Raw genomic sequence first — 56,313 nt, 5'->3', positions numbered from 1 at the left:
GGCGATGGAGTGCACGATGCCGTCGAGACGGGCGTCGTCGCCCTGCAGCTCACGGACCTTGTCCGCCAGCCCGTCGAGCTGCTCCTGGTTGGTGACGTCCAGCTCGATGACCGGCGCGGGCTTCGGCAGCCGCTTGGCGATGCGCTCGACGAGCGAGAGCCGCCCGAAGCCGGTCAGGATGACCTCGGCGCCCTCGTTCTGGGCGACCTTGGCGGCCTGGAAGGCGATCGAGGACTCCGTGAGGACGCCCGTGATGAGGATGCGCTTGCCTGCGAGGATTCCACTCATGACGTTCAGTGACCCATGCCCAATCCGCCGTCGACAGGAATGACGGCTCCAGTGATGTATGCGGCCTCGTCGGAGGCGAGGAAGCGGACCGAGGCGGCGATCTCCTCGGGCTGCGCGTAGCGCGCGAGCGGAACCTGCTTCGTGATGCTCTCCCGCTGCTCGTCGCTGAGCACGCGGGTCATGTCGGTGTCGACGAAGCCGGGGGCGACGACGTTGACCGTGATGTTGCGGGAGCCCAGCTCGCGGGCGAGCGAGCGGGCGAAGCCGACCAGGCCGGCCTTGGAGGCGGCGTAGTTCGCCTGGCCCGCCGAGCCCAGCAGGCCCACGACGGACGAGATCAGTACGACACGGCCCTTGCGGGCGCGCAGCATGGCCTTCGAGGCGCGCTTGACGACGCGGAAGGTGCCGGTGAGGTTGGTGTCCACCACGGAGGTGAAGTCCTCCTCGGACATGCGCAGCAGCAGCTGGTCGCGGGTGACGCCGGCGTTGGCCACCAGCACCTCGACCGCGCCCTGCTTCTCCTCGATCTCCTTGTACGCCTGCTCGACCTGCTCCGGGTCCGTGATGTCGCACTTCACGGCGAGGCAGCCCAGGTCGGTGAGCTCGGCCGGCGGCTCACCCGACCGGTAGGTGAAGGCGACCTTGTCGCCGGCCTCCGCGAAGGCACGGGCGATGGCGAGGCCGATGCCCCGGTTTCCTCCGGTGACGAGAACCGAGCGGCTCAAAGGATCACCCTTCCGTTTCCATGTGCATAGGTCGTGCTCGACTACACCGAAACGTATCGGTAGAGGTCACCCAAGAGACACTCGACCTGCGACAGGGGGGACGGGCAGTCGCTGTTGGATCTCTACAGAACGGCTCGGGCGGGGCGGGAGATGAGCATCGGAAGGCAGCTCGGCCGGGGCGCCTCATGCGAGCGGGCAGGGTGGCGCCGCCCGGCGTCCCTACTGCCCTCGGGTGGCAGCCGACGGCCCACCCCCGAACCGCCCGGAGTACCGACGCCCGTCGGGGGCGACGTCCATATCGACCATCCGCTGCACGGTCTGCACCTCAAGAGCACGGACCACAAGGGCGCCGGTGACGCCGTTCTGCACCGCCCCTGGAGCAAAGAGGACCAGCCCAGCGGTCACTGGAAGTTCGGGACCGCCTCATGCGGCAGCCACTCATTACCAACACCGCCATGTGGCGGCGCCTCGCCTTCCAGAACACCCCACGCTCCGGCCGCTCGTGAAAAGCAAGGACGGGCCGACGTCGACATCCAGCGCTGGACCATCCGCTGGTCCGAAGCCCTCGACAGCTTCACCCTGCACCCGGCTGTACAGGGGCTTCGCCCACTTGGCCGGTCACGCCCAAGGACTCGGTCCACCCGCAGAAGGGCGACCCAACGCCCAGTTCCGGCCCGTCCGCACAACGGTCGGCGCCCCCGGGGGGAGGCGGGGGCGCCGACACTGGTTCCCTACGAACGGGCGGTCAGCAGGGCCGACCACAGGAAGGTCGACACTTTCACCGGAAACGCCGACTTCGCATCACAATCGAGAACTGACGAGATTCCCGACAGAGCCCTGCCCGCCCCTTTCAGGCGTCAAGAAGCCGCTTGAGCCTCTTCCCTCAACAAGATCTGCACCTTTGACGGATATTGCGGATCATCCACCATTACCGCACAGAGCACAGAGTCGCGCATCCCCGCGAATTGCATTCGGGCGTACTCGTTCGGGTCATGCACTACGAGCCAACCAGACGGACACGCGAGTGACACCTCGAAAAGGTTCACAGGCAGCAACGCGGAAGGAGCCGACTTCCACACCTCACATTCGACGGGGCCGTCAACACTGGCCTGGACACCGAAGATGAGTGAACTGCCATCTCGGTACCAGCTACTTGATGTCGGGTCCCAGCCACTGACGTCACCATCACTTCCCGAATCTCGCAAGATCAGGCACCCGTGCTCGATCCTTGCCAGGAATGCAACCACGGGACCATTAACTACCATTCCTTATAGCCCCTTTCTTGTGAAAGTTGCGAGACGACACCGCCTTGCCTCCTGGCGCAGGGAAGGCAATGAGGATACGCCGTCTGAGGGGATCCGGGGCGGACGAGAGCGGACGGCGGCTGGTGATCTGGGATCCAGTCCCCACCCTTGGTTCCGGGGATTTTGGCGGAACAGGTGTGACAGCCATCGTACCGCCGATGAATCCCTTTGTGCCGGGCCACATTTTCGGCTGTTCGCCGCGTGGAGCGCCGAACGGGATGGTGCGGCGACGGACGGCGGAGCCCGTTTTCGTGTCGATCGCTAGCTGGCCGGTGCCGAGGTGGTCGCCGATGACGAAGGACGCGCTGCCGTCGTCGTTCTGGATGGCCTGGACACCGCCCAGGTCGAAGTAGCGAGTGGCCTTCGGCTTGGTCGAGCCCTTGGTGAGGGTGATCTCGGTGGCACCGAGGTAGAGAGTGGTCTCCGTGGCAGTGCGGCCGATGAGGCGCTGCCCCTCGGCGTCGTACACGTACGACGTGGTCTCGGCGACCTTGTCGTCCTTGGAGTTCGTGACCTTGCTGAGGTGGCCCTCGGTGTCCCAGTCGAGCGCCTCCGTGTCACCGCCGAGCGTGCGGGCGGTGGTGTTGCCGGTCGGGTCGTAGGCGTAGGAGTCCTTGGCCGTGCCGATCGGGCCCGTCGTCTCCACCGTGGTCAGTGTGTGCGGCTGGGGCTTGCCGGCGGCCGGGTAGGTGTAGGTCCGCTTGGTGTCCTTGGCCGTGGTGCCGCCGGTGTCGTGCCGCGTTTCGGTGAGGCGGTTGCCGGTCTTGTCGTACGTGTAGGAGTTCCAGTACGGCGCCGGGCCACCGATGAGGTTGTCGACCGGGGTACCCGCGCAGGCCGGGGTGGACTGGGTCCACTCGTCGGTGACACGGCGCAGGTAGTCGTAGGTGAAGCACTGGGTGTCGGTGCCGTCGGGGGCCACGTCGGAGATGGCGCGGACGTTGCCGGTCTCGTCGTAGGTGTAGGTGGCTGCCTTGTCGGCGGCGCGGGCGTCCTGGCGGTCGACCCTGGTGTTGGCCAGGCCCTGGGTGCCCCACTCGTAGCCGTTGGTTATCTGGGTGATCTTGCCGCCGTTGCGGCTCATTTGCGACTGAAGCGGCTTACCGATGAGGCTGTAGCTGCTGACAGCCGCCTTCAGCCCGTCAAAGCTGCTCACTTCGACGGGACGAAGGATGTCGTCATAGCTGTAAGTGATGTTGTTGCCCGGCAGGGAACCTGCCGGGGGGAAGCTCAGGCCCTTGACGGCGCCGGAAGCTTCATAGCCGATACCGGAGGGGTAGGTACCCGCCAGCTTGCCCTCGTTGGCAGGAATGACGGTGCTCGTACGGGTCGCCCGGTACAAGGAGTCGTATTCGTCAACACGTGTGGTGTAAGCGTTGCCCGCCACGTATCGGATAGAGGAAGCGAGTTTCCCCTTTGCGCCGGCGATGGAGTCGTACGTCCATTCCGCCAGCTTGTTCCCGGTAGCAGAGCCTTCACGGAGTTCGGTCTTGCGGCCGAGATCGTCATAGGCGTAGAAGAGCGTGTTTTTGCTCTTGCGGGCATCGGTGGTCGAGGTCAGCTGACCACGGTCGTCGTAGGTGCTGGTAGTCGTGCCCTTGTCCGGGTCGGCGGCGGAGATCTGACGGCCGAGCTGGTCGTATCCGTACGACCATGCGTTGCCCGCTGCGTCGTGGACCTGAGACAGCTTGCCTGCGGGGGTGTAGGCGAAACGCGTGACATCTGCGTCCGAGTCCGCATTGCGGGAGTGCAGCTGGCGCAGTTCCGTCGTCTGACCGCGTGCGCCGACCAGTGTGGTGGTGGCTGTGGAACCGACAGGCGGAATGACGGTGGTGCGGTCCCCGCCGTAGAGGGTGCGGGTGGTCGCCAGGGGCTTTCCTGCGTCGCTGTTGCCGGCGATCTGCTTGGTCTCGGTGGCTCTGCCCAGGCCGTCGTAGGTGTTCCAGGTCTGGGACTCCACCTTGAGCGCGTTGTCCGGTGCGAACAGGGCGGTCACGGGGGCCCCTTCGGCGTAATAAGTGGCGAAGGACTTGGCAGCCAGACCACGCTCGTTGTAGATCGTGTCTGTGAGGAGCCGGCCATTGGTCCGCACCAGGGAACTTCCTCCGCGCCTCCGCCGCGCGGCGAGCAGTGAGGCAGAAGCACTGGCTCGGGTGGCCGGGTGGTGCGCGGTGGGCCCGTCGGCCGGTGACGGGCCTCGCTTCCGCGAGCCGCCTTCAGGAGGCGGTCCGACGTACGTACCAGCCGGACCGCGAGCGCCCCCAGGGCGGCGGCGGCCGCCGTGAGCAGCGGGCCTCTCGCCGCCCGCATCAGCCGCGATCGCATCGAGGCACCCGGCAGCAGATCATTTTGCCGATCGGCGACCAGAACACCCGCCACTCGGGAGCCAGCAGGTCGAGCAGGACCAGCCCGCGCCCGGACTCGGCGTCACGGTCGCTCAGGGCGATGTCCTTGCGGCTCGGCATGCGCAGCGGTTCGGGGTCGTGGACGTTCACCGCCACCCCGGGCGGCATGACATCCACCTCCACGACGACGGGGACGAAGTCCCCGCACACCCGGACCGCGTTGCCCACGAGTTCGGAGACGACGAGCCGGGCGGCTTCCACGGTCTCGTCACCGACCCCGAACCTGGTCAGGGTCCTGACCGTCAACTCGCGTACGCGGCGGAGGTGTTCTTCCGTGACGTTGAGATGGACGGCGAACCCTCGCGGCCGCGCCCGCCGGTAGTAGCCGGGAGTGGAGAGTGCGTTGACATCGACTGTGGCGCGCATAACGCCTCCTGCCTGCGGCTGGCCGCACGGGGTCTGATGCGGTGACGCCACGCGGTCACGTCCTGACGATGCGTGGCGGCAGACTGGATGCTGCACCTTTCCCGCCCGAGGTAGCAAGCTTCCGACCCGAACGAGTGAAAAGCATCCAACAGGCTTACTTCTGCATCGAGTTAGAGTGCAAAACTCGGCGTATGCCCAACTCTCCCGTGGTTCCCACCGTCCGTCGCCGACGTCTCGGCGCAACGCTCAAGCGGCTGCGCAAGTCAGCCGGGCTGACACTCGACGAGGCCGCAAGCGCTATGGGCTGGATCGGCCCGAAAATGTCGAAGATCGAGAATGCAGCCCAGTCCATCCGCCCCGCGGATGTCGTCACATTGCTCAAGCTGTACGGAGTCGACGACCCGGAAATGTCCACCGCGCTTGAGAACCTTGCCAGGGACGCCGGCAAGAAGGGCTGGTGGCAGACGTACAGCGGGATCGTCTCGGCCTCCTACGCCGATTACATCTCCCTGGAATCCGATGCCGAGCAGATCTGCGAGTGGTCACCCATGCTCATTCCCGGATTGCTCCAGACCTCGGCATACGCACGGGAGACCATGACCGGGGCGACTACGTCTCGCGCCCCGCACGAGGTTGCCGCCCTCGCCGAGCTCCGCCTGGCCCGGCAATCCGTACTCACCCGTCACAGCAAGCCGCTTGAGCTCTGCGCCATCGTTCACGAGGCCGCGCTCCACCAGCGCTTCGCCCTACGCCCTGCCACGATGCGCGAGCAACTTCGCAGGCTGCTCGACACCACAGACCTGCCCAACGTCACCTTCCAGCTGGTACCGCTGAAGTCGGACGCTCATCCCGGCATGTTGGGCGGGTTCACTCTCGCAGCCTTTCCGGCTCCGACTCCGGACGTTGTGCTACTGGAGAACCTCTATGGCGCGACGTACGTTGAAGGCGACGACGCGATTCCCTTCGCCGAGGCGTTCGAGCGCATCCGTGCTACGGCCCTGTCGGAGGAGGACTCGCTCGCGCGGATCGCCGAGATGGAAGAAGGTCACCGAAAGTGAACGACTCCAAGTTGGATCTCCATACCCGCGACCTCTCCCACGCCGTGTGGCGCAAGTCCTCTGCCAGCGGACCGGAGCACAACTGCGTCGAAGTCGCCGACCTGGCAGACGGTGCCGTCGCGATACGCGACTCCAAAGACCCTCACAGAGCCCCCCTCCGCTTCGACGCCGCCGAGTGGGCAGCGTTCCGCACCGGCCTCATATCCGGCGAAATCTGACACCCCCTTGAGAGAGGCCGCATGAGTGACCACCGGGCACCGGCATGGCGCAAGTCGTCCGCCAGCGGGGGAGAAGGCAACTGCGTCGAAGTCGCCGACCTGGCAGACGGTGCCGTCGCCATCCGCGACTCCAAGGACACCCAACGGGAACCCCTCCGCTTCAACGCCCCCGAGTGGGCGGCCTTCCGCCAAGGCCTCGTATCCGGCGCCATCTGACCCGGCCCCGCCACCCCGGAAACGGCCGTCGCGACCTCGCACACGCGGGCGCGGCGGCCGCTATCGCGTGTACGCCGACACCGGCAAGCGGCATGATTCTCGTCGACGACCATCGGGAGGACCCTGTGCCCCATTCCATCGACGAATCATTCCTTGCGCTGCCCCTGCGCCCACTGGCCGACGCGGCACTCGCGCGCGCCCGTGCGCTGGGCGCCGAGCACGCGGACTTCCGCTTCGAGCGGGTGCGCACCGCCTCGTGGCGGTTGCGCGACGCCCGGCCAGCCGGTACGTCCGACGACACCGACCTGGGTTACGCGGTACGGGTGGTGCACGGCGGGACCTGGGGGTTTGCCTCGGGCGTGGATCTGACGATGGACGCGGCGGCCCGGGTGGCGAGCCAGGCCGTCGCGATGGCAAAGCTGTCGGCGAAGGTGATCGCGGCGGCGGGCTCCGACGAGCGGGTGGAGCTGGCCCACGAGCCGGTGCACGAGGAGCGGACCTGGGTCTCCTCGTACGAGATCAACCCCTTTGACGTGCCCGACGCGGACAAGAGCGGGCTGCTCGCCGAGTGGAGTGCGCGGCTACTGGCGGCGGACGGTGTGGCTCACGCGGACGCGACGCTCATGACCGTGCAGGAGAACAAGTTCTACGCGGATTCGGCCGGGACGACGACCACCCAGCAGCGGGTACGGCTGCACCCGCAGCTGACGGCGGTGGCCGTGGACCCGACGACGGGCGAGTTCGACTCGATGCGCACCATCGCGCCGCCCGCGGGCCGGGGCTGGGAGTACCTGACCGGCACCGGCTGGAACTGGGACGCCGAGCTGGCCGAGATGCCGTCGCTGCTGGCGGAGAAGATGCGCGCGCCGAGCGTGCGGGCGGGCTCCTACGACCTGGTCGTGGACCCGTCCAATCTGTGGCTGACGATCCACGAGTCGATCGGTCACGCCACCGAGCTGGACCGGGCGCTGGGCTACGAGGCGGCGTACGCGGGCACCTCGTTCGCGACCTTCGACCAGTTGGGCAGCCTCAAGTACGGCTCGAAGATCATGAACGTGACCGGTGACCGGACCGTCGAGCACGGTCTCGCGACCATCGGGTACGACGACGAGGGCGTGGCCGCGCAGTCCTGGGACCTGGTCAAGGACGGCGTGCTCACGGGCTATCAGCTGGACCGGCGGATCGCGAAGCTCACGGGTTTCGAGCGCTCCAACGGGTGCGCGTTCGCCGATTCGCCCTCGCACGTGCCCGTGCAGCGCATGGCGAACGTGTCGTTGCAGCCCGCGCCGGACGGCCCGTCGACGCAGGAGCTGATCTCCGGCGTCGAGAACGGGATCTACGTCGTCGGCGACCGGTCGTGGTCCATCGACATGCAGCGCTACAACTTCCAGTTCACGCAGCAGAGGGCATACGCAATCCGGGACGGACGCCTTTGCGGGCAACTCCGGGACGTTGCCTACCAGGGAACCACCCCTGAGTTCTGGGGCTCCATGAAGGCGATCGGAGGACCTCAGACCTACGTCCTAGGAGGGGCTTTCAACTGCGGAAAGGCCCAACCCGGGCAGATCGCTGCCGTGTCTCACGGGTGCCCGTCCGCACTGTTCCAAAGTGTGAACATCTTGAACACCTCGAACGAGGCCGACCACTCCTGACGAAGCGCCCGCCCGGGAGCCGGCGTCTGCAGGGCGCGCTCGGCGCTGGACGCCGGGGCCCGCGCCATCGCCGGTAGTGGTTCCGGCCTCTTCCGGCCCGCGCCCGCGACAGGCGCGGGCCGGAAGGCCCGGTCTGTCAGGCGAGGGATCCTGTCGGCGACAGCAGACGGACCGAGGCCAGAGCTTGGCGGATGCCTGGGGCGAAACTCATCGGTTGGCCGTCCTCGATGTTCCACCAGCGGCGTGCTCCGATGTCGGGGCCGGCCTCGGTGAGCACATCCGGCAGACCACGGACGTTGAGGGCGAAGAGATACTGCTCGACCTCGGGTTCTTGGAGGGTGGTGACCCCGAGGAAGCTGGACGGACAGGCGGCGGGGTCGAGGTGCAGGTGCTGGCAGCACAGTCGTTCCAGCGCGTGGCAGATCAACTCGCCGGGCAGGACGAAGGTGTTCGGGAGCGTCCATTGCGGCGGAAACCCCCTGGACAGGGTGGGGGCGTGTTCGATCAGCAACACCTGACGCAGGTCGCTGAGCAGGACGAGGACCTGAAGGTCGACCACACCGAAACGGTGGGCTTCGGCGGCCAGCTCCCGCTGCGCGTCGACGGTGAGAATGTCGGTCATTGCGGCGGGCCGGCCCCCTGCTCGGCCTGCCATGGTTCGAGCGGGAACCACCTACGGGAGGACTGTTCACGCCGTGCCGTGGCCGCGAACTCTACGAACCGCCCACTGAGGGCGGGCAACGGCATCCGGGCCAGAACCTGTTCGGAGGTCGGCTTGACGGTGTCGACGGGTCTCATGCGCTGGTTCCGTTCTCTCTGTTCCTCGCAACGCGCCAGTCACCGGTGCCGGTAGGCGCTCGCGCACAGGGGGGATATCGACGACCGGCGCCGGGCATGCGGAGCGGTCACCTTCGCCCCCATCACCAGGTGCGCCCCGGACGAAGATCCGCTCACGCGGCCTGACAACCACAGGCTCCTGACACGACCGTGATCAACGCAGCCCAGCGTGGCCCGCCCAATCGACCCAGAGCTCCCATTACGCCGCCAGTGGCATGCCACACACCATCCGACAGGATGGCTCCTCATCTCATCGCCCAAGTAGTGGGCGGCGCAGCGCCCGCGAAGACCGCGACAGGCTCGGATCCCGAAGTCGGTGCGCCCGGAGCCCTGTGGGAGAGGCTCTCCGCACCTCGGATCACCGCAGCAGGTGCCTCAGTTGGTTCCTCGGCACGCAACGACACGGACGCCCCCAAACGCAACGTTGGCCTTCACGACCGCAAATGGGTCGTGAAGGCCAACGTCATACGCAACCGCGACGCAACCGGCCACGCGGCGGGTTCATGCCGCAGCCCGGTCCTTCGTGGTCACTACCTCCTCATCGTCGCGATGGTCGAGCGTTCAGAAGCTCGGGCACGTTCCCCAGGCCGAATACCCGTGGCCATGACCGTGACCGTGGCCGTAGTCGGGGCACTCCTTCCCGTGACCACCGTGGCCATGCCCGTGGTCCTTGCCGTGCCCGTGACCGTCGCCGTGACCATGCCCGTGGTCATGCCCGTGGCCATGCCCATGGTCGTGCCCGTGGTCGTGCCCATGGCCATGCCCGTGGTCATGCCCATGGTCATGCCCGTCACCGGGACCACCGGGACCACCGGGAGGCCCGGACGGTCCAGCAGGCCCTTGAGGTCCAGCGGGTCCGGCAGGTCCGGCGGGACCAGCAGGTCCGCCAGGTCCCTGAGGTCCGACGGGACCGGCAGGTCCGGCAGGTCCGGCAGGTCCACCAGGTCCGGCAGGCCCGGCGGGACCGGCAGGTCCACCAGGTCCGGCAGGCCCGGCGGGACCGGCAGGCCCACCAGGTCCGGCGGGACCGGCAGGTCCGGCAGGCCCACCAGGTCCGGCAGGACCGGCGGGACCGGCGGGACCGGCGGGACCGGCAGGTCCAGTGGCACCCGGGCTCCCGGAAGGTCCGGCAGGACCCGAAGGCCCGGCAGGACCGGAGGGTCCGGGAGGGCCGGAAGGCCCGGGAGATCCGGAAGGTCCGGGCGGGCCCGTGAGGCAGGTGGCCCGGATGATGGTGTTGTCGTCCAGCGTGACCTCACCGTTGCGCGCCAGCGTCCGGCCCTCGACCACCGTGCCGGTCTGGACCGCGATGGACGTCAGGGCGAGGATGGTGCCCTTGAAGAAGGAGTGGGTCCCCAGGGTGGCGGAGCTGCCCACCTGCCAGAACACGTTGCAGGCCTGCGCCCCGTTGATGAGGGCGACGTTGCTCGCCGACCCCGTGATCAGGGTCGAGGCGATCTGGAAGATGAAGACGGCGTTGGGGTCGCCCTGGGCATCGAGCGTGACGGTTCCGGTGAGGCCCAGTGACGACGTGGACTTGTACACACCGGTAGTCAGCGTCCGTCCGACCAGGTCGCCCGACACGGTGGCCGTGGGTGCCCGGCCGGCCGCGTCGTTGTAGGCGATGGTCAGATCCGACTGCGCTTGAACGGCAGCGGCGTCGGCCACATGCATGACGCCGTTGACCTGTCCGGGCGGAAACCCCGTCACCGAGGTGCCCGGGCTCAGGCCCAGGTCACCGTTGATGACCGTCGGGCCCGTGTTGGTGACCGTCGCACCGGCCAGGACCGCGTAACTGGCGTCCGTCCCCAGATTGACGGGAGCCTCCAGGGCGTGCGCGACGCTCGAGATCATCGTGACCGTCGCCAGCAGCAGCGTTCCGGGGACCAAGGTGAGGGCTGCTAGACGGGAGCGTCTCCACCTCCTACTGGGTGGTTTCGGCTGGATGGCATCCAGTGCCATAACAAGACCTTTCTTTCGCCGTTGAACTCTGCCGTCCCCGAAAGGGATGCACGGCCCTCGTGGGGAGCCTTGGCCGGACCACAAGCCGCCGTGCTCGCATCGAGATCTCACGAACTCCATCCCAGTCGGCGCAGAGCGATTGCCTACCGGGATGCCATGACACGCCATCGCATTTCTCCGATATGCCGATATGACAATTCCCTGGACGGCCGAGCATTAACGAGCCATCCGGGTGGTGGCGGATGTCAGGCTTGAGGTCGCTCAACTTTTGTGATCGACGTATGCCGCTCGACCGCGCGGGACTTCCTGGCGGCCCGCGACAGGGCCGGAGGCGTACGGGCGGACCCTGCACTGAATGGCCACGCCAAGTGAACCGGCGTCCGTGCGGCGAGCTATCGCAAGTCTCTGCCGGTCTCGGAACCGGCCGTTCATCACCTGGGCCCGCGAGGCGGGCGCCGGTGGCTCCCCAGCCCACGGGCGGGTGGCCCTCAGCCCACTCATCCGTTGCTCAGTAGGCTCTGCGCGAAGTCGACACGAAGTCATCACCAGACCCCGTACAGTCCGGTTTTAACCAGTATGAAGACGGAATGAGGGCAGCCCGTGAAATACCGCCTGACCTGCGCAGACGCCGATCCGAAAGGCATGTCCTCCGGAACCGGCCGGGGGTCCGGGGGCCGCCCCCGGGGTCAGCACAGTCTGAACACCACGCAGGAGGACGGTCGATGAGCCCTCGTCAGAACAAGCCGCACGAGATCGTCGAGCGTGCCCTGGAGCTGTCCCGCACCGACGGCTGCGTCGTGATCGCGTCCGAGCGGTCCACCGCCAATCTCCGCTGGGCGGCCAACGCGCTCACCACCAACGGCGTCACCCGGGGCCGCAGCGTCACTGTGATCGCGACCGTCGACGGCACCGAGGGCACGGCCTCGGGGGTCGTGTCCAGCTCGGCCGTCACGGCCGCCGAGCTGGAGCCGCTGGTACGGGCCGCCGAGGCCGCCGCCCGGGACGCGGGGCCGGCCGAGGACGCCCAGCCGCTGGTCACCGGCGTTCCGCACTCCCCCGCCTTCACCGAGGCGCCCGCCGAAACCTCCTCGGCGGTCTTCGACGACTTCGCCCCGGCGCTCGGCGAATCCTTCGCGCGGGCCCGCTCCCAGGCCCGCGAGCTCTACGGTTTCGCCCATCACGAGGTCGTCTCCAGCTACGTGGGGACGTCCGCCGGGCTGCGGCTCCGCCATGACCAGCCCACCGGCACCCTGGAGGTGAACGCCAAGTCCCCGGACCGGTCGCGCTCCGCGTGGGTCGGCCGCGCCACCCGGGACTTCCGTGACGTGGACCCGGCGGCGCTGGACGCCGAGCTGGCGCAGCGGCTCGCCTGGGCCGAGCGGCGGGTGGAACTGCCCGCCGGGCGGTACGAGACCCTGCTGCCGCCGACGGCCGTCGCCGATCTGCTGGTCTACCAGCAGTGGTCGGCGGCGGCGCGGGACGCGGCGGAGGGCCGTACCGTCTTCTCCCGGCCCGGCGGTGGCACCCGGGTCGGCGAGAAGCTGTCGGGGCTGCCCCTGACGCTGCGCAGTGATCCGCGGGAGCCGGGTCTGGAGTGCGCGCCGTTCGTGCTCGCGAGCAGCTCGGGCGACGACGCGTCGGTCTTCGACAACGGTCTGCCGCTGGAGGCCACGGACTGGATCCGGGACGGTGTGCTGGAGCACCTGCTCACCACCCGCCACAGCGCCGGGCTGACGGATCTGCCGGTCACGCCGTTCATCGACAACCTGGTCCTGGACGCGGGCGGCACCCGTTCGCTGGAGGAGATGGTCGCGGCGAGCGGCCACGACGGGCCGGCTCTGCTGCTGACCTGCCTGTGGTACATCCGCGAGGTCGACCCGGCGTCCCTGCTGCTGACCGGGCTGACCCGGGACGGGGTGTATCTGGTGGAGAAGGGCGAGGTCACCGCCGAGGTCAACAACTTCCGCTTCAACGAGTCCCCGGTGAGCCTGCTCGGGCGGGCCACCGAGGCGGGGCGCACCGAGCCGACGCTGCCGCGCGAGTGGGGCGACTACTTCACCCGGGCCGCGATGCCCGCGCTGCGGATCCCGGACTTCAACATGAGCTCCGTCAGCCAAGGGGTGTGACCGCGAGGGCGCGGGGCCGGTCCGGACAGACCCGAATAGACTGGCCCCCGTCCATTCAACGATTCCTTCCTTTGTCTCCTTATCCCTGTCAGTCCCCTCGATCCTCAGGAACGTCATGACACGCCTCGGCGAATCCGTCGCCCGCGCCAGCGAGATCCTCGCGCAGGATCTCTCCTCCGACCAGGCCGTCCAGCGGCTGCTCACGGAGACGGGCTCGCGGCGCTATCTCGACCTGACGGATCTGTCGGCACAGGAGCAGGCCGAGCTGATCGCCGCCCGTGCCGTCGAGGTGCTGCCGGGCGTGGAGAAGCTGGCCCAGCGCATCGAGGAGCGGCGGGCGGCGGGCAAGGGCCTGCACATCAAGCTGGGCATCGACCCGACGGCCGCCGACGTGCACCTCGGGCACACCGTGCCGATGATCGTCCTCAGCCGCTTCCAGCGCATGGGGCATGACGTCACGCTGCTCATCGGTGACTTCACGGCCAAGATCGGTGACCCGACGGGCCGTACGGCGGAGCGTCCGCCGCTGACCGACGACGACATCGCGGCGAACCTGGCTGGTTACCGCGAGCAGGTGCGGCCGTTCTTCGACTTCGAGAAGGTCCGCTTCCGGCAGAACAGCGAGTGGCTGGCGCCCTACACCTTCCCCGAGCTGCTCGGGCTGATGGCCCAGGTGCCGGTCTCGCAGCTGCTGCAGCGCGAGGACTTCCGTACCCGGCTGGCCGCCGGCTCCGGGCTGACCATGTCGGAGCTGCTCTACCCGATCGCACAGGGCCTCGACTCGGTCGCGCTGGACTGCGACGTCGAGCTGGGCGGCGCCGACCAGCTGCTCAATCTGCAGATGGGCCGCAAGCTCATGGAGCTGCGCGGTCAGAAGCCGCAGCTCGTCGTCACGATGCCGCTGATCGAGGGCACGGACGGCACAGGCGCGAAGATGTCCAAGTCCAAGGGCAACTACGTCGGGCTGAGCGCGCCCGCCGACGATGTCTTCGGCAAGATCATGTCGGTGCCGGACCGGCTGATGGAGCCGTACCTGCGGGCCTGGACGGAGTGGACGGACGCCGAGATCGCGGCGGTCACCCGCCGGATCGAGGAGAAGTCGCTGCACCCGATGGACCTCAAGAAGGTCCTCGCGGGCGAGGTCGTGGCGGCGCTGTACGGCGTCGAGGCGGCGATGGCGGCGCGCGCCGGGTTCGTCGCGCAGTTCTCGAAGAAGAGCTTCACCGACGTCGAGACGCTGCCGGTGGTGGAGCTGGCTGAGTACGGCGCGGAGGCCGCGACGACCGTGCTCAGCAAGGTGCTGGAGTTCCAGCCCAGCGCCTCGGCGGCCCGTCGGGTCGCCAAGCAGAACGGGCTGCGGCTCATCGTGGAGTCCGCCGCCGGCCAGGAGGCTGTCGTGCTCGCCGAGGCCGAGGCCATTCGCCCGCTGGGTGAGGTGGTCGCGGAGACGCTGGCGAAGCAGGGCGCCTCGGGCGCCGAGGTGACGGTGTACCTCAAGGCGGGGCGGAAGATCGCCGAGCTGCGGTAGCCCTTCCGGCGGATTGTTGGGGGTGCACCTCCGCTGCGCGGCGGTGTCCGGGGTCGCCGGACGCGCCCGCAGGGCGCTCGCCGCCGCAGGCGGCAACGACGGGACCGTAACGGTCACCAGTCACCAGGTAGGCCGTGGGCGGTCGTGCGCCGACGCGCACGACCGCCCTCGGCTTTCCCCGCCTGGCCTGCACAGGGCGCGGCCCCGCTCAGGCGGCGCGTCGGTTACCTCCGCCGCGCATCCCGACCCACAACCGGTCGCCGATCGCGACGACGATCACCGCGCCGAGGAGTTGCAACAGGTGCCGGCCCCAGTCGACGCCCTTGGTCTCGTTGATGCCCAGTCCGGTGGCCGCCCAGTTGCCGAGAACGCTGCCGATCATGCCGAAGATGATCGTCAGCCAGAGCGGGATCTGCTGTTTGCCCGGCAGGATCGCCTTGGCGATCAGGCCCAGGACCAGGCCGACGATGATGGCCCACAACCAGCTCATGTCGCCTCCTTCGAAGCGCGATGTGGCGTGCTCCGCCATTCTGGGGCCGCCACCCGTACGGCGCACGTCGGAGCGGCCCGTACGGCGTATGGCGGCAGCGTGGCCCAGCGGGGCGCGCGATGGGTGGGTACCCGCTCTCGTCTCGGGGGTGGACGCGGCGTAACGTTGAAGAGGTCCTGGACACGGGGGCCGTCGGCGCAGTGGGCGGATGGTGGAACATGATGCGGAAGCACGGTGGTACGGCGGTATTCCGGATCACCGGGGCTCGGCAGGGTCTCGCGGAGGACGTGCGCGGCCGTCAGCGTCGATATGTGATCTCGATGCTCATCCGCACCCTCTCCGTGATACTCACCGTGGTGCTGTGGAATATCGAGCGCCATGTGGCCATCGGAACGCTGATCCTGGGCGCGCTGCTGCCCTATGTGGCCGTGGTGATCGCCAACGCGGGCCGGGAGAACGCCCCTTCGCTGCCCGGAACGTTCGTTCCCGCGCCGACCCGCCCGGTGCTGATGTCGGGTCCGACACACCGGACCGCGGAATCCGCTCCGGAAGCAAAACCTTCCGGGCGGGCTGATCAAGGCCGTGACCACGGCTGATACGGCGGGCCCGAAAAACAGTCCGCCGGGTCGTCTGCAAAGCTCAAGAAAAGCTCAGATCAATCATGTGGTTCGGTGCCCTATGACAGGCACCCCGTGACATACTTCGTAAGCGCTCCGCATCCCCCGTCGGAGCGACAGACCGACGCCGGGCGGCTCCCCCCGTGGCTGCCCGGCGTCGCCATGCCCGGCCGGGCTTGATTACAGTCTGGGGGGTGAACTCCCCTGATACTCCCGTGATCTGCTCCGCCAAGGGCTGCCGTGCCGCAGCGGTGTGGGTGCTGGCGTGGAACAACCCCAAGCTGCACACTCCCGAGCGACGCAAGACCTGGCTCGCCTGCGAGGAACACCGCGAACATCTGTCCAACTTTCTGGATCTGCGCGGATTTCTCAAAGACGTGGTCACGCTGGAGGAGTGGGAGGCCTCCCCGCACCATTAGGCTTCGCCGATAAACCCGCACCCGCAGATAAGCCCGGCTTTGGCCCGGCAATTACTAGATGATATTCCGCTGCGGCTACTCGTTGCCGCCTGCGGCGGCGAGCGCCCTGCGGGCCCGTCCTCAATCGCCGGACGGGCTGGATCAGCCGCCGATCGCCGACATCGGGCGCTGCGGCTGGAGGAAGGCGGGGTCGTCCAGGCCCGAGCCGGGCTTTTTTGTCGTGGTCGCCAGTCGCCACAGCCGGGCGATCTCCTCGTCCGGGACTCCGGAGCGCAGGGCTCCGCGCAGATCCGACTCCTCCCGTGCGAACAGGCACGTACGGATCTGGCCGTCGGCGGTCAGCCGGGTGCGATCGCAGGCCGAGCAGAACGGGCGGGTGACGGAGGCGATGACGCCGACGCGGGCCGGGCCGCCGTCGACGATCCAGCGCTCGGCGGGGGCGGCGCCGCGCTCGTCCTCGGCCTCGGGGGTGAGGTCGAAGCGGGTGCGCAGGCTGCTCAGGATGGACTGGGCGGTGATCATCCCGTCGCGCTTCCAGCCGTGCTGGGCGTCGAGCGGCATCTGCTCGATGAAGCGCAGTTCGTAGTCGTGCTCGACGGCCCAGGCCAGCAGGTCGGGCGCCTCGTCGTCGTTGAGGCCGGGCATCAGGACGGCGTTGACCTTGACCGGGGTGAGCCCGGCGGCGTGGGCGGCGGCGAGGCCGTCCAGCACGTCCTGGTGGCGCCTGCGCCGGGTCAGGGTCGCAAAGACCTCGGGCCGCAGCGTATCGAGGGAGACGTTGACGCGGTCCAGCCCGGCCGCCTTGAGCGCCGCGGCGGTGCGCCCGAGGCCGATGCCGTTGGTCGTGAGGGACAGCCGGGGGCGGGGGGTGAGCGCCGCGCAGCGCTCGACGAGGCCGACGAGGCCGGGGCGGAGCAGCGGTTCGCCGCCGGTGAAGCGGACTTCGGTGACGCCGAGGTCGGTGACGGCGATGCGGACGAGGCGGACGATCTCGTCGTCGGTGAGCAGGTCCGGCTTGGCGAGCCACTGCAGTCCCTCTTCGGGCATGCAGTAGGTGCAGCGCAGATTGCACCGGTCGGTCAGGGAGACGCGCAGGTCCGTGGCCACGCGACCGTAGGTGTCGATGAGCACGGCAGGGCCCCTCCCGGGACTGGAACGGCGGTTCGTTCAATTGTTCCGCAGCGTACGCGATGGCCTCGGCCTTCAACAGTTCGTTGACGCGGGCGCACGGACCGGTCCCGGGAGGGGCCGTGGTGGTGGGGTGTGGTCAGTGCGCTCCGAAGCCGGTCAGGGAGCGGACCTCCAGTTCGGCGTACTTCTTCGCGTCCGGGGCCTCCCGGGAGAGCAGCGATCCCAGCCAGCCGAGCAGGAAGCCGAGCGGGATGGAGACCAGGCCCGGGTTGGCGAGGGGGAACCAGGCGAAGTCCATGCCGGGGAAGAGGGCCTTCTCGTTGCCGGAGAGGACCGGGGAGAAGATCACCAGGGTGACGGAGGAGATCAGTCCGCCGTAGATCGACCAGAGGGCGCCCTGGGTGGTGAAGCGCTTCCAGAAGAGGCTGTAGAGGATCGTCGGGAGGTTGGCGGAGGCCGCGACGGCGAAGGCGAGGGCGACCAGGGCGGCCGCGTTGAGCCGGTGGGCGAAGATGCCCAGCGCGATGGAGACCGCGCCGATGGCGACGGCCGCGAACTTCGCGGTGAGGATCTCCTCCTTCTCGCTCGTCTTTCCCTTGCGGATGACATTGGCCCACAGGTCGTGGGCGAAGGACGCCGAGGAGGCGAGGGTGAGCCCCGCGACCACCGCGAGGATCGTCGCGAAGGCGACGGCCGAGATCACCGCGAGCAGGATCGCGCCGCCGGTGGAGCCGGCGCCGCCGCCGATCTCCTGTGCGAGCAGCGGCGCGGCGGTGTTGCCGGACTCGTTCGACGCGATGATCTTCTTGGAGCCGACCAGGGCGGCGGCCCCGAAGCCGAGGGCGATGGTCATCAGATAGAAGGCGCCGATGATGCCGATCGCCCAGTTCACCGACTTACGGGCGGCCTTGGCGGTCGGCACGGTGTAGAAGCGGATCAGGATGTGCGGCAGACCGGCCGTGCCGAGGACGAGCGCGATGCCGAGCGAGATGAAGTTGAGCTTGGAGGTGCCGTCCTTGCCGTACTGGAGACCGGGTTCGAGGAAGGCCCTGCCCTTGCCGCTCTCCTTCGCCGCTTCACCGAGAAGAGTGGAGATGTTCCAGTTGAACTTGGTGAGCACGAGGACGGTGATGAGCAAGGTGCCCGCGATGAGCAGGACGGCCTTGACGATCTGCACCCAGGTCGTGCCCTTCATTCCGCCGATGGTCACGTAGAGCACCATCACGACGCCGACCAGGGCGATGATCCAGCGCCGGGAGCCCTCGCCGGTGGCACCGAGCAGCAGCGCGACGAGCGCTCCCGCACCGACCATCTGAGCGAGCAGATAGAAGATCGAGACGACGATGGTGGAGGTGCCGGCGGCGGTGCGTACGGGCCGCTGCTTGAGGCGGTACGCGAGCACGTCGGCCATGGTGAAGCGGCCGGAGTTGCGCAGCGGCTCGGCGACGAGCAGCAGGGCGACCAGCCAGGCGACGAGGAAGCCGATGGAGTAGAGGAAGCCGTCGTAGCCGAAGAGCGCGATGGCACCGGCGATGCCGAGGAAGGACGCGGCGGACATGTAGTCGCCGGAAATGGCCAGGCCGTTCTGGAAGCCCGTGAAGGACCGGCCGCCCGCGTAGAAGTCGGTGGCGTCCTTCGTCTGCCGGCCCGCCCAGACGGTGATGGCGAGGGTCGCGGCCACGAAGACCGAGAAGAGCGTGATGATCAGGGTGCGGTGGTCACTGGCGGCCGCGGCGGCGAGCGGCTGGGCCAGGGTCAGGCCCGTGGTGGGGTCGGTGCTCGCGGCGGAACCGAGTCCGCTGCTGACGGCGGTCAGGACGGCGCTCACTTCGAGGCCTCCAGACCGGCCTTGAGGGCCTCCGCCTTGGGGTCGGTCTTCGCGGCGGCGTGCCGGGAGTACCACCAGGCGATGAGGAAGGTGGTGAGGAACTGGGCCAGCCCGAAGACGAAGGCGATGTTGATGTTGCCGACCACGGTGGTGCCCATGAAATCGCCCGCGTAGTTGGAGAGCAGGACGTACAGCAGGTACCAGGCGACGAAGGCCACGGTGAGCGGGAAGGCGAAGGATCGGTGGGACCGGCGCAGTTCACCGAATTCGGCGCTCGACTGGACCCTGGTGAAGCGGTCGGCGCAATCGGGTTCGTCCGGCTCCTGAGTGATGGTTGGTGCGGTGTCCACGGTCTCTCCTGACGAGGGGTGCGAGGCGCGAGCCGTCAGCGGTGATCCAGAAGTTGATCCGAGCTGTGATCCGAATCACGCATCGTAGAGGGGTGCCGTGGTATTGCGACAGGGGGGTGATCGGCGAATTTGACATCAGCCGCCGCTTGAGGCAATACCGCCTGCCCGCCGTGTCGTTGACCCTGATGTGAGCACTGCGCCGACCCCTCCCCCGCCGCCGCCCGGCCGGCGCCCGTTCGGCATCGTCCGGCTGACGGAGCCGATAGCGGCGGTGCGGACCGGCCGGCCGGCCGCCATCCCGACGGCCGGCCGTTGGTACGGGCCGCGGGTGCCGCTGCCGCCGCTGAGCATCGACGCGCTGCGCGGTCCGGGCATCCCTTCCTGAGGATCCGGCCATCCCGTCCTGAGGACAGCCTGAGGAAGGCCTGGGGAAGGGGCATCCGTTTCTGAGGAACGTACTCCGGTTCCGTCTCCGCCATCTGACACCGCGTCACCGGGTTCGGCGCGTCGGCGGCATGACGATTTCTCCCGCTCCCAGTTCCAGGAATTCATTGCCGGGGGCCGGAGATCGGCGCTAGCTTCACTCGTCATGTACCCGTCCGCGTGCGGCCTGCACCCGGGCGGTTTTACGGATGATGTGGAGAACCCATGGCTCATCTGCGCTCCAGACGGCGTCACGCCCTGCTGGCCGTCCCCGTCGGACTGGCGCTCACCGCGTCGCTCGGCTTCCTGCCCGGCGCGGCCACGGCGGCCCCGCAGGACACGTTCGCGGTACAGGCCCCCGTCTCCACGGACGGCCCGCAGCTGTCGTACGTGGTCAACACGGACACCGCCCGCGGCACCGTCGCGAAGGTCAAGAAGGCCGTCACCCAGGCGGGTGGCAGCATCGTGGCGGTGTACGACCGGATCGGCGTCATCGTCGCCCACTCCAAGAACCCCGAGTTCGCCAAGACCCTGCGCGCGGTGCCGGGCGTGACGTCCGCGGGCGCCACTCGCACCGCGCCGATCGCCCCCGCCGCCACCACCGACGTCGGCAAGCCCGAGAAGGTGAAGCTGCCGAAGGCCGTCGCCCAGAGCGCGGCCCGCTCGGCCACCGCCGGTGCGGAGCCGCTGGAGGGCCTCCAGTGGGACCTCGCCGCCATCAAGGCCGACAAGGCCGCGAAGGTCAACCCGGGCAGCAGGAGCGTCACGGTCGGCGTCATCGACACCGGCGTGGACGACACCCACCCGGACCTCAAGCCGAACTTCTCCCGGAGCCAGTCGGCCAGCTGTGTCACCGGCAAGGCGGACACCAGCCCCGGCGCCTGGCGCCCGTTCGACCCGGCGGAGGACTACCACGGCACGCACGTGGCCGGTTCGATCGCCGCCGCCCGCAACGGCGTCGGCGTGGCCGGCGTCGCGCCCGGTGTGAAGGTCGCCGGCATCAAGGTCAGCCAGGACAAGACCTCGCTGTTCTACGCGGAGAGCGTGGTCTGCGCGTTCGTCTTCGCCGCCGACCACGGCATAGCCGTGACGAACAACAGCTACTACGTCGACCCGTGGCTCTACAACTGCGACGACGACCCGGACCAGAAGGCGATCCGCGAGTCGGTCGGCCGGGCCACGAAGTACGCCCAGGACAAGGGCACGATCAACATCGCCTCGGCGGGCAACTCCGCGCACGACCTCGCGTCCAAGGAGATCACCGACACCACCAGCCCCAATGACACCAAGCCGCTGCCGCGGAAGATAGACCCCTCCAAGTGCCTCGACGTGCCCGCCCAGCTCCCGGGCGTCGTCACCGTCGCGGCCACCGGCGTCAAGTCGCTGAAGTCGTACTACTCCAACTACGGCCAGGGTCAGATCGACGTCGCGGCCCCCGGCGGCGACCGGTACCAGGTGCCCGGGCTGCCCGCGAAGGACGGCCGCATCCTCTCCACGATGCCGGGCGGCGACTGGGCCTACCTCCAGGGCACCTCGATGGCCGCCCCGCACGTGGCCGGTGTCGCGGCGCTGCTGAAGAGCACGCACCCCAAGTCGAGCCCGCAGGAGCTCCAGTGGCTCCTGAAGGCCCAGGCCGACAACCCGGGTTGCCCCACCGCGTACGACCCCGACGGTGACGGCAAGATCGACGCCACCTGCGTCGGCAACGAGCACGTCAACAGCTTCTACGGCTACGGCATCGTCGACGCCCTGGACGCGGTCCAGGACTGATCGGGACGGTGAGCCACGGGGGCCGGGCCGCGCCACGCGGGCCGGCCCCTTCCGGCTCCCCGGCCCTGCCGCCGACCGGGCCGGGGGGATTCCGGCCGCGAGAGCCCTTCCGCCAGCAGGTACTGGGCGGCGAGATAGGTGAGCATGATCCAGAACTGGGGGGCGGGCGCCTGCGGCCACTCGGCGATGCCGCCCGCGATGAGCGTGTCCGACAGCAGGAACAGCGCACCGCCCGCACCCGCCCGCACCCCCGCGCGGGTCGCGCCGCACGCCATCGCGGTCAACAGCAGGCTGTAACAGGCGACGGGCACCCGCAGCCCCGCCTCCAGATCCGGCCACAGCAACAGGACGACACCGAGCCAGGCGACCCCGTACGCACCCGCGAGGCCGTACGTACGGGCACCGGCCGCCGCCCCGCGCCGGGCGAACAGCACCAGATAGCAGACGTGCCCGGCCGCGAACGAGCCCATGCCCAGCAGGAAGACGGTGTCACCGCCGATCTGCAGCAGGGTGTCGCCACCGCATCCGAACAGCAGCGCGGCGACGAGCAGCCGGGGTCCGCCGAGGGCGGCGACCCGGGTGGCGAGCAGCGGCATCAGCACAGGCTTGGTGACCTGCGCGACGGCCGGGACGCCTGCGGCGAGCGCGCACAGGTGGACGACGGCGAAGGCGGCGAAGGCGATCAGCAGTACGCGGGGCGTGCGGAGCCGTCTCACGCGACGTGCTCGGGGGCGGCGACCCGGGAGCCGGGCGCCTGCGCGCCGCCGGTCGGCACGTCCCCGCCGGTCGGTACGCTCGGCGCATCCCCGGTGGGGGTCCCGTCCGCAGTGGGGGTCTCGTCCGCAGTGGGGGTCTCGTCCCCGGTTGAGGCCTCGTCCCCGGTGGGCGAGAGCCGGGCCGGCTGCCATCCCGGCCCCCGGAACACCCGCCCGGCCCGTTCACGCCAGCCGTGCGCCGCCCGCAGATCGCGGGCGATGGCGGCGTACTCGTGCGTGGCGACGCGCAAGGGGTTGTAGGTGTCGATGTTCTTCGTCAGGCCATAGACCGGACGTTCCCCTTCCGCCACGAAGGAGCCGAAGAGCCGGTCCCAGACGATCAGGATGCCGCCGAAGTTGCGGTCCAGATAACCGCCCTGCGAGGCGTGGTGCACCCGGTGATGGGACGGCGTGTTCAGGACGTATTCGAAGGGTCGGGGCAGTCTGCCGACCCGCTCGGTATGCACCCAGAACTGATAGACGAGGTTCGCCGACGAGCAGAACGCCACCGCCGCCGGATGCACGCCGAGCGCGATCATCGGCACATAGAACGGCCAGACGGTCAGCGAGGTCCACGGCTGGCGCAGCGCCGTGGTGAAGTTGAACTTCCGGCTGGAGTGGTGCACGACATGGCAGGCCCACAGGATCCGCACGACGTGGTGCCCGCGGTGCGACCAGTAATAGAAGAAGTCCTGGGCCAGCAGCATCAGCGGCAGCGTCCACCACAGCACGGGTACGCGCAGCGGCGTGAGTTCGTGGATCGCGGCGTAGACGGCGACGATCGGGATCTTCCACAGCGCGTCGAAGGCCAGGCTGCCGAGCCCCATGCCGATGCTGGTCGCCGCGTCCTTGGCGGCGTATCCCGCGGCGCCGCTCTCCTCGGCGGGGTGCAGCCGATAGCTCACCAACTCCACCACGGTGAGCAGGACGAAGGCCGGTATGGACCACAACACGACATCGGGAAGGTGCGGCATGGCCGCACCATAAACGCGCCACGGGCCGTGCCGCTAGGGGTTGTTACCGATGGGTACCGGTCAGTGTTACCCGGGGTTCCCGCGGCGTGGCGCCGGTGGGGGCGGAGCGGCGGCGGCCATCGGGCCGGACCGGCGTCGGCGGGTCGTCGGCCGCGGACGGTGGTCCATCGTCCGGGTGACGGAGGTTTACGGGACCTGCCCCGGCCGGTCCCGACTCGACTCCGGCTCCACCCCGGCTCCACCCCGAGCGGAGTGGAACACGTCACATCGGCAGGGTCTTTACGGTTCCGGGGCCGCGCCCCCGCTGTCAGTGCGGGCCCGTATTCTCTGTGACCATGCTCGAAGACCGCGCCGCCGCCGAATCGCCGACCCCGTGGCCGACCGCGTATCCCGACGGATACGCGGTCGTCGACGTGGAGACCACCGGGCTCGCCCGGGACGACCGGATAGTGTCGGCCGCCGTCTATCAGCTGGACGCCAGAGGCCAGGTGGAGGACCAGTGGTACACGCTGGTCAACCCCGAGCGCGATCCCGGACCGGTGTGGATCCACGGCCTCACCACCGAAGTCCTCTCCGGCGCGCCGCTCTTCCCGGAGATCGCCGACGAGCTGGCCGCGCGGCTCGACGGCCGGGTCCTCGTCGCGCACAACGCGGCCTTCGACTGGTCGATGCTCGCCCGTGAGTTCGCCCGCGCGCGGGCGACCGCGCCCGTGCGTCAACGGCTGTGCACCATCGCGCTCTCCAAGGAGCTGCGGCTGCCGCTGCCCAACCACAAGCTGGAGTCGCTCGCCGCGCACTACGGCGTCGTGCAGCAGCGCGCGCACCACGCGCTGGACGACGCGCGGGTGCTCGCGGAGGCGTTCCGGCCCAGCCTGCGGCTGGCGGCACAGGCGGGGCTGCGGCTGCCGCTGCTGGCCTGCCAGCCGCTGACCGAGTGGTCCGACGGGCCCGCGCGCTCGGCCACCATCGGCTATCAGCCGTCCTACCGGCAGTCGACCTGGCGGGCGAGCCGTAAGCGGCCCGCGTGCCCGTACCCCAACCCGGGGCGTTACGAACCGGGCGAACAGCTCATTCAGGGCATGCGCGTGGCGTTCTCCGGCGATACCTCGATCGACCGCGAGCTGCTGGAGGACCGTGCCATCGACGCCGGGCTGCACATCGCCACGAGCGTCTCCCGTCTCACCAGCCTGCTGGTCACCAACGACCCCGACTCCCCCACGTCCAAGACCACCAAGGCCCGTTCGTTCGGCACCCCGGTGATCGACGAGGCGGCGTTCATGCAGCTGCTGCTGCACGTCACCCCGGCACCCGGAACGTCTGCCGGCTCCTAGGGTGTGTCCGCAAAGTCGCGGCGTACGCCCGAAGGGCGTGGCCCGCGGCGTCTGGTGCGTGCGATCGCAAGGCGGAGGGTCGCCCTCGTACTGGGCGTACTCGGGCGAGCCCGACAACGCAGCGAGCGTGCGTGCCAGGCGTCGCGGGCCAGGCGCGACTTTGCGGACACACCCTAGGGTGTGTCCGGCGGGCCTGATCACGAGCGGGCCGCCGGAGGCACGGGTACGGCGGCGGCACCCGATGACCGGGGGGCGAACCACGCCAGGTACCGTCAAATGTGTGTATCGCTTCCTGTTGTCCCGGCAATGGGTGATCCTCACGCTCGTGGGGCTCGCCCTGATCCCGGTGATGATCAAGCTGGGCTTCTGGCAGTACCACCGCCACGAGCACCGGGTCGCGCGGAACGACCAGGTCGCCCAGAGCCTCGCCGCCGACCCCGTCCCCGTCACCCGGCTCGCCGCACCCGGCCGCCCCGTGCCGCACGACGACGTCTGGCGCAGGATCACCGCGAGCGGCACGTACGACACCAAGGGCGAGGTCGTCGTCCGGCTGCGCACCGACGCCGACGGCAACCAGGGCTACTTCGTCCTCACCCCGCTGGTGCCGACCGACGGCCCGGCCCTCCTCGTCAACCGCGGCTGGATCCCGGCCAACGGCGATCTGACCAAGCTCCCGCACATCCCCCCGGCGCCGAAGGGCAAGGTCTCCGTCACCGGCCGGCTGCGCGCCGACGAGACCACCGGCAGTGGCATCAAGGACACCGAGGGCCTGCCGGACCGCCAGGTCATGCTGATCAGCAGCGAGCAGCGGGCCAAGGCGCAGCACCGGCCCTTCCTCGGCGGCTACGTCGAACTCGAGGGGCCCGCTCCCAAGGGGCAGCCGAAGCCCGTCCCGGCCCCGGACCACAGCGAGATCGGCCCGCACATGGCCTACGCCGTCCAGTGGTGGCTGTTCTCCGGCTTCGTGCCCGTCGGCTGGTTCATCCTCGTCCGCCGCGAGCGACGCGACCGCGCCGCCGAGGCCGCCAAGGCGGCGGCCGCGCCGGGCGCCGAGGCCGCCGCCGTCGCGTAGCGGGCCGCCCCCCGCTCACGGAGTAGCCCCCCGGAGTAGGTCCCCCCTGAACAGGGAAGACGCTTCGCGTGGCACCACTCATCGAGGACTACGCACTCATCGGCGATCTCCAGACCGCCGCCCTGGTCGGTCGTGACGGATCCATCGACTGGCTCTGCCTGCCCCGCTTCGACTCGCCCGCCTGTTTCGCGGCGCTCCTGGGCGACGAGGAGAACGGCCACTGGCGGCTGGCCCCCCGGGGCGCCGGACCCTGCACCCGGCGCGCCTATCTCGAGGACTCCCTCATCCTGGAGACCGTCTGGGAGACGGAGACCGGCACCGTCAAGGTCACCGACTTCATGCCCCAGCGCCACCGCGCCCCCGACGTCGTCCGCATCGTCGAGGGCGTCAGCGGCTCCGTCGACATGGTCGGCGTGCTGCGGCTGCGCTTCGACTACGGCAACGTCGTCCCCTGGGTCCGCCGGGCCGACGGCCACCGGGTCGCCGTCGCCGGGCCGGACTCGGCGTGGCTGCGCAGCGAACCGCCCGTGCGGACCTTCGGCAAGGGCTTCAGCACCCGTTCCGAGTTCACCGTCGACGCCGGGGACTCGGTCGCCTTCGTGCTGACCTGGCACCCCTCGCACGAGGCCCGCCCCGATCTCATCGACCCGCACGAGTCCCTGCGGCACAGCCTGGAGGACTGGCGCGAGTGGGCCTGCCGGTGCCGCTACCAGGGCCCGTACCAGGAAGCGGTGATGCGTTCGCTGATCACTCTCAAGGCCCTCACCTACGGGCCCACCGGCGGCATCGTCGCGGCCCCCACCACCTCCCTGCCCGAGGACATCGGAGGCGTCCGCAACTGGGACTACCGCTACTGCTGGCTGCGCGACTCCACCCTCACCCTCGGCGCGCTGCTCTCGGTCGGCTATCTCGAGGAGGCCGCCGCGTGGCGCAACTGGCTGTTGCGCACGGTCGCCGGGGACCCCGCCGACCTCCAGATCATGTACGGCGTCGCGGGTGAGCGCCGACTGCCCGAGACGGAGCTCTCGTGGCTGTCGGGCTACGAGCGGTCCGCCCCGGTACGGGTCGGCAACAGTGCGGTCAACCAGCTCCAGCTCGACGTCTACGGCGAGGTCATCGACTCCCTCTACGTCGCCCGCCGGGGCGGGCTCAACGCCAAGCCGCACGCGTGGAGCGTCCTGCGGGTGTTCATGGACTTCCTGATGAAGCACTGGCGCGAGCCCGACGAGGGGATCTGGGAGGTCCGGGGCCCACGCCGGCACTTCGTCCACTCCAAGGTGATGGCCTGGGTCGCCGCCGACCGGGCCGTGCGCATCCTGGAGTACGACCCGAAGCTCAAGGGCGACCTCGAGGGGCTCCGGCGGATGCGGGACGAGGTCCACCGCGAGGTCTGCGAGAAGGGCTACGACCCCGAGCGCGGCACCTTCACCCAGTCCTACGGATCCACCGAGCTCGACGCCGCGACCCTCCTCATCCCCCGGGTCGGCTTCCTGCCGCCCGACGACCCCCGCGTCGTCGGCACGGTCGACGCGATCCGCCGGGACCTGACCCACGACGGGCTCGTCCGGCGCTACACCGTCGACGGCAAGGCCGTCGACGGGTTGCCCGGCAACGAGGGCACCTTCCTCGTCTGCTCCTTCTGGCTGGTCGACGCCCTGCATCTGACCGGCCGCCGGAAGGAGGCCCGCAGCCTGTTCGAACGGCTGCTGAGCCTGCGCAGCGATCTCGGTCTGCTCTCCGAGGAGTACGACCCGGTGGCCCGGCGGCAGCTCGGCAATTACCCGCAGGCGTTCAGCCACATCGGTCTGGTGACGAGCGCGCTGCTCCTCGACGCGGAGGGGTGCGAGCGGCCCGACATCCGCAACGGCTGAGACGGAGGGGGTCCCGCAAAGAAGGTCCCGTTCGTTTCAGCCGACCCGCTCCGCGCGGTGCCGGACCGCCCGGAGCCGGACCTCCGCCGGGAGTCGGACCAGTCCCGCGGAGGCCCGGGCGTGGGTCAGGGCCTCGGTGTACAGGCGGTGCAGGGCGGTGGCGGGGGCGGCGTGCGGTGCCAGGGTCAGACCGACGCGGGCCTCGGGGGCCGTACGGCTCCCGCTCAAGGCGACCTGAGCGCGGTCGACCCCGTCCAGCGACTGTGCCTCGGCGGTCAGCACGCTCTCCAGGGCGTGGCCGCGGACGAGCGCGCCCTCCCCGTCACCGCTGTCGACGAGCACCTCCCGCAGTCGGCGCCGCCGCGGCTGTGCGAGCAGCCACCACAGGGCGAGCAGCACGGCGAGGGCGAGGGCGGCGATCACCGCCGGCCACCACCAGCCCTCCGACCGCCACTTACGGCGGTCGGCGCGGGCGAGCAGCACATCGTGCGGCCCGTCGAAGGGCCATGCGGACGGCAGGGTGATGCTCCAGTGCCGCTGGAGGTCCAGCGCGCCGATCAGCACCGCGGCGCCGAGCGCCAGCAGCACCACGCCCGCCAGTCCCACGAGCACCCGGTTGACGTTCCTCAGCATCGCGCGCTCATTTCTTCACCGGCCGACTCACCCGTACCGACAGCCGCGGGTGCCGGGCGAGCCCCAACTCCCGTACGCCGTCGGCCAGTACCGTGTCCACGTCCGCCCGCACCTCCTCCAGGTCCCTGAAGTGCGACAGGGCCCGGGTCCTGATCCGGTGCCGGCCCACGTCGACCCGCACGGACTGCACGCCGGAGACCTCCATGACCCGGTCGCGGAGCACGAGTGCGGCGGCCCGCCGGTCGAGCCCGGCCCGTACGTCGGGGGTGTCGCGCCGCATCGGCAGCACCCCGCGCAGGCCCGGTGTCACGGCGAGGACGAGCAGCCACAGACCGAGCAGGGCGGCAGCCGCCGCGCCCCAGGCCACCCAGGGGTCGTCGAGGGGGCGGGTGGCCAGCTCGTGCGCGAGGCGCCGGCGCCAGCTCATGGCGGGGCGGCCCGCCCGGACCGCCGCCACGTCGTAGAGGAAGATCCCGGCGCCGCCCACCACGACGAGCGCGACGAGGGCGGCGGGCAGTCGGCGCGCCGACCAGAAGCGCCCGGCGCGGCCACCGTCCTCGGGGGCCCGCGCGGCAGCCGCCTCGGCACCCTCAGGGGCGCTCTTCTCCAGCGTCGGGGGGTTGCCGCCCGGCTCCGGGCCGCTCATCGGACCCGCTCCGCGCCCGCGCCCAGCGTCTGCGGCGAGTGCAGCCGCTCCACCGTGACCGCCACCTCCGGGACGTCCATGCCCACCAGCCCCCGCACCCGCTCGACGACCCCGCGGCGTACCGCGCCGCACTGGGCGCCGATATCGGAGGGGTACCCCAGCTCCACGAAGACCCGCACGCGGGCGGAGTCGTCACGGACGACCACCGACGCGTGCGGGGGCGCGTGAGCGTCCGCCGCCACGGCGCTCAGCGCCTCCCGTGCCGCCTGTGAGGCGATCTTCGCGACGACCCGGTCGGCGATATGGGTCGCACCGCGCTCAGCCGGTTCCACCACGCGTCCTCACCGCACCCCTCGCCGAATGCGCCACTACCGTCGTCCCTCGCGGTCCCTCGTCCGGAAAAGATCGCCCGGCTCCAGATCCCCGTCCAGGAACCGGCCTGCCACGAACCCGATGGCACCCAAGGCCGCCACCAGCACGAACGCGCCGAACCCACCGAAGTACCCGGCGAATCCCAGCGCCATGCCGGCGATCAGGCCGACCACGGCCATGTTCATCGTGCGCTCCCTACTGGAGCCTCGGCTCCGGCTCGTCCTCTTCTTCGTCCGGCAGCTTGACGTCGCTCACGGCGATGTTCACCTCGACGACCTCCAGGCCGGTCATGCGTTCCACCGCCGAGATGACGTTTTCCCGCACGGAGCGGGCCACATCAGCGATGGCGAAGCCGTAATCCACGACGATCTCCAGATCCAGCGCGGTCTGGACCTCGCCGACCTCGGCCTTCACCCCGCGGCTGACGGACTTGGCGCTGCCGGGCACCCGGTCGCGTACGGCACCGAAGGTGCGGGAGATGCCGCTGCCCATCGCGTGGACGCCGACCACGTCACGGGCCGCGAGTCCCGCGATCTTCTCCACGACGCCGTCGGCGATGGTCGTCCGGCCGCGGTCGGCCGGTGCGGCCTTGGGCTCCTTGGCCGAGCCGCCGGGGCCGCCCGAGCCCTCCGGCCGGTTGCGCTGTGCGGTGTCGGTCATCGTCAATCGCCTCTTTCCCTCGGGGAAGGAAAAACGTTCGCCGGTCCACTTGCCACCCTAAGCGCGGTCGGCCGACACCGCTCCGACGAAGAGGTGAATATGAGGCACGAGGCCGCCATTCGGGTGGCTCACCCGGCCGCCGGCCCGCCCGTACGGCAGGCTGGACCCGCTGACGACGGACTTCAGGGGTGACGGTGGCCGCAGACCGATTGACACAGGCGGTACGGCAGCAACTAGGGCTGGGCAGGCTGCTGCCTCTCGGCGGCGCGGCGGACGGCGCCTGGATCACGGAGTACGCGGCGGTGGGCGCCCTGCGACGGGCGGCCTCGGCCGCGCTGCCGGGGATCCGGCTCGGGACGGTCCGGCTCGCGCTCGCCGATCCCGCCACGGCGGTGCCGGCGGCGGTGCCCGCGCCACCGAGCGCCCTGCCGGCGGGGCCGCTGCGCCTGACGGCGGACTTCGCGGCCACGGTGGACGAGCCACTGCCGACCGTGGCGGGCCGGCTGCGCGCGGCCCTGTGGTCGGCGGGGACGGAGGCGCTCGGGCTGGACCTCGACGCGGTGGATCTACGGGCGACGGCGCTGCTCGACGGCCCGGAGGCCGAGGCCATGGGGAGCGCCGGGCCCGTGGCGGCGGCGGAGCGCTCGGCTGGCGCGGGGCCCGGCACGGGGCCCGCGCCGGGGGCCGTGCCGGGGGCCGGTGCGGAGGACGGCGCGGAGACCGGTGCGGAGGACGACGGCGCCGCCGCTCGGGCGGTGCGGGCCGTACCGGGCGTGGCCCGGCTCGCACCGGTGCTCGGCGGCCCGGCCCACGCGGTGCGGATCCAGGACCGTACGGACGAGGGGCCGGGACGTCATGCGCAGATCCAGATCGCGGTGACGGAGGGCCGGTGCGCCCTCGACGTCACCGCGGCCGTCCGCGAGGCCGTCGCCGTGGCAATGGCCGACGGCGCCCCGGGCCCGGTCACGGTCGCCGTCGTGGTGACGGCCGTCGACCCGATCGTGCGGGCGGTGCGCTGACGCCGAGCGGGTCCGCACCACCCACTGGGGCGCCCACCACGCCCCGTCACGGACGCCGTCGTAGTGACGGGACAGCGTCGACCCGGTCGGGAGGACGGCACGCTGGCCCCGCACCCCCGGGCACAGTCGCCGTCGCCGTCGCGGTGACAGCCGTCGCCCCGTGGCCCTACTCCCCCAGGCCTGCCAGGTCGCGCAGCCTACGGGCCTGGGCGGCCCGCTCCGCCGTGCGCTGGTCGTCGTAGCCGCGGCCGGCGGCGTCGCGCAGGAGGGCCTTGGTCTCGACGACCGCGTCGCGAGGGGCGGCGAGGAGGGCCGCGGCCAGGTCCTGGGCAGCCGCGTCGAGTTCGGCGGCCGGGACCACCAGGTTGGCGAGGCCCGTGCGCTCGGCCTCCTCGGCGTGCACGAAGCGGCCCGTGGCGCAGATCTCGAGCGCGCGGGCGTAGCCGACCAGCGACAGCAGCGGGTGCGTGCCGGTGAGGTCGGGCACCAGGCCCAGGCTGGTCTCACGCATCGCGAACTGCGCGTCGTCCGCGCAGATCCGCAGGTCACAGGCGAGGGCGAGCTGGAAGCCGGCGCCGATCGCATGGCCCTGCACGGCCGCGATGGAGACGATGTCATTGCGCCGCCACCAGGTGAACGCCTCCTGGTACGTGGCGATCTCGGCGTCCAGCGCCTCGTCCGAACCGCGCGCCAGGTCCAGGAACGACGGCTCACCGTCGAAGCCCTCGGGCGTGAAGGCCTGCCGGTCGAGGCCCGCGGAGAAGGACTTGCCCTCACCACGGAGCACCACGACCCGCACGCTGCCCGGCAGCAGCCGTCCCGCCTCGGCCAGTGCCCGCCACAGCGCGGGCGACTGGGCGTTGCGCTTGGCGGGGTTGGCGAGCGTGACGGTGGCTACCGCGTCATCGACGGTGAGTTGTACGCCGTCTTGGTCGAGCAGAGTCTTGGGGGCAGTCATGGGGGCCTCCGAACCAGCCGCAGTCACAGTTAAGTTGACTGCACAGTAACCACCCGGTCGACTGCTCGACCGACCGGGTGGCACTGCCCACAACGACGGTGCCCCATGGTGCGTGGCGTCAGGCCGTGGCGGCCTTCTTGCCGCGCGTCGCTCCGCCGCGACCTCGCAGGATCACGCCGGATTCGCTGAGCATCCGGTGGACGAAGCCGTAGGAGCGACCGGTCTCTTCGGCCAGCGCCCTGATGCTCGCACCGGAGTCGTACTTCTTCTTCAGGTCTGCCGCGAGCTTTTCGCGCGCGGCGCCGGTTACCCGGCTGCCCTTCTTCAGAGTCTCGGCCACCCGTGCCTCCTCATGGGAGATGCGCTCTTGTCTCTCATGATCACCCCTAGGCGGCGTCCTGGCCACCCATTCGGCAAGGTCGATGACAGGAGGTTTGCGCGATTTCCGGCGCCGAAGCGCCTCGGAACAGGCGATTGGGAACATCCGCACCCGTACGACCGTACGGGTGGTGCGGCGAAGAGGCAGGTCAGAAGGGGCCTCGTCACCACCGGCGCGAACGGCGCCCGACACCCGGCGCAGCGCGTGCGCCGGGGTGCCGGGCGGCATGGTGGTACGAGCCCTACTCACTCAGATGAAGGATCACGTGTCGGCCGAATGATCCATACGCGGTGGATCAGGCCAGTGCGACCAGGTCGCGGTAGTCCGGGCCCCACAGGTCCTCGACGCCGTCCGGCAGCAGGATGATCCGCTCGGGCTCGAGGGCCTCGACGGCCCCCTCGTCGTGGGTGACGAGGATGACCGCGCCCTTGTAGGTGCGCAGGGCGCCGAGGATCTCCTCGCGGCTCGCGGGGTCGAGGTTGTTGGTGGGCTCGTCCAGGAGCAGCACGTTGGCGGACGACACGACCAGGGTCGCCAGCGCGAGACGGGTCTTCTCGCCACCGGAGAGCACACCGGCCGGCTTGTCGACGTCGTCGCCGGAGAAGAGGAACGAACCGAGCGTCTTGCGGACCTCCACGAGGTCCAGGTCGGGCGCGGAGGAACGCATGTTCTCCAGGACCGTGCGCTCGGGGTCGAGCGTCTCGTGCTCCTGGGCGTAGTAGCCCATCTTCAGGCCGTGGCCCTCGATGACCTGCCCGGTGTCGGGCTTCTCGGCTCGGGCGAGCAGGCGCAGCAGCGTGGTCTTGCCGGCGCCGTTGAGGCCGAGGATGACGACGCGGGAGCCCTTGTCGATGGCCAGGTCGACGTCGGTGAAGATCTCCAGCGAGCCGTAGGACTTGGAGAGGCCCTCCGCCATCAGCGGGGTCTTGCCGCAGGGCGCGGGCTCGGGGAAGCGCAGCTTGGCGACCTTGTCCGAGACCCGTACCGCCTCCAGGCCGGACAGCAGCCGCTCGGCGCGCCGGGCCATGTTCTGCGCGGCGACGGTCTTGGTGGCCTTGGCGCGCATCTTGTCGGCCTGCGAATTGAGGGCCGCGGCCTTCTTCTCGGCGTTCTGGCGCTCGCGCTTGCGGCGCTTCTCGTCGGCCTCGCGCTGCTGCTGGTAGAGCTTCCAGCCCATGTTGTAGACGTCGATCTGCGAGCGGTTCGCGTCCAGGTAGAAGACCTTGTTGACGACGGTCTCGACGAGGTCGACGTCGTGGGAGATGACGATGAAGCCACCGCGGTAGGTCTTGAGGTAGTCGCGCAGCCAGACGATGGAGTCGGCGTCGAGGTGGTTGGTCGGCTCGTCGAGGAGCAGGGTGTCGGCGTCCGAGAAGAGGATCCGGGCCAGCTCGACGCGGCGGCGCTGACCACCGGAGAGGGTGTGCAGCGGCTGGCCGAGCACCCGGTCGGGCAGTCCGAGCGCGGCGGCGATGGTCGCGGCCTCCGCCTCGGCGGCGTACCCGCCCTTGGTCAGGAACTCCGTCTCCAGGCGCTCGTACTTCTTCATCGCCTTCTCGCGGGTGGCGCCCTTGCCGTTCGCCATCCGCTCCTCGTTCTCCCGCATCTTGCGCAGGACCGAGTCCAGCTCACGCGCCGAGAGGATGCGGTCGCGGGCGAGGACGTCGAGGTCACCGGTGCGGGGGTCCTGCGGGAGGTAGCCCACGTCGCCGGAGCGGGCGATGGTGCCGGCGGCGGGGACGCCCTCGCCCGCGAGGCACTTGGTGAGGGTGGTCTTGCCGGCGCCGTTGCGGCCGACGAGGCCGATGCGGTCGCCCTTGGCGACGCGGAACGAGGCGTTCTCGATGAGGATGCGTGCGCCGGCGCGCAGCTCGATGCCAGAGGCGGTGATCACGGGGGACTACTCCAGGGCAGATGGGACGGCGGTGGGGACGGGCTGGGTCGCGATGACGCCGTCTAATGCACGAGGAGGAAAGCCATACGACCAGTCTAGCGGTGTCGCGCAAGCCGGATTTCTCCGCGGCCCGGGCGGGGGCCGGGCGCGGGCGCGCGGAGAAAAGGGCGGGTATGGGGTGATTCATTGATACTCGGGGGTGGGCGCCCCGGCGCGGGCCACGGCACGGGGCAGGGCGCGCCGGGACACCTTCCGCTCGTCACCTCACCCGAGGAGTGCGTCATGGCAGCTGCCCCCACGGGACCGCCGACCCTCTACCCGACGCTGCTGTACCGGGACGCCAAGGCGGCGATCAAGCAGCTCACCGAGGCGTTCGGCTTCACCGCGGCAGCCGTCTACGAGAGCGAGGACGGCACCGTGCTGCACGCCGAGCTCACCTACGGCAACGGCATGGTGATGCTCGGCTCCAGGGGTCGCAAGGGCGTGTTCGCCGAGGCAATGGCGGAGGGCGGGCCGACCGGCGTCTATGTGCTCGTCGAGGACACCGACGCCCACCACCGCCGGGCCGCCGAGCACGGTGTGGAGATCCTGCTGCCGCCCACCGACCAGGACTACGGATCCCGGGACTACCTGGCCAAGGACGCCGAGGGCAACGTCTGGAGCTTCGGGACGTATGCGCCGTTCGGCGGCGGCGGGTAGGGGGCGTCCTGCGGGGCGTCCTGCGGGGCGTCCTGCCGACGGCGGGTCGCCCTGCCAGATGCGGGTCGCCCTGCCAGATGCGGGGCGTCCTGCCGCCTGCGGGCCGTCTTTGCCGCCTGCGGCGGCGGGCGCCCTGCGGGCGCGTCCTCAATCGCCGGACGGGCTTGTTGTGGCTGAGCTCAGCCAACCAGCCCGTCCGGCGATTGAGGACACAGCACAGCAGCCCGTCCGCCGGACAGGCCTACGCCCCGCCCCGGTGGACCTGGAACGCGGCCCGGCGTACCGCCTTGGCGAGGGCCGGGTCGGGGTGGGCCGCGGCGAGGGCGACCAGTACTTGGACGGTGCGGGGGTGGCCCACGGCACGGATCTCCTCCAGCAGGCCCGGCACGGTGCCCTGCACGGCCGAGTCCAGGTGGCGCACGAGTAGCCGGCTCTCGCCGTGGTCGGCGACGGCGGCGGCGGTGTCCACCCACAGCCAGGTCGCCTCCTCCCGGGTGAGGACCTCGGCGGCCGCCTCTTCCGGGTCGTGCCCCTCGTGCTCCGCGAGCCACAGGAGGGCGTACGGCCGCACGCACGGCTCCAGGGCCGCCGCCCGTACGGCGGGCTCGGCGGGCGCGCCCACCGCGCGCAGCGCCTCGAAGGCGAGCCCGCGGACCAGCGCGTCGTCGCCACGGGCCGCCTCCAGCAGGTCGTGGACGGCGCTGCGCACGGGCCGCGCGGCGAGCCAGGCCCGGTATTCGGCGCGGGCGGGGCCGGGGGTGAGGTCGGCGCAGCCGCGCAGCATGGCCTCCGCCGACAGCTCGATGTTCCCGGCGGGGCTCTGGGCGGCGACGCAGATCCGCTCGAGCTTGACCCAGACCGCCCAGTTGCCGAGGGGGGTCAGGAGGGCTTCGCGGGTGTCGCCGAGGACGGCCCCGGAAGAACCGGCGGCGGACTCGGTACGGGTCGCGGGCGGCGCGTCCTGCCCGTCCCGCATGACCAGTGCCCCGACCGAGGCGAGCCCTTCGAGGGCCCAGTCGAGCAGCCCGGCCAGCGGGTCGCCCACGCCGGGTGCGGGAGGGGCGGGCTGGGGCCACGGCACGGCGGGGTTGCCGTAGGGCACCTCGCAGCGCTCGGCGCGGATCTCGGCGACGCGCTGCTGGAGGATGTCGAGGAGCATCGCGACGGAGACCGGGCCCGCCGAGAGGTGCATGACGGACAGCAGCTGCGGGGCGGCCTCGACGACCTCGGCGGCGATGGTCGGGTCCGTCCCGGCGGGTTCCGGGTGGGCGAGGGACCAGGCGTCGAAGAGGGCGACCCAGCCGCGCAGCACGGCGCTGTCGTCCCGGTCCCAGGCCTGCAGCCGCCAGCCGGGGCGGGCGGTGTCGCCGTGGAGTTCGATGAGCCCGGCCAGGCGGGCCCGGTCCCAGTCGGCCCGCACCTGCCGGTCGGTGAGCCTGAGCGCGTCGGCGGCCCGCCCGGCCGTGTCGTCGCAGAGCCCGCCGGCCTCGCCGGGCCGCAGCGAGGTGCCGCGGCCGCATTCGGTGGCCACCCAGCGGGCCAGCCGGACGGCACCGGTGAGGCCGCCTCTGGCCTGCCGGGCGAGTTCCGTCGGCGCGGGGGTGCCCGCGGGCGGGCGGGGCGCCGGTCGGGAGCCGCGATTCGCCACGGCCCGGCGGGCAGCGGCGATCGGCTGTCGGGGGACCAGTCTGAGCCGGGAGTCGCGCGGAGTACGGGACGTCACAGGAGCAGTCTTGCCGTTGACGCTCCGAAAACCCAATCGGGATCAACTATCCAGCCGTTCAGGGCCGGTAACCGGCGGTACGGAATCCTCGCGTCCGGTCATGGCGGCCGTCACGGAGGCCTCTCGACACCCTCGCGTCCCCTCGTTCTCGGCCCGCGACCGGGCTCGGGACCGGGCCCGTGTCCGCCTCGGATCACGTCGGATCAAGTGAGGTTCACGTCCGCTCTCGTCAGATCGGCTCACATCAGAGCAAGGGCGTCAGGAAGCGGCGCAGCGCCTCTTCGTAGCCCGCGGGGTTCGCGTTCCACATCGCGGCGTGCGGGGCGCGCGGGACGGTGTGCGGATGGATCAGCTCCGGTCGGCGCGCGATGAGCGCCCGGGAGTGCTCCCAGGGCGCCAGGGTGTCGCCGGGACCGTGCACGAGCAGGGCCGGAACGGTCAGCCGGGCGGGGTCGGTGGCGGTGATCAGTCCGCCCGGGGCCAGGCCCGTGCGGCCCTCGGCGGCCCGTAGGGCGAGCGGGAGCAGCGCGGCGGGGACCCGGGTGGCGGCGAAGGAGCGCAGCAGCAGGGGCCAGTCGAGGACGGGCGAGTCCATGACGAGTCCCACGACGCGGTGACACAGCGCGGAGTCCAGGGCGGCCAGCAGGGCCATGGTGGCGCCGGTGGACCAGCCGTGCAGGACGACGCGGCGCGCGCCGTAGCGGAGGGCGTAGCGGATGGCCGCGTCGAGATCGCGCCATTCCGCGGCGCCGAATCGGCTGATTCCGTTCGTCGGGCGGGGGGCGCCGGGGTCGCCCCGGTAGGCGACGTCCAGGACGGGGACCCGCAGGGCGCGCAGGAACGGCATGACGACCATGGGGTGCTCGCGGGTGGTGCCGAGGCCGTGCACGGTGATCACCCAGGTGTCGCGGGGGCCGGGCACGAACCAGGCGGGCAGCGGCCCCAGCTCGCCGGGTATCTCGACGTCGGCGTGGTCGAGGCCGAGGGCGTCGCGCGGGTTGCCGGAGTAGACCTGCGGGGTGAGCCACGCGCGCGTGCCCGGCAGCACCATGCCGTGGGTGACGCGCTCCAGGCGGCGCACGACGCAGTCGGCGGGGTGCTCGTCCCCGACGACGGGGCCGACCACGGCGTGCAGACCGCGCGCGACCAGCCCGTACGTACCGGGGCGCTCGCTGGCGAGGCTGCGGGTCAGAGTGACCGTGCCGTCTCCGGTGGCGTGCACCGTCAGCCGTGGTTCGCCGGGCGGCGGGCGGCCCGGCGCGGGCTTGAGGGCGGCGTCGCTCGCGTACCGTCCGGCCGCCAGGGCGGCCGCTCCGGCACCGAGTACGGTCGTGGCGGCCGTGACGAGAGGGGCCGCCGCTGTACGCGGGCGCATCCCCTCCAGTGTGTGGGGCTCCGGCGCCCCCGGCCAGCGGGCGGCCCCTCTCGTCACGGCCGCGGTCGGTCGGGGGCGCGGGGGCGGGGGTCAGCGCTGTCCGTAGCCGCGAAGTTTGTCGGCGACCTCGGCGACCTGGGCTCCGGTCAACAGCGTCGGGGTGTGGCCGGGGACGGTGGCGGCGGTCAGCCAGAGGCGGCACATCCATTCCAGCTGGGCCGTGCGGTCGTACGCCTGGTCGAGGGTGGTTCCGTAGGTGACCGTGCCGTGGTTGCGCAGCAGGGCGCCGGTGCGTCCGTCGAGGGCGTCCAGGAGGTGGCCGGCCAGTTCCTCGGTGCCGTAGAGGGCGTAGGGGGCGACCCGGACCGGTCCGCCGAGGGCCGCCGCCATGTAGTGGACCAGCGGCAGCTCGTCGACGAGGGTGGAGACGGCGGTGGCGTGGACGGCGTGGGTGTGCACGATCGCCCGGGCGTCGGTGGCGCGGTAGACGGCGAGGTGCATGGGCAGCTCGCTGGTGGGGGTCAGCTCGCCGAGGACCCGGCGGCCGTCGAGGTCGACGCCGACGGCGTCGTCGGGGCCGAGCCGGTCGTAGGGGACTCCTGAGGGAGTGACAAGAACAACATCGCCCACCCGGGCGGAGACGTTGCCGGAGGTGCCCACCACCAGCCCCTCCGAGGTGGTGCGACGGGCCGTGGTGACCACGTCCGCCCATGTCCGCGGGATCTCCCCGGGCCCGGCTATCCGGTCTTCGGTCGCTGTCATCGTTCTCCGCCTCCGGTTGGCGTCACTACTCGGTCCGTTCCAGTTCACCTTCCGTTCACCCAGGGTCCCTACGGTCGCCGCGTACCTGACCATCGAGCTGATTGCCTGGGTGAATGGAAAACATCACGCTTCTCATCGGGATCGTGATCGTCACGGCCTTGGTGTTCGACTTCACGAACGGTTTCCACGACACGGCCAACGCCATGGCCACCACCATCTCCACCGGGGCGCTCAAGCCCAAGACCGCGGTGGCCATGTCGGCCGTGCTCAATCTCGTCGGCGCGTTCCTGTCCGTGGAGGTCGCGGCGACGATCTCCAAGGGCATCGTCGACGAATCAGGCATCCGGCCGGAGATCATCTTCGCCGGACTGGTCGGCGCGATCGTCTGGAACCTGCTCACCTGGCTCGCCGGCCTTCCCTCCAGCTCCTCCCACGCGCTGTTCGGCGGTCTGATCGGCGCGACCATCGCCTCGGTGGGCACGGACGCCGTCCACGGTGAGGCCGTCGTCATGAAGGTCCTCATCCCCGCCGTCGTCGCCCCGGTCGTGGCCGGCCTGGCGACCGTGCTGGCGACCCGCCTGACCTACCGCGTGGCGCGCGACACCGACCCCGAGGCCAGTGCCAAGGGTTACCGCGCCGGGCAGATCGCCTCGGCCGCCCTGGTCTCCCTCGCCCACGGCACCAACGACGCCCAGAAGACCATGGGCATCATCACCCTCGCCCTGATCTCCGGCGGCGCGCTGGGCGCGGACGCCGACCCGCCGCTGTGGGTCATCGCCTCGGCCGGCATCGCCATCGCGCTGGGCACCTACCTCGGCGGCTGGCGCATCATCCGCACCCTGGGCAAGGGCCTCGCCGACATTCAGCCGCCGCAGGGCTTCGCCGCCCAGACCGGCGCCGCCGTCACCATCCTGGCCTCCTCCCACATCGGCTTCGCGCTCTCCACCACCCAGGTCTGTTCCGGTGCCGTCATGGGCGCGGGCCTGGGCCGCAAGGGCGGCGTGGTGCGCTGGTCCACCGCCGGGCGCATGGTCGCCGCCTGGGGCCTGACGCTCCCGGCCGCCGGCCTCGTCGGCGCCGGTGCCGCCCTCCTCGCCGACCGGGGCGACTGGGGCGTCGCCACGGTCGCCGTGCTCGCCCTCGCAGTCTGTGGCGCGATCTGGCTGGCCTCGCGCCGCAAGCCCGTGACGCACGACAACGTCAACGTGCTCGACGCCGCGGTCGCCGAGCCCGCCGGTGTCGTCACCACCGCCCTCCAGGCCGTCGCCCCGCCGCCGGCCGGGCTCCTCCCGGACCGGGTCGCCCCGGCTCCCCGCGAGCCCGAGCGCACCCCGGCCGCCGCGACCGGCTGACGCCGGACCCGCCAGCCTTAAGGAAGTACGCAATGAACATCGACTGGGCAGCTCTCGGCCAGGTCTTCGGCGTCAGCCTCGTCGTCACCGTCGCGATGGTGGGCGTCTTCACCCTCGGCATCGTCGGCACCTCCCGCAAGCCCCAGGGCACGCGGGACGGCGCCGCCGGTGCGGCGGCGGCCACCACGGCCCCGACCGCGGCGGCGCGCACCGGCGCGTACGCCTGCTTCGCGCTGTGCGCGGCGGCCGTCGCGTACGGGATCTACCTCATCGTCGCCTGATCGTCCGTCGGCGACAGTCCACCCACGGCCCGGGGCGGCCATGGCCGCAGGTCAAACGTGAGTTGACGGCCGTTCCCGGGCCGTGGTGGACTTCCGGGGCCAAACGGCGACAGCAAGAGGAAGCCGGTGTGAGTCCGGCGCGGTCCCGCCACTGTCACCGGGGAGCGCTCCCCCACCCCGTGGGTCCATAGGGGTCACGGCTCGCCGAAGCGAGCTGGAAGACCGGGGGCGGCGCCGATCCGGGAGCCAGGAGACTCTGGTCGCCGGTCACGTCGAACCAGGGCGCGGACCCTGAGTGAGGACACATCGCGATGCCCGGCTGCCGCCCCACACCCCCTCCCTCCGCCTTCCGTGCACCCCTCCGAGGCATGACGGCGGTCTGATCCGATGCGTGCCGATCACGTCGGTTTCGCGTCCGGTGCCGCGCTCGGCTTTCTCGGCGACCTCCTCGTGGGCGACCCCCGCCGCGGCCACCCCGTGGCCGCCTTCGGGCGCGCCGCGCAAGGCGTCGAGCGACGACTGTGGCGCGACCACCGCGGCTACGGCGCCCTGCACACCCTGGTGTGCGCGGGCGGCACCGCCGCGGCCGCCGGGCTGCTGACCCGTGCCGTACGGAACTCCCCCCGCGCGCACGTCGCGCTGACCGCCGCCGCCACCTGGGCCGTGCTCGGCGGCACGTCCCTGGGCCGGGAGGCCCGGGCCGTCGGCGGCGCCCTGGCCGCCGGGGACCTGGACGTCGCCCGGGAGCGGCTGCCGCATCTGTGCGGCCGTGACCCGCAGTCACTGGACGCGCAGCAGATCGCGCGGGCGGTCGTCGAATCCGTCGCCGAGAACACCTCCGACGCCGTGGTGGGCGCCCTCGTCTGGGGCGCCCTCGGCGGTGTGCCCGGGCTCGTCGGCTTCCGTGCGGTCAACACCCTGGACGCGATGGTCGGCCACAGGTCCGCGCGCTACCGGCGGTTCGGCTGGGCCTCGGCCCGTCTCGACGACGTCGTCGGCTGGCCCGGCGCCCGGCTCACCGCCGCCCTCGCCGTCCTGGCCGGCCCCGACCCGCGCGGCGCCTGGCGGGTGGCGCGGCGCGACGCCGCCCGGCACCCCAGCCCCAACGCCGGCCCCGTCGAGGCCGCCTTCGCCGGGGCCCTCGGCGTCCGGCTGGGCGGCACCCTCGCCTACGCGGGCCGCGTCGAACACCGTCCCGTCCTGGGCGCGGAGCTCCGCCCGGTCCGGGCGGCCGACATCGAGCGCGCGGTACGGCTCTCGCGCCGGGTGTCGCTGCTGGCCCTCGGGGTCGCGATCGCCGGGCGGTACGCCGTCACCGGCGCGCGGGCCGCGACGTGCTCCACGAGCGGTGCGCCGACCGGCCGCGCCCTGGGCAGACTTCCGGCAGCCGTCCCGGTCGTACGGACAGCACTACGGACCACCCGACGGGTCATAGCTCCCACGCAGCGCAGGAGGAACCGGTGACAGCGGACAGGAGCGGGCCCACGGGCCCGCTGGGCGGGGGCCTGCTGGTGGCCGGGACCACCTCGGACGCGGGCAAGAGCGTGGTCACGGCCGGGATCTGCCGGTGGCTGGTCCGCAAGGGCGTCAAGGTCGCGCCCTTCAAGGCGCAGAACATGTCGCTGAACTCGTTCGTGACGCGTGAGGGCGCCGAGATCGGCCGGGCGCAGGCCATGCAGGCCGCCGCCGCCCGCGTCGAGCCCAGCGCCCTGATGAACCCCGTCCTCCTCAAGCCCGGCAGCGACCGCAGCAGCCAGGTGGTGCTGCTGGGCAAGCCGGTGGGCGAACTCAGCGCGCGCGGGTACTTCGGAGGGCCAGGGGCGTCTGGGGAGTCGTCGGGCGCGTCGCTGTACGGCGGGCGGCGGGAGGCGCTGCTCGGGACGGTGACGGAGTGTCTGGAGGAGCTGCGACGTACACACGACGCGGTGATCTGTGAGGGCGCCGGCAGTCCCGCCGAGATCAATCTGCGCCGCACGGACATCGTCAACATGGGCATCGCCCGCGCGGCCCGGCTGCCGGTCGTGGTGGTCGGCGACATCGACCGGGGCGGGGTCTTCGCGTCCTTCTTCGGTACGACGGCATTGCTGTCCCGCGAGGATCAGGCACACATCGCGGGCTACATGGTCAACAAGTTCCGGGGCGATGTGACGCTCCTGGAGCCGGGCCTGGACATGCTGCGGGACCTCACCGGCCGACCCACCGTGGGCGTGCTGCCCTTCGCGCACGGCCTCGGCATCGACGAGGAGGACGGTCTGCGGGTCTCGATGCGCGGCGCGGTGCGCGAGTCGGTGGTGGCCCCGCCGCACGGCGCGGACGTGCTGCGGGTCGCGGTGTGCGCGGTGCCGCTGATGTCGAACTTCACGGACGTCGACGCGCTGGCCGCGGAGCCGGGCGTGATCGTGCGCTTCGTGGACCGTCCGGAGGAGCTGGCCGACGCCGATCTGGTGATCGTGCCGGGCACCCGGGGGACGGTGAAGGCACTGGCCTGGCTGCGTGAGCGCGGGCTCGCGGACGCGCTCAAGCGCCGCGCCGCCGAGGGGCGGCCGGTGCTGGGCATCTGCGGCGGCTACCAACTGCTGGGCGAGCGCATCGAGGACGACGTGGAGTCCCGGGCCGGCACGGTCGAGGGCCTCGGGCTGCTGCCGGTGCGGGTGCGGTTCGCCCGGGAGAAGACGCTGGAGCGCCCGGTCGGCGAGGCGCTCGGCGAGCGGGTGGAGGGCTACGAGATCCACCACGGCGTCGCGGAGGTGACCGGCGGGGACGAAGTGTTCCTGGACGGCTGCCGGGTGGGTTCGGTCTGGGGTACGCACTGGCACGGCTCACTGGAGAGCGACGGCTTCCGCCGGGCGTTCCTGCGGCGCGTGGCGGACGCGGCGGGCCGGTCCTTCGTCCCGGCGCCGGACACGAGCTTCGCGGCCCTGCGCGAGGAACAGCTGGACCGGCTCGGTGATCTGATCGAGCGGCACGCGGACACGGACGCGCTGCTGCGGCTGATCGAGGGGGGCGTACCGGCCGGGCTGCCGTTCGTCCCGCCGGGTGCGCCCGCGTACCCCGCCGACGCCGCCACGGGCGAGAAGCCGGCCGTCCCCGCGGGCGAGCAGCCGGCCGTCCCCGCACAACCGTCGGACGGCGCGGCGAACACCGCCGCCTCCGAGGCGCCCGACCAGAGCCGTTCCTTTGAAACCCTTGAAGGGGGTACCCGCTGATGGCCTCGGCCACCTACCCGTTCACCGCGGTCGTCGGAATGGACGACATGCGGTTGGGTCTGCTGCTCAACGCGATCTCGCCGTCGATCGGCGGTGTGCTCGTCCGGGGCGAGAAGGGGACCGCCAAGAGCACGATGGTGCGCGGCATCGCGGCGCTGATGCCCGCCGTCGACGTCGTCACCGGCTGCCGCTTCTCCTGCGACCCCGCCCTGCCCGACCCCGCCTGCCCCGACGGCCCGCACGCCGACGGCGCCCACGCGGCCGGCGGCGCGCGCGCCGCCAGGATGGTGGAGCTGCCCGTCGGCGCCTCCGAGGACCGGCTCGTCGGCGCGCTCGACATCGAACGGGCCCTGTCGGAGGGCGTGAAGGCCTTCGAGCCGGGCCTGCTGGCCGACGCGCACCGCGGCGTGCTGTACGTCGACGAGGTCAATCTCCTCCACGACCACCTGGTCGACCTGCTGTTGGACGCCGCCGCCATGGGCTCCTCCTACGTCGAGCGCGAGGGTGTCTCCGTCCGCCACGCGGCCCGTTTCCTGCTCGTCGGGACGATGAACCCCGAGGAGGGCGAGCTGCGGCCGCAGTTGCTGGACCGCTTCGGGCTGACCGTCGAGGTCGCGGCCTCGCGGGAGACCGACGAGCGGGTCGAGGTCGTGCGCCGCAGGCTCGCCTACGACGAGGACCCGGCGGCGTTCGCCGCCAAGTGGGCCGCCGAGGAGGACGCGCTGCGCGAGCGGATCGCCGCCGCCCGCGCCCTGCTGCCGGACGTGCGGCTGGGTGACGGCGCGCTGCGCCGGATCGCCGCGGTGTGCGCCGGCTTCGAGGTCGACGGCATGCGCGCGGACATCGTGACCGCGCGGACGGCGACGGCGCTCGCCGCGTGGGCGGGCCGGACGGACGTGACCGCCGAGGACGTCCGGCAGGCGGCGCTGCTGGCGCTGCCGCACCGGCGCCGGCGCAACCCCTTCGACGCGCCGGGGCTGGACGAGGACCGGCTGGACGACATCCTCCGGCAGTTCGAGGAGGACGAGCCGGAGCCCGAGCCGGAGGACCCGGACGACGGCCCCGACGGCGGCCCGGACGACGGCCCCGGCGGCGGTGAGAGCCCCGAGAACGAGCAGTCGGGCGCCCCGGACGTGCCGGAACAGCGGGAGGAGCCGACGGGGGGAGACGAGGGCCGGGTGGACCCTCCCGCCGCCCCCGACCACGCTCCGAGCACCCAGCCGGACCCGGCAGGGCAGAGCGGTCAGAACGATCGGACCGGTCAGGCCGAGGGCGGCGAGAGTGCCGTCGTGGGGGCCGCCGAGCCGTTCCGGACGCGCAAGCTCGACGTGCCCGGGCTCGGTGAGGGCGCCGACGGTCGCCGCTCCCGCGCGCGCACCGCGCACGGCCGGACCACGGGGGCGCGCCGCCCCCGGGGCGCCCTGTCCAAGCTGCACCTGGCGGCGACCGTGCAGGCGGCGGCCCCGCACCAGCGGGCGCGCGGCCGCTCGGGGCCCGGCCTGGTGGTGCGCCGGGACGATCTGCGGGAGGCGGTGCGCGAGGGACGCGAGGGCAATCTCGTGCTGTTCGTCGTGGACGCCTCCGGTTCGATGGCGGCCCGTAAGCGGATGGGCGCGGTCAAGGGCGCGGTGCTGTCGCTGCTGCTCGACGCGTACCAGCGCCGCGACAAGATCGGCATGATCACTTTCCGGGGGTCGGGCGCGGCGGTGGCACTGCCGCCGACGTCGTCGGTGGAGGCGGGCGCGGCGCGGCTGGAGAAGCTGCCGACCGGTGGCCGCACCCCGCTGGCGGCCGGGCTGCTCCAGGCGCACGAGGTGCTGCGGGTGGAGCGCCTGCGGGACCCGTCGCGGCGGCCGCTGCTGGTCGTGGTGACCGACGGGCGGGCCACGGGCGGCCCGGAGCCGCTGGTCAGGGCGTCGCGGGCGGCACGGATGCTGGCGGGCGAGGGCACGGCGTCGGTGGTCGTCGACTGCGAGTCCGGGCCGGTGCGGCTCGGGCTGGCGGGCGAGCTGGGCCGCGAGCTGCGCGGACCGGTCGTCACCCTCGACGAGCTGCGCGCGGACAGCGTCTCCGCGCTGGTCAGGACCGTAACGAACACGAACTCCAGGAGGGCCGCGTAATGCCACAGGGACAGCCGACCGTCGTACCCGACGACGGGCTCACCACACGTCAGCGCCGCAACCGGCCGTTGGTCTTCGTCCACACCGGTATCGGCAAGGGCAAGTCGACGGCCGCGTTCGGGCTGGCGCTGCGGGCGTGGAACCAGGGCTGGCCCATCGGGGTGTTCCAGTTCGTGAAGTCGGCGAAGTGGAAGGTCGGCGAGGAGAACGCGCTGCGGGTGCTCGGTGCCTCGGGCGAGGGCGGGAGCGTCGACTGGCACAAGATGGGCGAGGGCTGGTCGTGGATCCAGCGCGACGCCAAGGAGGGTGAGCTCAGCAACGAGGAGAAGGCCCGCGAGGGCTGGGAGCAGGTCAAGCGGGACCTGGCGGCGGAGAAGTACAAGCTCTACGTGCTGGACGAGTTCGCGTACCCGCTGCACTGGGGGTGGATCGACACGGACGAGGTGGTCTCGGTGCTGCGCGACCGCCCCGGCACACAGCATGTCGTGATCACCGGCCGCAACGCCCCGCAGGCGCTGGTGGAGTTCGCGGACCTGGTGACCGACATGTCGAAGGTCAAGCACCCGATGGACGCCGGTCAGAAGGGCCAGCGGGGCATCGAGTGGTGAGTACGCGCATCCCCCGTCTGGTCATCGCCGCCCCGGCCTCCGGCAGCGGGAAGACGACCGTCGCCACCGGGCTGATGCGGGCCTTCGCGGACGCCGGGCTGGCGGTGTCCCCGCACAAGGTCGGCCCGGACTACATCGACCCCGGCTATCACACGCTCGCCACGGGCCGCCCGGGCCGCAATCTGGACGCCTATATGTGCGGACCCCAGCGGGTGGAGCCACTGTTCCTGCACGGGGCGGCGGGCTGCGATCTCGCGGTGGTCGAGGGCGTGATGGGCCTGTACGACGGCGCGAGCGGGCAGGGCGAGCTGGCGTCGACGGCCCATGTGGCGAAGCTCTTGCGGGCGCCGGTGGTGCTGGTCGTCGACGCGTCGTCGCAGTCGCGTTCGGTGGCGGCGCTGGTGCACGGCTTCGCGTCCTGGGACCCGGAGGTGCGGGTCGCGGGCGTGATCCTCAACAAGGTCGGCTCGGACCGCCACGAGCGGTTGTTGCGGGAGGCGCTGGACGAGTCCGGCGTCCCGGTGCTGGGCGCGCTGCGGCGGGCCCCGGCCGTGCACACGCCGAGCCGCCACCTGGGTCTGGTGCCGGTCGCCGAGCGCAGCACGGACGCCCTCGACGCCGTGGCCGCCCAGGCGGCACAGGTCCGCGAGGGCTGCGACATGGAGGCCCTGCTGGCGCTGGCGCGGAGCGCGCCCGCGCTGACGGACGAGGCCTGGGACCCGGCGGCGTCGAGCCCGCCCGCCGCCGACCGGCGGCCGAGCGGCTCACGTCCCGTCGTCGCCGTGGCGGGCGGAGCCGCGTTCACGTTCTCGTACGCGGAACACTCGGAGTTGCTGACCGCCGCGGGCGCGGACGTCGTGACGTTCGACCCGCTCCGGGACGAGAAGCTGCCCCCCGGCACCGCCGGCCTCGTCATCGGCGGTGGCTTCCCCGAGATGTACGCCCCGGAGCTGTCCGCGAACGAGCCGCTGCGGGGGGCCGTGGCCGACCTGGCGGCGAGCGGGGCGCCGGTGGCCGCCGAGTGCGCGGGGCTGCTGTATCTCTCCCGTTCGCTCGACGGGAAGCCGATGTGCGGGGTGCTCGCGGCCGAGGCGCGGATGTCGGAGCGCCTGACCCTCGGCTACCGCGAGGCCGTGGCGATCGCGGACAATCCGCTGGCCGCGGCCGGGACGCGGGTGCGCGGACACGAGTTCCACCGCACGGTGATCGAGCCGGGCGGGGGCGGGACGCCCGCGTGGGGGTTCACCACCCCGGAGCGCCGCGTCGAGGGCTTTGTGGCGGGCGGGGTCCACGCGTCGTATCTGCATGTGCACTGGGCGGGCGCGCCCGGCACGGCGGAGCGGTTCGTGGCGGGCCTACCGCGCCCGTGACGCCGGCCCACGAGGGCCGCGCCGGGCATACCACCGGGCCCGTGTTCGTGGGGGTCGGGGCGCGCCGGGGCGCGGGCGTCGAGGAGGTGGTGTCGCTGATCGCGCGAACGCTGGCGGAGGCGGGGCGGGGACCGGGCTGTGATGTCGAGGTCGTCGCGCTGGCGACGGCGGACGCGAAGGCCGACGAGGCGGGGCTGGTCGCGGCGGCGCAGCGGCTGGGGGTGCCGCTGCTGGCGTACGGGGCGGGGGAGTTGGCCGCTGTGCCGGTGCCACGGCCGTCGGCAGTCGTGCTGGCCGCCGTGGGGACGCCGGGGGTGGCCGAGGCCGCCGCGCTGCTGGCCGCCGGCCCCGGCGGGGTCCTGGTCGTGGGCAAACGGAAGTCGGAGCGGGTCACGTGCGCCGTCGCCCGCCCGAGGCCCCTGCCGTCGCCCTCGTCGTCCCCGCCGTTGGACGGACCCGGTTGACGGCCCTTCCGCCGCCGTCAGTAACGTTGGACGGTCCTGCCCGTACCAGCCAGTACCGGCCGGAGCCCCTCGCGTCTCCCCCGTACCGATCCGCACCAGGCGAAAAGGTGGCCCAAGGCCATGCACACATCCACGGAACCCGATCTGCGTCATCACGGTGACGCCGAAGTGCGGGGCGGCGGAGCGGAACTGACGGACCTGGCGGTCAACGTCCGTTCCGGCACTCCCCCGGTGTGGCTGCGGGAGCGCCTCGTCGCGTCGCTGGACGGGCTCGCCGCGTACCCGGACGGGCGGGCGGCGCGGCGCGCGGTGGCCGCGCGGCACGGGCTGCCGGAGGAGCGGGTGCTGCTGACGGCGGGTGCGGCGGAGGCGTTCGTGCTGCTCGCCCGGGCGCTCGACGTGCACCGGCCCGTCGTCGTGCACCCGCAGTTCACCGAGCCGGAGGCCGCGCTGCGCGACGCCGGGCACACGGTGGAACGGGTGCTGCTGGACCCGGAGGACGGTTTCCGGCTGGATCCCCGGGCGGTGCCGGGCGACGCGGACCTGGTGGTGATCGGCAACCCCACCAACCCCACGTCCGTGCTGCACCCGGCGCAGTCCCTGGCCCAGCTCGCCCGCCCGGGGCGGACGCTGGTGGTGGACGAGGCGTTCATGGACGCGGTGCCGGGCGAGGAGGAGTCCCTGGCGTCGCGTACGGACCTGCCGGGGCTGGTCGTGCTGCGCAGCCTCACCAAGACCTGGGGCCTGGCCGGGCTGCGCATCGGCTACGTGCTGGCCTCGCCCGGCACCATAGCCAGGCTGGAGCGGGCGCAGCCGCTGTGGCCGGTGTCCACGCCGGCCCTGGCGGCCGCGGAGGTGTGCAGCGCTGCCCCGGCACTCGCCGAGGCCACCAGCGCGGCGCACCGGATCGCCACCGACCGGGCCTATCTGGAAGGGCGGCTGGCGAAGTTCACGGAGGTGTCCGTGTGCGGTCCGGCGGCCGGGCCGTTCCTGCTGCTCCGGCTGCCGGACGCGGCGGCGGTCCGGTCCCGGCTGCGGGGGCTGGGGTTCGCGGTCAGGCGTGGCGACACCTTCCCCGGGCTGGGCCCGGACTACCTGCGTCTGGCCGTCCGGGACCGGGCGACCACGGACCGCTTCACGGAGGCCCTGGCGACGGCGCTGGCGGACCGCTAGCGCCTGTCCGGCGGATCATGGGGCGCGGCACCTCCGTGGCCCTGGAAGGCCTTTCGGGAGTCGAGGTCCTGTCCGGGGCCGCGGGCGGCCGCCTTCCTCCTCGGCGCGGCGGCGGCCGCGCTGGACGGGCCGGTTCGGCTGAGCTCAGCCACTACCAGCCCGTCCGGCGTTTGAGGACGCGCCCGCAGGGCGCTACCGCCGCAGGCGGCAGCCGGGCAAAGGTCCGTCGGCCACACCGCGTGCCGCAGGCATGATGGTGCCCCGATACGTCGATCACGAGGTCAGGAGCTCCGATGCCGAGGCGGGTTCATCAGCCACTGGAGGACCAGGAGGTCGACTTCGTCCTCAGGGCGATCGACGGCCCGGTCCTCGCCTACTTCTCCGGGACGTGGCCGAAGGCCGTCGAGGCATGCCGGGCCATGGACCTCGTCGTGGGCCGGATCGCCGAGGAGTACGCGGGCGTCCTGACGGCCGTCAAGATCGACATCACCCGCTGTCCGGTGGCGACCAAGCGGTACGGCATCACCGGCGCCCCGTCCGTCGTCCTGCTCAAGGAAGGTGAGGTGGCGGCACGCGGCGCGGGGCCGATGACCGACGCCGAGGTCCGGGACTTCCTGAGCGCACACGTCTGACGGGCCGACCACCCCTCCCCGGCCGGGGAGGGGCTGTCCGGAAGACAGCCCCGCCCCCTTTTCGAGGAGCTCGGGCTCAGCCCTCCCGGCGGGCCGCGCGGCGGCGGGTGGCGACCAGTGTGCCGCCGCCCGCGACGACGAGAAGCCCGGCCGCGCCCGCGACGTACGGTGTGGCGGAGCTGCCGCCGGTCTCGGCGAGGTTGTGCCCGACGGGCTTGGCCTCGGCTCCCGTCCGGGTCTTCGTGTCCGTGCCGCCCTGGTTCGGGGTGGCGGCGGGCGCGCTCGGCGTCGACCGGTCCGCGGGGCCCTTGGGCGTACGGCAGGCGGCCCGGGCGAGGGTCACCTGCCCTTCGACCTCGGCGACGTTGAGCTTCAGGGGGTTGATGGAGACCTTCAGGTCGAGTGCCGTCGCGGCGGCCGTACGGGAGGTGGTCACCGTCTTGGACAGATCGAGCCGGACCTCGCCGACGCCGGGCACCGCGACCTTCGTCGTACCGGCCGTGCTCACGGTGACCTTCTTGCCGAGGACCGTGACGGCGCCGAGCAGATTCGACGTGGCGACCGGCTTCTTCCCCGTCTCGCACACGGCCTTCGAGGTGACCTGCCGGACCTCGACAAGGGAGAGCAGCGGCAGCCCCGGGACGTGCACCCGGGCGCGGAGGAGGTTGGCGTAGCCCTGGGCCGCGCGCCCGTCGGCGGTGGCGCGGGCGGTGGCGGCCTCGGCGCGCAGGATGTTGACGGGTCTGCCCTGCTCGACACCGGCCAGGGTGACGCCGAGCGCGGTCTTCGCGGCGTTGCCGGGTGCGCGGACCTCGTTGAGCGAGGCGGTGAGCGGCACATGGACCGATCGGTCGAGCAGGGCCACGTCGAGCGCGGTACGCAGCACGGCCGCGTCGGCCGTGCCGTCGCCGGTGATGGTGCGGGTGAGCGCGGTGGTGTCGCCGACAGCGCCGGTGGCGTACGCGGGGGCCGCGCCGAGCAGGGCGGGGCCCCCGGCCAGGGCGGTGGCGGCGATGGTCGCGGCTACGGCGGTGAGCCCGCGTGCGGGCATGCCGAAGGAGGAGCTGGTGGTGCTGGACACGTGTGTGGAACCCCCACGGGAGAATGGAGCCGCCGGCGCACCAATGGGGGACATCGCGCGCCGACGGCCTCGACTCCGTCATGGTTGTCGCACCGGAGGGTGAACGGACAGTCACCAGACGTCAGTTCAACCGAACGAGTGCACTTCGCATTCGCGTTCGGTTCTGTGTGACCTGTGGGCCGTCTGTGCCGCCTTTGCGGCGGCGAGCGCCCTGCGGGCGCGTCCTCAAGCGCCGGACGGGCTTATTCAAGCCCGTCCGCTTGAGGACACCGCCGCGCAGCGGAGGTGCACAGGCCTACCGGACCACGCGCCCCCGCAGGATCACCCGGCTCGGTGTCCCCAGCACCCGGACGTCCGCGCGCGGATCGGCCCCGTAGACGACGAGGTCCGCCGGCGCGCCTTCCGTCAGCCCCGGCCTGCCCAGCCATTCCCGGGCGCCCCAGGACGCCGCCGAGAGCGCGGCGGACGCCGGGATGCCGGCCTTGACCAGCTCGCCGACCTCCTGCCCCACCAGACCGTGGGCGAGCGAACCGCCCGCGTCCGTCCCCACGTAGACCGGGATGCCCGCGTCGTAGGCCGCGCGGACCGTCTCGTAGCGGCGCGCGTGCAGCCTGCGCATGTGGTCGGCCCAGCGCGGGTACTTGGCGTCGCCGCCCTCGGCGAGGCGCGGGAAGGTCGCGATGTTGACCAGGGTCGGCACGATCGCGACGCCGCGCTCGGCGAAGAGCGGGATCGTCTCCTCCGTCAGCCCGGTCGCGTGCTCGATGCAGTCGATGCCCGCCTCCACCAGGGGGGCGAGCGACTCCTCGGCGAAGCAGTGCGCGGTGACCCGTGCGCCCAGCCGGTGTGCCTCGGCGATGGCGGCCTCGACCTCGCCGCGCGGCCAGCACGACGACAGATCGCCCGTCTCGCGGTCGATCCAGTCGCCGACGAGCTTGACCCAGCCGTCTCCGCGCCGCGCCTCGCGCGCCACGTATGCGACGAGGTCCGCGGGCTCGATCTCATGGGCGTAGTTGCGGATGTAGCGGCGCGTACGGGCGATGTGGCGGCCCGCGCGGATGATGCGCGGCAGGTCCTCGCGGTCGTCGATCCAGCGCGTGTCGGACGGGGAGCCCGCGTCGCGCAGCAGCAGCGCGCCCGCGTCCCGGTCGGTCAACGCCTGTTTCTCGCTGGTCGATTCGTCGACCGGGCCGTGGGCATCGAGCCCCACGTGGCAGTGCGCGTCCACGAGGCCGGGCAGCGCCCATCCCTCCACCGTGGTGACGTCGCGCGCCCCCGTCGGCCGGTCGAAGGTGATCCTTCCGCCGACCACCCACAGCTCGTCGCGCACCCCGCTCTCCGGGTCCGCTCCGACCAGCACCCGCCCCTTGATGTGCAGCACATCGCCGTCGCTCATGGACCGCACTGTACGAGCCGGGGGCCGCGGCGTACGAGCCCGGCCCCGCCCTCGCGCGAAGGGGCCCGGCGGGCCGGCCGGCGATCGTGCGCCGACACCGCGCCGCAGTGCGTCCCAAGCGGCTCGCATCACGCTTCCTGAATTCTCGGCACTATCCCCCGAATTCCCTTTGCGATAGCTTCCCGCCATTCTCATGCCCGCTTTCCCCGACCCTAAACGCAGGGATTTTATTGCTTCCCCAACGTGAATTGGAGCGCACCCCGACATGCCCCGAGCCGTTGTGACAGACCCCACAATCTGCCCGCATTGTCCGGATAATGCCGACCAAATCACCCCACCGGCGGGCGACCTCACGCGCGCCTGCGCCCCGCGCGATAACACGAGGACCCGCTTCCGGGTAACCCCGTCTCCCGATGCATTTTCTGATTTACCTGGGTAAATTCGATCCCCATGACCGCCGCACATGCAGCCGCACAAACAGACCCCGTAGGTAACCCCGGCGAATTCCGGGAAATGCCGGAGGGCCTGGTTCTCGACGCGCCACGCGTCGAGGACGGAGCAGCGATCTGGCGCATCGCCCGCGACTCCGAGGCCCTGGACCTCAACTCCTCGTACAGCTATCTGCTGTGGTGCCGCGACTTCGCCGCCACCTCCGTCGTGGCGCGCGACGGAAGCGGCGAGCCGGTCGGCTTCATCACCGGCTATCTGCGCCCCGACCGCCCGCACACCCTCGTGGTCTGGCAGGTGGCGGTGGACCGGCCGTACCAGGGCAGGGGGCTGGCCGCCGCGCTGCTGGACGGGCTCGTCGCACGGGCCGCCACGCAGCTGAACGTACGTGCCGTCGAGACCACGATCACGCCCGGCAACACCGCCTCGAACCGGTTGTTCGGCTCGTTCGCCGAGCGCCACCGCACGGGCATCGAGCGTGAGGTCCTCTTCGACGACGGCCTCTTCCCGGGCGGCGGGCACGAGCCCGAAGTGCTGCACCGCATCGGCCCGCTCGACGGCTCGCTCGCGGCCTGACAGCCCCGCCCGCACATCCCCTCACACCGCTTGGAGTACGCCGTGACCATCACCCCGCCCGCACTCAGTGTCTTCGAGACCCTGGAATCGGAGGTCCGCAGTTATTGCCGCAGTTGGCCCGCGGTCTTCGACCGCGCCCAGGGCAGCTACCTGTTCGACGAGGACGGGCACCGGTACCTGGACTTCTTCGCCGGCGCCGGGGCGCTGAACTACGGCCACAACAACCCCGTCCTGAAACGAGCGTTGATCGACTACCTCGAACGGGACGGCATCACACACGGCCTCGACATGGGCACGACGGCGAAACGGGCCTTCCTGGAGTCCTTCCAGGACAACGTCCTGCGCCCGCGTGACCTGCCGTACAAGGTCATGTTCCCCGGGCCGACGGGCACCAACGCCGTGGAGGCGGCGCTGAAGCTGGCACGGAAGGTCAAGGGGCGCGAGGCGATCGTGTCCTTCACCAACGCCTTCCACGGCATGTCCCTCGGTTCGCTGGCGGTGACCGGCAACGCCTTCAAGCGGGCCGGGGCCGGCATCCCGCTGGTGCACGGCACGCCGATGCCGTTCGACAACTACCTCGACGGCCAGGTCCCGGACTTCCTGTGGTTCGAACGCCTGCTGGAGGACCAGGGATCGGGCCTGAACACCCCCGCCGCCGTGATCGTCGAGGCGGTGCAGGGCGAGGGCGGCATCAACGTGGCCCGCCCCGAGTGGCTGCGCGCCCTGGCCGACCTGTGCAAGCGGCGCGACATGCTGCTGATCGTCGACGACATCCAGATGGGCTGCGGCCGCACCGGCGCCTTCTTCTCCTTCGAGGAGGCGGGCATCACCCCGGACATCGTGACCCTGTCGAAGTCCATCGGCGGCTACGGGCTGCCGATGTCGCTCACCCTGTTCCGCCCGGAGCTGGACGTGTGGGAGCCGGGCGAGCACAACGGCACCTTCCGCGGCAACAACCCCGCCTTCGTCACCGCCGCGGCGGCCCTGGACACCTACTGGGCCGACGGGCAGCTGGAGAAGCAGACCCTCGTCCGGGGCGAGCAGATCGAGCAGGCGCTGATCGCGATCCGCGCCGAACACCCCGGCCTGGAGACCAACCACCGCGGCCGCGGTCTGGTCTGGGGCCTGGAGTTCGGCGACCCGGACCGCGCCTCGGCCGTCGCGGCCCGCGCCTTCGAACTCGGGCTGCTCATCGAGACGTCCGGCCCCCGCAACGAGGTCGTCAAGCTCCTCCCCGCCCTGACCATCTCGCCCGACGAGCTGGACGAGGGGCTGCGCGTCCTCGCCCGGGCGGTCCGCGAAACGGCCTGACCCCCTTCACCCCCTATCCCGACGTATCCGAGAGAAAGGCACCACCACCGTGATCGTCCGATCCTTCAAGGACATCGAGGGCACCGACCGGCACGTCAAGGCCGCGTCCGGCACCTGGGAGAGCAAGCGCATCGTCCTCGCCAAGGAGCGGGTGGGCTTCTCCCTGCACGAGACCACGCTCTACGCGGGCACCGAGACGTCGATGTGGTACGCCAACCACATCGAGGCGGTGCTCTGTGTGGAGGGCGAGGCCGAGCTCACCAATGACGAGACGGGTGAGAAGCACTGGATCACGCCGGGCACGATGTACCTGCTCGACGGCCACGAGCGGCACACCATGCGCCCGAAGACCGACTTCCGCTGCGTCTGCGTCTTCAACCCGCCGGTCACCGGGCGGGAGGACCACGACGAGAACGGCGTCTACCCGCTGCTGACGGAGGAGGGCTGACCATGGCCACGGTCACCGACCGGTACCCCACCCGCGGCGCCCACGAGGTGTCGACCCCGCGCCTCGACCCGGTGGTGTGGTCCCCGCCCGGCACCCCCGGCCCGTTCGAGGCCGCCGAGCTGCGCGACTACGACCGCGACGGTTTCCTGACGGTGGACCGGCTCGTCGACCCGGACGAGGTGACGGTCCTGCGCACCGAGCTCGACCGGCTGATCGCCGACCCGGCGGTACGGGCCGACGAACGGGCCATCGTCGAACCGAAGTCGCAGGAGATCCGGTCGGTCTTCGAGGTCCACCGGCTCAGCCAGGTCTTCGCGGATCTGGTGCGCGACCCCCGGGTGGTGGGCAGAGCCCGCCAGATCCTCGGCTCGGACGTCTACGTCCACCAGTCGCGGATCAACGTCAAACCCGGCTTCGGCGCCTCGGGCTTCTACTGGCACTCGGACTTCGAGACCTGGCACGCCGAGGACGGACTTCCGGGCATGCGGACCGTGTCGGTGTCGATCGCGCTCACCGAGAACCACGACACCAACGGCGGGCTGATGATCATGCCCGGTTCGCACCGGACGTTCCTCGGCTGCGCGGGCGAGACCCCCGAGGACAACTACAAGCGGTCGCTGAAGATGCAGGAGGCGGGCACGCCGTCCGACGAGGCCCTGACGGACCTCGCCGCGCAGCACGGCATCAAGCTCTTCACGGGCCCGGCCGGCTCGGCGACGTGGTTCGACTGCAACTGCATGCACGGGTCCGGCGACAACATCACGCCCTTCCCGCGCAGCAACGTCTTCATCGTCTTCAACAGCGTGGAGAACGTGGCGGGCCCGCCCTTCGCGGCGCCGGCTCCCCGGCCCTCTTTCATCGGGGCACGGGACTTCACGCCGGTGCGCTGAGCGGACGTCATCGGATCGACGGGTATCGACGGGTATCGACGGGTATCGACGGGTATCGACGGGTATCGACGGGTATCGACGGGTATCGACGGGTATCGACGGGTATCGACGGGTATCGACGG

54 protein-coding genes, 1 pseudogene and 1 riboswitch (1 of these 56 cut by a window edge) are annotated in these 56,313 nt (G+C 71.5%); of the genes and pseudogenes, 29 read left to right on the top strand and 26 right to left on the bottom strand.

Annotated elements, in window-relative coordinates:
* The 4 genes from fabI to ACZ53N_RS09430 form a co-directional block, all read right to left on the bottom strand.
* A protein-coding gene (fabI, locus tag ACZ53N_RS09445; protein WP_469140326.1) for an enoyl-ACP reductase FabI crosses the window boundary here: on the bottom strand, window positions 1–288 show its 5' portion. Its footprint begins 483 nt before the window's first position; the window shows 288 of its 771 coding nt (coding positions 1–288); its start codon is at window positions 286–288; its stop codon lies off the left edge, out of view.
* Between the two features lie 5 nt (window positions 289–293).
* Complete coding sequence (gene fabG, locus ACZ53N_RS09440; RefSeq protein ID WP_362214729.1) at window positions 294–1,013, bottom strand: 3-oxoacyl-[acyl-carrier-protein] reductase; 720 nt, start codon at window positions 1,011–1,013, stop codon at window positions 294–296.
* A 1,254-nt stretch (window positions 1,014–2,267) separates the two neighbouring features.
* Window positions 2,268–4,409, bottom strand: coding sequence for a hypothetical protein (locus ACZ53N_RS09435; RefSeq protein ID WP_469140325.1), 2,142 nt, complete (start codon window positions 4,407–4,409; stop codon window positions 2,268–2,270).
* 217 nt (window positions 4,410–4,626) lie between these two features.
* Window positions 4,627–5,088 carry an ATP-binding protein gene (locus ACZ53N_RS09430; RefSeq protein WP_469140324.1) on the bottom strand — a complete coding sequence of 154 codons (462 nt, stop codon included), beginning with the start codon at window positions 5,086–5,088 and terminating at the stop codon, window positions 4,627–4,629.
* Window positions 5,089–5,279: 191 nt separating this feature from the next.
* Between ACZ53N_RS09430 and ACZ53N_RS09425 the strand changes: the two genes are divergently transcribed.
* The 4 genes from ACZ53N_RS09425 (at window position 5,280) to ACZ53N_RS09410 (ending at window position 8,232) form a co-directional block, all read left to right on the top strand.
* Window positions 5,280–6,146, top strand: a complete 867-nt coding sequence (locus ACZ53N_RS09425) for a helix-turn-helix domain-containing protein (protein WP_469140323.1) — start codon at window positions 5,280–5,282, stop codon at window positions 6,144–6,146.
* Complete coding sequence (locus tag ACZ53N_RS09420) at window positions 6,143–6,364, top strand: DUF397 domain-containing protein (RefSeq protein WP_469140322.1); 222 nt, start codon at window positions 6,143–6,145, stop codon at window positions 6,362–6,364. Before ACZ53N_RS09425 ends, ACZ53N_RS09420 begins: the two co-directional genes overlap by 4 nt.
* Before the next feature lie 21 nt (window positions 6,365–6,385).
* Window positions 6,386–6,580 carry a DUF397 domain-containing protein gene (locus ACZ53N_RS09415; RefSeq protein WP_469140321.1) on the top strand — a complete coding sequence of 65 codons (195 nt, stop codon included), beginning with the start codon at window positions 6,386–6,388 and terminating at the stop codon, window positions 6,578–6,580.
* A 125-nt stretch (window positions 6,581–6,705) separates the two neighbouring features.
* Window positions 6,706–8,232, top strand: a complete 1,527-nt coding sequence (locus tag ACZ53N_RS09410) for a TldD/PmbA family protein (RefSeq protein ID WP_469140320.1) — start codon at window positions 6,706–6,708, stop codon at window positions 8,230–8,232.
* A gap of 136 nt (window positions 8,233–8,368) precedes the next feature.
* Here the strand turns inward: ACZ53N_RS09410 and ACZ53N_RS09405 are convergent, their stop codons facing one another.
* The 3 genes and pseudogenes from ACZ53N_RS09405 to ACZ53N_RS09395 all read right to left on the bottom strand — a co-directional run.
* A complete protein-coding gene (locus tag ACZ53N_RS09405) occupies window positions 8,369–8,854 on the bottom strand; it encodes a hypothetical protein (protein WP_469140319.1) in 486 nt (161 codons plus the stop codon).
* A 745-nt stretch (window positions 8,855–9,599) separates the two neighbouring features.
* Window positions 9,600–10,178, bottom strand: coding sequence for a hypothetical protein (locus ACZ53N_RS09400; protein ID WP_469140363.1), 579 nt, complete (start codon window positions 10,176–10,178; stop codon window positions 9,600–9,602).
* Between the two features lie 181 nt (window positions 10,179–10,359).
* Window positions 10,360–10,923 (bottom strand): annotated as a pseudogene (locus ACZ53N_RS09395) (ice-binding family protein); the annotation flags it as partial.
* An 830-nt stretch (window positions 10,924–11,753) separates the two neighbouring features.
* Between ACZ53N_RS09395 and ACZ53N_RS09390 the strand changes: the two are divergent.
* The gene (locus ACZ53N_RS09390) at window positions 11,754–13,157 is read left to right on the top strand and encodes a metallopeptidase TldD-related protein (protein ID WP_469140318.1); all 1,404 of its coding nucleotides are present in this window, start codon (window positions 11,754–11,756) and stop codon (window positions 13,155–13,157) included.
* Window positions 13,158–13,272: 115 nt separating this feature from the next.
* Window positions 13,273–14,685 carry a tyrosine--tRNA ligase gene (gene tyrS / locus ACZ53N_RS09385; RefSeq protein ID WP_469140317.1) on the top strand — a complete coding sequence of 471 codons (1,413 nt, stop codon included), beginning with the start codon at window positions 13,273–13,275 and terminating at the stop codon, window positions 14,683–14,685.
* A 208-nt stretch (window positions 14,686–14,893) separates the two neighbouring features.
* On the opposite strand, the gene ACZ53N_RS09380 is transcribed toward tyrS, so the two are convergent.
* Complete coding sequence (locus ACZ53N_RS09380; RefSeq protein ID WP_469140316.1) at window positions 14,894–15,175, bottom strand: GlsB/YeaQ/YmgE family stress response membrane protein; 282 nt, start codon at window positions 15,173–15,175, stop codon at window positions 14,894–14,896.
* Window positions 15,176–15,195: 20 nt separating this feature from the next.
* Between ACZ53N_RS09380 and ACZ53N_RS09375 the strand changes: the two genes are divergently transcribed.
* Together ACZ53N_RS09375 and ACZ53N_RS09370 are read left to right on the top strand one after the other, a co-directional pair.
* On the top strand, window positions 15,196–15,771 hold the full coding sequence (locus ACZ53N_RS09375; protein WP_469140315.1) for a DUF3099 domain-containing protein: 576 nt from the start codon (window positions 15,196–15,198) through the stop codon (window positions 15,769–15,771).
* Window positions 15,772–15,986: 215 nt separating this feature from the next.
* Window positions 15,987–16,211, top strand: coding sequence for a hypothetical protein (locus ACZ53N_RS09370; protein WP_469140314.1), 225 nt, complete (start codon window positions 15,987–15,989; stop codon window positions 16,209–16,211).
* A 141-nt stretch (window positions 16,212–16,352) separates the two neighbouring features.
* On the opposite strand, the gene moaA is transcribed toward ACZ53N_RS09370, so the two are convergent.
* From moaA to ACZ53N_RS09355, 3 genes are all read right to left on the bottom strand, one after another.
* Window positions 16,353–17,342 carry a GTP 3',8-cyclase MoaA gene (moaA, locus tag ACZ53N_RS09365; protein ID WP_469140313.1) on the bottom strand — a complete coding sequence of 330 codons (990 nt, stop codon included), beginning with the start codon at window positions 17,340–17,342 and terminating at the stop codon, window positions 16,353–16,355.
* A gap of 136 nt (window positions 17,343–17,478) precedes the next feature.
* On the bottom strand, window positions 17,479–19,101 hold the full coding sequence (locus ACZ53N_RS09360) for a solute symporter family protein (protein WP_469140361.1): 1,623 nt from the start codon (window positions 19,099–19,101) through the stop codon (window positions 17,479–17,481).
* Between the two features lie 65 nt (window positions 19,102–19,166).
* Window positions 19,167–19,520, bottom strand: a complete 354-nt coding sequence (locus ACZ53N_RS09355) for a DUF485 domain-containing protein (RefSeq protein WP_469140312.1) — start codon at window positions 19,518–19,520, stop codon at window positions 19,167–19,169.
* 187 nt (window positions 19,521–19,707) lie between these two features.
* On the opposite strand from ACZ53N_RS09355, the gene ACZ53N_RS09350 reads away from it, so the two are divergent.
* Window positions 19,708–19,905, top strand: a complete 198-nt coding sequence (locus ACZ53N_RS09350) for a hypothetical protein (protein WP_366685014.1) — start codon at window positions 19,708–19,710, stop codon at window positions 19,903–19,905.
* Window positions 19,906–20,168: 263 nt separating this feature from the next.
* Entirely contained in the window at window positions 20,169–21,713 is a 1,545-nt protein-coding gene (locus ACZ53N_RS09345) for a S8 family peptidase (protein ID WP_469140311.1), read from the top strand.
* On the opposite strand, the gene ACZ53N_RS09340 is transcribed toward ACZ53N_RS09345, so the two are convergent.
* A complete protein-coding gene (locus ACZ53N_RS09340; RefSeq protein ID WP_469140310.1) occupies window positions 21,674–22,429 on the bottom strand; it encodes a lysoplasmalogenase in 756 nt (251 codons plus the stop codon). The two genes, ACZ53N_RS09345 and ACZ53N_RS09340, sit on opposite strands and share 40 nt — an antisense overlap.
* Window positions 22,426–23,442: a sterol desaturase family protein gene (locus tag ACZ53N_RS09335; RefSeq protein ID WP_469140309.1), complete on the bottom strand. Its 1,017-nt coding sequence runs from the start codon at window positions 23,440–23,442 to the stop codon at window positions 22,426–22,428. The genes ACZ53N_RS09340 and ACZ53N_RS09335 overlap by 4 nt, the downstream gene beginning before the upstream one ends.
* Before the next feature lie 335 nt (window positions 23,443–23,777).
* On the opposite strand from ACZ53N_RS09335, the gene ACZ53N_RS09330 reads away from it, so the two are divergent.
* The 3 genes from ACZ53N_RS09330 (at window position 23,778) to ACZ53N_RS09320 (ending at window position 27,716) form a co-directional block, all read left to right on the top strand.
* The gene (locus tag ACZ53N_RS09330; RefSeq protein ID WP_469140308.1) at window positions 23,778–24,773 is read left to right on the top strand and encodes a DEDDh family exonuclease; all 996 of its coding nucleotides are present in this window, start codon (window positions 23,778–23,780) and stop codon (window positions 24,771–24,773) included.
* Between the two features lie 280 nt (window positions 24,774–25,053).
* Window positions 25,054–25,845, top strand: coding sequence for an SURF1 family cytochrome oxidase biogenesis protein (locus ACZ53N_RS09325; RefSeq protein ID WP_469140307.1), 792 nt, complete (start codon window positions 25,054–25,056; stop codon window positions 25,843–25,845).
* A 68-nt stretch (window positions 25,846–25,913) separates the two neighbouring features.
* Window positions 25,914–27,716: a glycoside hydrolase family 15 protein gene (locus ACZ53N_RS09320; RefSeq protein WP_469140306.1), complete on the top strand. Its 1,803-nt coding sequence runs from the start codon at window positions 25,914–25,916 to the stop codon at window positions 27,714–27,716.
* Between the two features lie 36 nt (window positions 27,717–27,752).
* Here ACZ53N_RS09320 and amaP read toward each other — a convergent pair whose 3' ends face one another.
* From amaP to ACZ53N_RS09295, 5 genes are read right to left on the bottom strand one after another with little or no spacing between them, the layout of a single operon-like run.
* Complete coding sequence (gene amaP, locus ACZ53N_RS09315) at window positions 27,753–28,349, bottom strand: alkaline shock response membrane anchor protein AmaP (protein ID WP_469140305.1); 597 nt, start codon at window positions 28,347–28,349, stop codon at window positions 27,753–27,755.
* A 7-nt stretch (window positions 28,350–28,356) separates the two neighbouring features.
* Window positions 28,357–28,995, bottom strand: coding sequence for a DUF6286 domain-containing protein (locus ACZ53N_RS09310; protein ID WP_469140304.1), 639 nt, complete (start codon window positions 28,993–28,995; stop codon window positions 28,357–28,359).
* Window positions 28,992–29,327, bottom strand: coding sequence for an Asp23/Gls24 family envelope stress response protein (locus tag ACZ53N_RS09305; protein WP_469140360.1), 336 nt, complete (start codon window positions 29,325–29,327; stop codon window positions 28,992–28,994). The genes ACZ53N_RS09310 and ACZ53N_RS09305 overlap by 4 nt, the downstream gene beginning before the upstream one ends.
* A 36-nt stretch (window positions 29,328–29,363) precedes the next feature.
* Complete coding sequence (locus tag ACZ53N_RS09300; RefSeq protein WP_469140303.1) at window positions 29,364–29,552, bottom strand: hypothetical protein; 189 nt, start codon at window positions 29,550–29,552, stop codon at window positions 29,364–29,366.
* Window positions 29,553–29,562: 10 nt separating this feature from the next.
* A complete protein-coding gene (locus tag ACZ53N_RS09295) occupies window positions 29,563–30,027 on the bottom strand; it encodes an Asp23/Gls24 family envelope stress response protein (RefSeq protein ID WP_469140302.1) in 465 nt (154 codons plus the stop codon).
* 194 nt (window positions 30,028–30,221) lie between these two features.
* Between ACZ53N_RS09295 and ACZ53N_RS09290 the strand changes: the two genes are divergently transcribed.
* Window positions 30,222–31,046, top strand: coding sequence for a hypothetical protein (locus ACZ53N_RS09290; protein ID WP_469140301.1), 825 nt, complete (start codon window positions 30,222–30,224; stop codon window positions 31,044–31,046).
* A gap of 166 nt (window positions 31,047–31,212) precedes the next feature.
* On the opposite strand, the gene ACZ53N_RS09285 is transcribed toward ACZ53N_RS09290, so the two are convergent.
* The 3 genes from ACZ53N_RS09285 to ACZ53N_RS09275 all read right to left on the bottom strand — a co-directional run bounded on the left by ACZ53N_RS09285 (window position 31,213) and on the right by ACZ53N_RS09275 (window position 34,277).
* Window positions 31,213–32,004, bottom strand: coding sequence for an enoyl-CoA hydratase/isomerase family protein (locus ACZ53N_RS09285; RefSeq protein ID WP_130877157.1), 792 nt, complete (start codon window positions 32,002–32,004; stop codon window positions 31,213–31,215).
* 118 nt (window positions 32,005–32,122) lie between these two features.
* On the bottom strand, window positions 32,123–32,344 hold the full coding sequence (locus ACZ53N_RS09280) for a helix-turn-helix domain-containing protein (protein ID WP_469140300.1): 222 nt from the start codon (window positions 32,342–32,344) through the stop codon (window positions 32,123–32,125).
* A gap of 334 nt (window positions 32,345–32,678) precedes the next feature.
* Window positions 32,679–34,277 carry an ABC-F family ATP-binding cassette domain-containing protein gene (locus tag ACZ53N_RS09275; RefSeq protein WP_469140299.1) on the bottom strand — a complete coding sequence of 533 codons (1,599 nt, stop codon included), beginning with the start codon at window positions 34,275–34,277 and terminating at the stop codon, window positions 32,679–32,681.
* Between the two features lie 282 nt (window positions 34,278–34,559).
* Here ACZ53N_RS09275 and ACZ53N_RS09270 point away from each other — a divergent pair, with 282 nt between their 5' ends.
* Window positions 34,560–34,976: a VOC family protein gene (locus ACZ53N_RS09270; protein ID WP_469140298.1), complete on the top strand. Its 417-nt coding sequence runs from the start codon at window positions 34,560–34,562 to the stop codon at window positions 34,974–34,976.
* Between the two features lie 241 nt (window positions 34,977–35,217).
* Here ACZ53N_RS09270 and ACZ53N_RS09265 read toward each other — a convergent pair whose 3' ends face one another.
* From ACZ53N_RS09265 to ACZ53N_RS09255, 3 genes are all read right to left on the bottom strand, one after another.
* Window positions 35,218–36,699, bottom strand: a complete 1,482-nt coding sequence (locus ACZ53N_RS09265; RefSeq protein ID WP_469140297.1) for a hypothetical protein — start codon at window positions 36,697–36,699, stop codon at window positions 35,218–35,220.
* Window positions 36,700–36,943: 244 nt separating this feature from the next.
* Window positions 36,944–38,074 carry an alpha/beta hydrolase family protein gene (locus ACZ53N_RS09260; protein ID WP_469140296.1) on the bottom strand — a complete coding sequence of 377 codons (1,131 nt, stop codon included), beginning with the start codon at window positions 38,072–38,074 and terminating at the stop codon, window positions 36,944–36,946.
* A 90-nt stretch (window positions 38,075–38,164) separates the two neighbouring features.
* Window positions 38,165–38,836 (bottom strand): class II aldolase/adducin family protein, encoded by a 672-nt coding sequence (locus ACZ53N_RS09255; RefSeq protein WP_469140295.1) that lies wholly within the window; start codon window positions 38,834–38,836, stop codon window positions 38,165–38,167.
* A gap of 113 nt (window positions 38,837–38,949) precedes the next feature.
* Between ACZ53N_RS09255 and ACZ53N_RS09250 the strand changes: the two genes are divergently transcribed.
* From ACZ53N_RS09250 to ACZ53N_RS09205, 10 genes are all read left to right on the top strand, one after another.
* On the top strand, window positions 38,950–40,188 hold the full coding sequence (locus ACZ53N_RS09250) for an inorganic phosphate transporter (protein ID WP_469140294.1): 1,239 nt from the start codon (window positions 38,950–38,952) through the stop codon (window positions 40,186–40,188).
* Window positions 40,189–40,220: 32 nt separating this feature from the next.
* Complete coding sequence (locus ACZ53N_RS09245) at window positions 40,221–40,469, top strand: hypothetical protein (protein WP_469140293.1); 249 nt, start codon at window positions 40,221–40,223, stop codon at window positions 40,467–40,469.
* A 117-nt stretch (window positions 40,470–40,586) separates the two neighbouring features.
* Window positions 40,587–40,725, top strand: a riboswitch (cobalamin riboswitch).
* Between the two features lie 131 nt (window positions 40,726–40,856).
* The gene (locus ACZ53N_RS09240) at window positions 40,857–41,933 is read left to right on the top strand and encodes a cobalamin biosynthesis protein (protein WP_469140292.1); all 1,077 of its coding nucleotides are present in this window, start codon (window positions 40,857–40,859) and stop codon (window positions 41,931–41,933) included.
* 29 nt (window positions 41,934–41,962) lie between these two features.
* Window positions 41,963–43,675: a cobyric acid synthase gene (locus ACZ53N_RS09235; RefSeq protein ID WP_469140359.1), complete on the top strand. Its 1,713-nt coding sequence runs from the start codon at window positions 41,963–41,965 to the stop codon at window positions 43,673–43,675.
* Window positions 43,675–45,795, top strand: coding sequence for a putative cobaltochelatase (locus ACZ53N_RS09230; RefSeq protein WP_469140291.1), 2,121 nt, complete (start codon window positions 43,675–43,677; stop codon window positions 45,793–45,795). The genes ACZ53N_RS09235 and ACZ53N_RS09230 overlap by 1 nt, the downstream gene beginning before the upstream one ends.
* Complete coding sequence (cobO, locus tag ACZ53N_RS09225) at window positions 45,795–46,403, top strand: cob(I)yrinic acid a,c-diamide adenosyltransferase (RefSeq protein WP_469140290.1); 609 nt, start codon at window positions 45,795–45,797, stop codon at window positions 46,401–46,403. The genes ACZ53N_RS09230 and cobO overlap by 1 nt, the downstream gene beginning before the upstream one ends.
* Window positions 46,397–47,773: a cobyrinate a,c-diamide synthase gene (locus tag ACZ53N_RS09220; RefSeq protein ID WP_469140289.1), complete on the top strand. Its 1,377-nt coding sequence runs from the start codon at window positions 46,397–46,399 to the stop codon at window positions 47,771–47,773. Before cobO ends, ACZ53N_RS09220 begins: the two co-directional genes overlap by 7 nt.
* Window positions 47,774–47,814: 41 nt before the next feature.
* Window positions 47,815–48,237 carry a cobalamin biosynthesis protein gene (locus ACZ53N_RS09215; RefSeq protein ID WP_469140288.1) on the top strand — a complete coding sequence of 141 codons (423 nt, stop codon included), beginning with the start codon at window positions 47,815–47,817 and terminating at the stop codon, window positions 48,235–48,237.
* Between the two features lie 120 nt (window positions 48,238–48,357).
* Complete coding sequence (cobC, locus tag ACZ53N_RS09210; protein ID WP_469140287.1) at window positions 48,358–49,410, top strand: Rv2231c family pyridoxal phosphate-dependent protein CobC; 1,053 nt, start codon at window positions 48,358–48,360, stop codon at window positions 49,408–49,410.
* A gap of 293 nt (window positions 49,411–49,703) precedes the next feature.
* Complete coding sequence (locus ACZ53N_RS09205) at window positions 49,704–50,042, top strand: thioredoxin family protein (RefSeq protein ID WP_469140286.1); 339 nt, start codon at window positions 49,704–49,706, stop codon at window positions 50,040–50,042.
* Between the two features lie 76 nt (window positions 50,043–50,118).
* On the opposite strand, the gene ACZ53N_RS09200 is transcribed toward ACZ53N_RS09205, so the two are convergent.
* Window positions 50,119–51,093, bottom strand: a complete 975-nt coding sequence (locus ACZ53N_RS09200; protein ID WP_469140358.1) for an SCO1860 family LAETG-anchored protein — start codon at window positions 51,091–51,093, stop codon at window positions 50,119–50,121.
* 325 nt (window positions 51,094–51,418) lie between these two features.
* Window positions 51,419–52,519 carry an amidohydrolase family protein gene (locus tag ACZ53N_RS09195; RefSeq protein WP_469140285.1) on the bottom strand — a complete coding sequence of 367 codons (1,101 nt, stop codon included), beginning with the start codon at window positions 52,517–52,519 and terminating at the stop codon, window positions 51,419–51,421.
* A gap of 450 nt (window positions 52,520–52,969) precedes the next feature.
* Between ACZ53N_RS09195 and ectA the strand changes: the two genes are divergently transcribed.
* From ectA to thpD, 4 genes are read left to right on the top strand one after another with little or no spacing between them, the layout of a single operon-like run.
* Complete coding sequence (ectA, locus tag ACZ53N_RS09190) at window positions 52,970–53,542, top strand: diaminobutyrate acetyltransferase (protein WP_469140284.1); 573 nt, start codon at window positions 52,970–52,972, stop codon at window positions 53,540–53,542.
* A gap of 42 nt (window positions 53,543–53,584) precedes the next feature.
* Window positions 53,585–54,853, top strand: coding sequence for a diaminobutyrate--2-oxoglutarate transaminase (gene ectB / locus ACZ53N_RS09185; protein WP_469140283.1), 1,269 nt, complete (start codon window positions 53,585–53,587; stop codon window positions 54,851–54,853).
* Window positions 54,854–54,902: 49 nt separating this feature from the next.
* On the top strand, window positions 54,903–55,301 hold the full coding sequence (locus ACZ53N_RS09180; protein ID WP_130877175.1) for an ectoine synthase: 399 nt from the start codon (window positions 54,903–54,905) through the stop codon (window positions 55,299–55,301).
* A 2-nt stretch (window positions 55,302–55,303) separates the two neighbouring features.
* Window positions 55,304–56,191, top strand: a complete 888-nt coding sequence (gene thpD / locus ACZ53N_RS09175; protein WP_469140282.1) for an ectoine hydroxylase — start codon at window positions 55,304–55,306, stop codon at window positions 56,189–56,191.
* Window positions 56,192–56,313: the final 122 nt, after the last annotated feature.

This window comes from Streptomyces sp. NPDC033229 (assembly GCF_055576875.1).
Note: the sequence above shows the minus strand (reverse complement) of the source record. Positions and strands in the feature narration are given on the sequence as shown.

Coding starts and splice junctions, on each gene's coding strand:
- ACZ53N_RS09430 (WP_469140324.1), bottom strand. CDS start 5,088: ATGCGCGCCACAGTCGATGTCAACGCACTCTCCACTCCCGGCTACTAC.
- ACZ53N_RS09425 (WP_469140323.1), top strand. CDS start 5,280: ATGCCCAACTCTCCCGTGGTTCCCACCGTCCGTCGCCGACGTCTCGGC.
- ACZ53N_RS09415 (WP_469140321.1), top strand. CDS start 6,386: ATGAGTGACCACCGGGCACCGGCATGGCGCAAGTCGTCCGCCAGCGGG.
- ACZ53N_RS09405 (WP_469140319.1), bottom strand. CDS start 8,854: ATGACCGACATTCTCACCGTCGACGCGCAGCGGGAGCTGGCCGCCGAA.
- ACZ53N_RS09390 (WP_469140318.1), top strand. CDS start 11,754: ATGAGCCCTCGTCAGAACAAGCCGCACGAGATCGTCGAGCGTGCCCTG.
- tyrS (WP_469140317.1), top strand. CDS start 13,273: ATGACACGCCTCGGCGAATCCGTCGCCCGCGCCAGCGAGATCCTCGCG.
- ACZ53N_RS09380 (WP_469140316.1), bottom strand. CDS start 15,175: ATGAGCTGGTTGTGGGCCATCATCGTCGGCCTGGTCCTGGGCCTGATC.
- ACZ53N_RS09375 (WP_469140315.1), top strand. CDS start 15,196: ATGTGGCGTGCTCCGCCATTCTGGGGCCGCCACCCGTACGGCGCACGT.
- ACZ53N_RS09345 (WP_469140311.1), top strand. CDS start 20,169: ATGGCTCATCTGCGCTCCAGACGGCGTCACGCCCTGCTGGCCGTCCCC.
- ACZ53N_RS09335 (WP_469140309.1), bottom strand. CDS start 23,442: ATGCCGCACCTTCCCGATGTCGTGTTGTGGTCCATACCGGCCTTCGTC.
- ACZ53N_RS09330 (WP_469140308.1), top strand. CDS start 23,778: ATGCTCGAAGACCGCGCCGCCGCCGAATCGCCGACCCCGTGGCCGACC.
- amaP (WP_469140305.1), bottom strand. CDS start 28,349: ATGCTGAGGAACGTCAACCGGGTGCTCGTGGGACTGGCGGGCGTGGTG.
- ACZ53N_RS09310 (WP_469140304.1), bottom strand. CDS start 28,995: ATGAGCGGCCCGGAGCCGGGCGGCAACCCCCCGACGCTGGAGAAGAGC.
- ACZ53N_RS09300 (WP_469140303.1), bottom strand. CDS start 29,552: ATGAACATGGCCGTGGTCGGCCTGATCGCCGGCATGGCGCTGGGATTC.
- ACZ53N_RS09295 (WP_469140302.1), bottom strand. CDS start 30,027: ATGACCGACACCGCACAGCGCAACCGGCCGGAGGGCTCGGGCGGCCCC.
- ACZ53N_RS09285 (WP_130877157.1), bottom strand. CDS start 32,004: ATGACTGCCCCCAAGACTCTGCTCGACCAAGACGGCGTACAACTCACC.
- ACZ53N_RS09270 (WP_469140298.1), top strand. CDS start 34,560: ATGGCAGCTGCCCCCACGGGACCGCCGACCCTCTACCCGACGCTGCTG.
- ACZ53N_RS09260 (WP_469140296.1), bottom strand. CDS start 38,074: ATGCGCCCGCGTACAGCGGCGGCCCCTCTCGTCACGGCCGCCACGACC.
- ACZ53N_RS09255 (WP_469140295.1), bottom strand. CDS start 38,836: ATGACAGCGACCGAAGACCGGATAGCCGGGCCCGGGGAGATCCCGCGG.
- ACZ53N_RS09250 (WP_469140294.1), top strand. CDS start 38,950: ATGGAAAACATCACGCTTCTCATCGGGATCGTGATCGTCACGGCCTTG.
- ACZ53N_RS09245 (WP_469140293.1), top strand. CDS start 40,221: ATGAACATCGACTGGGCAGCTCTCGGCCAGGTCTTCGGCGTCAGCCTC.
- ACZ53N_RS09240 (WP_469140292.1), top strand. CDS start 40,857: ATGCGTGCCGATCACGTCGGTTTCGCGTCCGGTGCCGCGCTCGGCTTT.
- ACZ53N_RS09230 (WP_469140291.1), top strand. CDS start 43,675: ATGGCCTCGGCCACCTACCCGTTCACCGCGGTCGTCGGAATGGACGAC.
- cobO (WP_469140290.1), top strand. CDS start 45,795: ATGCCACAGGGACAGCCGACCGTCGTACCCGACGACGGGCTCACCACA.
- cobC (WP_469140287.1), top strand. CDS start 48,358: ATGCACACATCCACGGAACCCGATCTGCGTCATCACGGTGACGCCGAA.
- ACZ53N_RS09205 (WP_469140286.1), top strand. CDS start 49,704: ATGCCGAGGCGGGTTCATCAGCCACTGGAGGACCAGGAGGTCGACTTC.
- ACZ53N_RS09200 (WP_469140358.1), bottom strand. CDS start 51,093: ATGCCCGCACGCGGGCTCACCGCCGTAGCCGCGACCATCGCCGCCACC.
- ACZ53N_RS09195 (WP_469140285.1), bottom strand. CDS start 52,519: ATGAGCGACGGCGATGTGCTGCACATCAAGGGGCGGGTGCTGGTCGGA.
- ectA (WP_469140284.1), top strand. CDS start 52,970: ATGACCGCCGCACATGCAGCCGCACAAACAGACCCCGTAGGTAACCCC.
- thpD (WP_469140282.1), top strand. CDS start 55,304: ATGGCCACGGTCACCGACCGGTACCCCACCCGCGGCGCCCACGAGGTG.